Origin of the sequence: Sorangium sp. So ce394 (assembly GCF_051474665.1) — a bacterium.
GTDB classification, from domain to species: Bacteria; Myxococcota_A; Polyangia; order Polyangiales; family Polyangiaceae; genus Sorangium; species Sorangium cellulosum_D.
In genome coordinates this window covers 1-57,671 of sequence record NZ_CP150339.1, presented here as the reverse complement: position 1 = coordinate 57,671, position 57,671 = coordinate 1, and the positions used below count along the sequence as shown (strand labels likewise).

At 72.7% G+C, this 57,671-nt stretch carries 40 protein-coding genes and 1 tRNA gene (1 of these 41 running past the window's edge); 23 read left to right on the top strand and 18 right to left on the bottom strand.

Annotated elements, in window-relative coordinates:
• Positions 1-800 carry the 3' portion of an alkaline phosphatase PhoX gene (locus WMF33_RS00205; RefSeq protein WP_437335233.1) on the top strand. The gene continues 523 nt to the left of window position 1, outside the view, so the window shows 800 of its 1,323 coding nt (coding positions 524-1,323); its start codon lies beyond the left edge, outside the window; the stop codon is at positions 798-800.
• Positions 801-854: 54 nt separating this feature from the next.
• On the opposite strand, the gene WMF33_RS00200 is transcribed toward WMF33_RS00205, so the two are convergent.
• Positions 855-3,488, bottom strand: a complete 2,634-nt coding sequence (locus tag WMF33_RS00200) for a penicillin-binding protein 1A (RefSeq protein ID WP_437335232.1) — start codon at positions 3,486-3,488, stop codon at positions 855-857.
• A 420-nt stretch (positions 3,489-3,908) separates the two neighbouring features.
• Positions 3,909-5,096: a serine/threonine-protein kinase gene (locus WMF33_RS00195; protein ID WP_437335231.1), complete on the bottom strand. Its 1,188-nt coding sequence runs from the start codon at positions 5,094-5,096 to the stop codon at positions 3,909-3,911.
• Positions 5,097-5,170: 74 nt separating this feature from the next.
• On the opposite strand from WMF33_RS00195, the gene pgeF reads away from it, so the two are divergent.
• Both pgeF and WMF33_RS00185 read left to right on the top strand, forming a co-directional pair.
• The gene (gene pgeF, locus WMF33_RS00190; RefSeq protein WP_437335230.1) at positions 5,171-5,995 is read left to right on the top strand and encodes a peptidoglycan editing factor PgeF; all 825 of its coding nucleotides are present in this window, start codon (positions 5,171-5,173) and stop codon (positions 5,993-5,995) included.
• 9 nt (positions 5,996-6,004) lie between these two features.
• Complete coding sequence (locus WMF33_RS00185; RefSeq protein ID WP_020464746.1) at positions 6,005-7,267, top strand: bifunctional nucleoside/nucleotide kinase/histidine phosphatase family protein; 1,263 nt, start codon at positions 6,005-6,007, stop codon at positions 7,265-7,267.
• A gap of 30 nt (positions 7,268-7,297) precedes the next feature.
• Here the strand turns inward: WMF33_RS00185 and WMF33_RS00180 are convergent, their stop codons facing one another.
• From WMF33_RS00180 to rpoN, 3 genes are all read right to left on the bottom strand, one after another.
• Positions 7,298-8,296: a hypothetical protein gene (locus tag WMF33_RS00180; RefSeq protein ID WP_437335229.1), complete on the bottom strand. Its 999-nt coding sequence runs from the start codon at positions 8,294-8,296 to the stop codon at positions 7,298-7,300.
• Positions 8,297-8,402: 106 nt separating this feature from the next.
• Entirely contained in the window at positions 8,403-9,386 is a 984-nt protein-coding gene (locus tag WMF33_RS00175) for a hypothetical protein (protein WP_437335228.1), read from the bottom strand.
• 58 nt (positions 9,387-9,444) lie between these two features.
• Positions 9,445-10,965, bottom strand: a complete 1,521-nt coding sequence (gene rpoN, locus WMF33_RS00170) for an RNA polymerase factor sigma-54 (protein ID WP_061628984.1) — start codon at positions 10,963-10,965, stop codon at positions 9,445-9,447.
• 346 nt (positions 10,966-11,311) lie between these two features.
• Between rpoN and WMF33_RS00165 the strand changes: the two genes are divergently transcribed.
• A complete protein-coding gene (locus tag WMF33_RS00165; protein ID WP_437335227.1) occupies positions 11,312-12,061 on the top strand; it encodes a Crp/Fnr family transcriptional regulator in 750 nt (249 codons plus the stop codon).
• On the opposite strand, the gene WMF33_RS00160 is transcribed toward WMF33_RS00165, so the two are convergent.
• On the bottom strand, positions 12,015-12,653 hold the full coding sequence (locus WMF33_RS00160) for a response regulator (protein ID WP_437335226.1): 639 nt from the start codon (positions 12,651-12,653) through the stop codon (positions 12,015-12,017). The genes WMF33_RS00165 and WMF33_RS00160 overlap by 47 nt on opposite strands.
• A 547-nt stretch (positions 12,654-13,200) precedes the next feature.
• Between WMF33_RS00160 and WMF33_RS00155 the strand changes: the two genes are divergently transcribed.
• From WMF33_RS00155 to WMF33_RS00135, 5 genes are all read left to right on the top strand, one after another.
• A tRNA-Leu gene (locus WMF33_RS00155) sits at positions 13,201-13,285 on the top strand.
• A 319-nt stretch (positions 13,286-13,604) separates the two neighbouring features.
• Positions 13,605-16,640 carry a preprotein translocase subunit SecA gene (secA, locus tag WMF33_RS00150; protein WP_437335225.1) on the top strand — a complete coding sequence of 1,012 codons (3,036 nt, stop codon included), beginning with the start codon at positions 13,605-13,607 and terminating at the stop codon, positions 16,638-16,640.
• A 161-nt stretch (positions 16,641-16,801) separates the two neighbouring features.
• Positions 16,802-17,452, top strand: coding sequence for a fructose-6-phosphate aldolase (gene fsa / locus WMF33_RS00145; RefSeq protein ID WP_437335224.1), 651 nt, complete (start codon positions 16,802-16,804; stop codon positions 17,450-17,452).
• 77 nt (positions 17,453-17,529) lie between these two features.
• Positions 17,530-18,069, top strand: a complete 540-nt coding sequence (gene ybeY / locus WMF33_RS00140; protein WP_437335223.1) for an rRNA maturation RNase YbeY — start codon at positions 17,530-17,532, stop codon at positions 18,067-18,069.
• A gap of 64 nt (positions 18,070-18,133) precedes the next feature.
• Positions 18,134-18,442 carry an HU family DNA-binding protein gene (locus tag WMF33_RS00135; protein WP_020464737.1) on the top strand — a complete coding sequence of 103 codons (309 nt, stop codon included), beginning with the start codon at positions 18,134-18,136 and terminating at the stop codon, positions 18,440-18,442.
• Here the strand turns inward: WMF33_RS00135 and lnt are convergent.
• Positions 18,429-20,198: an apolipoprotein N-acyltransferase gene (gene lnt, locus WMF33_RS00130; RefSeq protein ID WP_437335222.1), complete on the bottom strand. Its 1,770-nt coding sequence runs from the start codon at positions 20,196-20,198 to the stop codon at positions 18,429-18,431. The genes WMF33_RS00135 and lnt overlap by 14 nt on opposite strands.
• Before the next feature lie 238 nt (positions 20,199-20,436).
• A complete protein-coding gene (locus WMF33_RS00125) occupies positions 20,437-21,372 on the bottom strand; it encodes a hypothetical protein (RefSeq protein ID WP_437335221.1) in 936 nt (311 codons plus the stop codon).
• 234 nt (positions 21,373-21,606) lie between these two features.
• Between WMF33_RS00125 and WMF33_RS00120 the strand changes: the two genes are divergently transcribed.
• The 3 genes from WMF33_RS00120 (at position 21,607) to WMF33_RS00110 (ending at position 25,736) form a co-directional block, all read left to right on the top strand.
• The gene (locus tag WMF33_RS00120) at positions 21,607-22,806 is read left to right on the top strand and encodes a class I SAM-dependent rRNA methyltransferase (RefSeq protein ID WP_187345835.1); all 1,200 of its coding nucleotides are present in this window, start codon (positions 21,607-21,609) and stop codon (positions 22,804-22,806) included.
• 10 nt (positions 22,807-22,816) lie between these two features.
• On the top strand, positions 22,817-23,659 hold the full coding sequence (locus WMF33_RS00115; protein WP_437335220.1) for an HAD hydrolase family protein: 843 nt from the start codon (positions 22,817-22,819) through the stop codon (positions 23,657-23,659).
• Positions 23,660-23,840: 181 nt separating this feature from the next.
• Complete coding sequence (locus tag WMF33_RS00110) at positions 23,841-25,736, top strand: serine/threonine-protein kinase (RefSeq protein ID WP_049949379.1); 1,896 nt, start codon at positions 23,841-23,843, stop codon at positions 25,734-25,736.
• An 84-nt stretch (positions 25,737-25,820) separates the two neighbouring features.
• Here WMF33_RS00110 and WMF33_RS00105 read toward each other — a convergent pair whose 3' ends face one another.
• Entirely contained in the window at positions 25,821-26,432 is a 612-nt protein-coding gene (locus WMF33_RS00105) for a zinc-ribbon domain containing protein (RefSeq protein WP_437335219.1), read from the bottom strand.
• A 389-nt stretch (positions 26,433-26,821) separates the two neighbouring features.
• Between WMF33_RS00105 and WMF33_RS00100 the strand changes: the two genes are divergently transcribed.
• The 3 genes from WMF33_RS00100 to WMF33_RS00090 are packed head-to-tail and all read left to right on the top strand — an operon-like array spanning position 26,822 to position 32,003.
• Positions 26,822-28,231: a hypothetical protein gene (locus tag WMF33_RS00100; protein WP_437335218.1), complete on the top strand. Its 1,410-nt coding sequence runs from the start codon at positions 26,822-26,824 to the stop codon at positions 28,229-28,231.
• A 26-nt stretch (positions 28,232-28,257) separates the two neighbouring features.
• Positions 28,258-30,054: an ABC transporter ATP-binding protein gene (locus WMF33_RS00095; protein WP_437335217.1), complete on the top strand. Its 1,797-nt coding sequence runs from the start codon at positions 28,258-28,260 to the stop codon at positions 30,052-30,054.
• 29 nt (positions 30,055-30,083) lie between these two features.
• Positions 30,084-32,003: an ABC transporter ATP-binding protein gene (locus WMF33_RS00090; protein ID WP_437335216.1), complete on the top strand. Its 1,920-nt coding sequence runs from the start codon at positions 30,084-30,086 to the stop codon at positions 32,001-32,003.
• On the opposite strand, the gene WMF33_RS00085 is transcribed toward WMF33_RS00090, so the two are convergent.
• The 3 genes from WMF33_RS00085 to WMF33_RS00075 all read right to left on the bottom strand — a co-directional run bounded on the left by WMF33_RS00085 (position 32,000) and on the right by WMF33_RS00075 (position 34,088).
• Positions 32,000-32,539: a hypothetical protein gene (locus WMF33_RS00085; protein ID WP_437335215.1), complete on the bottom strand. Its 540-nt coding sequence runs from the start codon at positions 32,537-32,539 to the stop codon at positions 32,000-32,002. The two genes, WMF33_RS00090 and WMF33_RS00085, sit on opposite strands and share 4 nt — an antisense overlap.
• A gap of 3 nt (positions 32,540-32,542) precedes the next feature.
• Positions 32,543-33,526 carry a porphobilinogen synthase gene (gene hemB, locus WMF33_RS00080; protein WP_061624961.1) on the bottom strand — a complete coding sequence of 328 codons (984 nt, stop codon included), beginning with the start codon at positions 33,524-33,526 and terminating at the stop codon, positions 32,543-32,545.
• Positions 33,527-33,704: 178 nt separating this feature from the next.
• Positions 33,705-34,088 carry a DUF4339 domain-containing protein gene (locus WMF33_RS00075; protein WP_437335214.1) on the bottom strand — a complete coding sequence of 128 codons (384 nt, stop codon included), beginning with the start codon at positions 34,086-34,088 and terminating at the stop codon, positions 33,705-33,707.
• 110 nt (positions 34,089-34,198) lie between these two features.
• Here WMF33_RS00075 and cobA point away from each other — a divergent pair, with 110 nt between their 5' ends.
• On the top strand, positions 34,199-35,890 hold the full coding sequence (gene cobA, locus WMF33_RS00070; RefSeq protein WP_437335213.1) for a uroporphyrinogen-III C-methyltransferase: 1,692 nt from the start codon (positions 34,199-34,201) through the stop codon (positions 35,888-35,890).
• A 336-nt stretch (positions 35,891-36,226) separates the two neighbouring features.
• On the opposite strand, the gene WMF33_RS00065 is transcribed toward cobA, so the two are convergent.
• Positions 36,227-39,106, bottom strand: a complete 2,880-nt coding sequence (locus tag WMF33_RS00065; protein WP_437335212.1) for an ArnT family glycosyltransferase — start codon at positions 39,104-39,106, stop codon at positions 36,227-36,229.
• Positions 39,107-39,360: 254 nt separating this feature from the next.
• Positions 39,361-40,242, bottom strand: coding sequence for a response regulator transcription factor (locus tag WMF33_RS00060; RefSeq protein WP_437335211.1), 882 nt, complete (start codon positions 40,240-40,242; stop codon positions 39,361-39,363).
• A gap of 322 nt (positions 40,243-40,564) precedes the next feature.
• Here WMF33_RS00060 and WMF33_RS00055 point away from each other — a divergent pair, with 322 nt between their 5' ends.
• Positions 40,565-41,524, top strand: a complete 960-nt coding sequence (locus WMF33_RS00055) for an RluA family pseudouridine synthase (protein WP_437335210.1) — start codon at positions 40,565-40,567, stop codon at positions 41,522-41,524.
• Here the strand turns inward: WMF33_RS00055 and hrcA are convergent.
• Complete coding sequence (gene hrcA / locus WMF33_RS00050; protein WP_437335209.1) at positions 41,517-42,560, bottom strand: heat-inducible transcriptional repressor HrcA; 1,044 nt, start codon at positions 42,558-42,560, stop codon at positions 41,517-41,519. The genes WMF33_RS00055 and hrcA overlap by 8 nt on opposite strands.
• Positions 42,561-42,906: 346 nt before the next feature.
• On the opposite strand from hrcA, the gene WMF33_RS00045 reads away from it, so the two are divergent.
• From WMF33_RS00045 to WMF33_RS00035, 3 genes are all read left to right on the top strand, one after another.
• Positions 42,907-43,701, top strand: a complete 795-nt coding sequence (locus tag WMF33_RS00045) for a hypothetical protein (RefSeq protein ID WP_437335208.1) — start codon at positions 42,907-42,909, stop codon at positions 43,699-43,701.
• A gap of 70 nt (positions 43,702-43,771) precedes the next feature.
• Complete coding sequence (locus WMF33_RS00040; RefSeq protein ID WP_437335207.1) at positions 43,772-44,842, top strand: hypothetical protein; 1,071 nt, start codon at positions 43,772-43,774, stop codon at positions 44,840-44,842.
• 101 nt (positions 44,843-44,943) lie between these two features.
• Positions 44,944-45,456, top strand: coding sequence for a Fur family transcriptional regulator (locus WMF33_RS00035; RefSeq protein WP_437335206.1), 513 nt, complete (start codon positions 44,944-44,946; stop codon positions 45,454-45,456).
• Between the two features lie 30 nt (positions 45,457-45,486).
• Here WMF33_RS00035 and WMF33_RS00030 read toward each other — a convergent pair whose 3' ends face one another.
• Both WMF33_RS00030 and WMF33_RS00025 read right to left on the bottom strand, forming a co-directional pair.
• Positions 45,487-47,913, bottom strand: a complete 2,427-nt coding sequence (locus WMF33_RS00030) for an HAD-IC family P-type ATPase (protein ID WP_437335205.1) — start codon at positions 47,911-47,913, stop codon at positions 45,487-45,489.
• 1 nt (position 47,914) lies between these two features.
• Positions 47,915-49,177, bottom strand: a complete 1,263-nt coding sequence (locus tag WMF33_RS00025) for an aspartate aminotransferase family protein (protein ID WP_437335204.1) — start codon at positions 49,175-49,177, stop codon at positions 47,915-47,917.
• 298 nt (positions 49,178-49,475) lie between these two features.
• Between WMF33_RS00025 and grpE the strand changes: the two genes are divergently transcribed.
• From grpE to WMF33_RS00010, 3 genes are all read left to right on the top strand, one after another.
• The gene (gene grpE / locus WMF33_RS00020) at positions 49,476-50,060 is read left to right on the top strand and encodes a nucleotide exchange factor GrpE (RefSeq protein ID WP_437335203.1); all 585 of its coding nucleotides are present in this window, start codon (positions 49,476-49,478) and stop codon (positions 50,058-50,060) included.
• A gap of 183 nt (positions 50,061-50,243) precedes the next feature.
• Positions 50,244-52,106, top strand: a complete 1,863-nt coding sequence (dnaK, locus tag WMF33_RS00015; RefSeq protein ID WP_437335202.1) for a molecular chaperone DnaK — start codon at positions 50,244-50,246, stop codon at positions 52,104-52,106.
• Positions 52,107-52,226: 120 nt separating this feature from the next.
• Entirely contained in the window at positions 52,227-56,150 is a 3,924-nt protein-coding gene (locus tag WMF33_RS00010) for a serine/threonine-protein kinase (RefSeq protein ID WP_437335201.1), read from the top strand.
• 105 nt (positions 56,151-56,255) lie between these two features.
• Here the strand turns inward: WMF33_RS00010 and dnaA are convergent, their stop codons facing one another.
• The gene (dnaA, locus tag WMF33_RS00005) at positions 56,256-57,671 is read right to left on the bottom strand and encodes a chromosomal replication initiator protein DnaA (RefSeq protein WP_020464715.1); all 1,416 of its coding nucleotides are present in this window, start codon (positions 57,669-57,671) and stop codon (positions 56,256-56,258) included.

Genomic DNA, 57,671 nt, shown 5'->3' with positions numbered 1-57,671 from the left:
CCCGCCACGGCTATGTCTTCGTGTGCGCGGCGAACGCATCGAGGGTGGCGCCGCCGCAGCGCCTCGCCGGATACGGCCGCTTCTTCCACGAAGCGGCGGTCGTCGACCCCGCCACGAACATCGCTTACCTGACCGAGGATCGGGCGGACGGCTGCTTCTACCGCTTCAAGCCCGCGGATCCTGCGGCGCCGTTCGAGGGCAAGCTGCAGGCGCTCGCCGTCGTCGGCGCCCGCAAGGCCGACACCTCGGGCTGGGCGCTGCGGGAGCCGCGCGAGATCGCGTGGGTGGACATCGACGATCCCGATCCGCGGGACGACACGGTCCGGAAGCAGGCGCAGGCCAAGGGGGCCGCGCTGTTCCGGCGCGGGGAGGGCGTCTGCCTCGCGCAGGGCGTGGTGTACGTCTCCGCGACGATCGGCGGCCCGGCCGGCGCCGGGCAGATCTTCCGGCTGACCCCTGCCGGGGACGGCGGCACGCTCGAGGTCCTCGCCCACGCGACGAGCACGGACGAGCTGGACGCGCCCGACAACATCACCGTCGCCCCCTGGGGAGAGCTCTTCATGGCGGAGGACGGCAGCCGGGGGAACTACCTGCGAGGCGTGACGAGGGACGGGCAGATCTTCGACTTCGCGCGCAACGCGCGGAGCCCGAGCGAGCTCGCCGGCGTGTGCTTCTCGCCCGACGGCAAGGCGCTCTTCGTGAACATGCAGGAAGACGGCCTCACGCTGGCCGTCACGGGCCCGTTCCCCGAGATCGCCGCGGGCGCCGGCAGCCCGACCCGGGCGGGGGCGCCGGGGTAGAGCGCCGGGGAGAGCGCCAGGTAGAACAGAGCGCCGACCGGCCCGAGCGGCCGCTCAGAACGGCGGCGGCGCCGTCTCGCCGGTCGGCAGCGGACCCGGCTCCGGCGCGTGCTCCGACTCGGCCGGCGCCGTCCCCGGCGCTGCCGCCCCCGGCTCCGCCGGCCGCGGGCCCTCGCCCGGCGCCGGCACGACCCCCTGCAGCTCCTCCGGCGCTCCGGCGTCGGCCGCCTCCGCGCCCGCGTCCGCCTCGGGGACCGGCGCCTCCTCGGCCGGCTCCGTTCCGGCGACGAACACCTCCTCGACGGCGTCTTCCTGCCCCTCGCGCGCGAGGAGGCCCGTCTGCGGATCGATCTTCACGCGCACCACGCCGCTCGGCACCGGGAAGTCGGCCACCGGGCGCTTCGCGTGCGCCTGCTTCATGAAATCCACGAACGCCGGCAGCGCCGCCGTGGCGCCCGCCTCGCCCTTGCCGAGCGGCGCCGCGTCGTCGTAGCCGGTCCACACCGCGCACGCGATGTCGGTCGAGTAGCCGACGAACCACGTGTCCTTCGACTGGTTCGTCGTCCCCGTCTTGCCGGCGATCGGCCGCCCGAGCGAGCGCGCCTGCTTGGCGGTCCCGGTCTGCACGACGGACGTCAGCAGGCTCGTGAGCACGTACGCCTCCGGCTCCTCCATCACGCGGCGCGCCGGGGGGCGCGGCGGCAGCGGGATCTCCGCCCCGCCCGGCCCGACGATCTTCGTGATCAGGACCGGCGGCTCGTAGACGCCGCCCGCGGCGATGCTCGCGTACGCGGCCGCCATCTCGCGCGGCGTGACCTCGTAGGCGCCGAGCGCGAGCGACAGGTCCGCGCCGAGCTTCGACTGGATGCCGAGCGCGCCGGCGAAGGCGACCACGTTCGAGGGGCCGACGCGCGACATCGCCGACACCGCGGCCACGTTCACGCTGTGCGCCAGCGCCTCGCGCAGCCGCGCGGGCGACTGCCCCTCGCTCTCGTCGTGGTTCTGCGGCTTGTACCCCGCGACGGCCTGCGGGTTCGTCTCGAGGATCGTCGACGGCGTCAGCGTGCGCGCGTGGATCCCGTAGCCGTAGACGAACGCCTTGAACGTCGACCCCGGCTGCCGCCGCGCGAACGTCGCGCGGTCGAGCCCGCCGCGCACCGCCTCGTAGCCGCCGACCAGGGCGACGATCTCGCGCGTCCGCACGTCGATCGCGACGAGCGCGCCCTCGGGTCCGAGCTCGAGCCGCAGCGGCACCGGGGCCGCGGGCTTCGCCGGGCTGCCTGCGGGCGCGGCGCGCCTCGCCTCTGCGTCGGCGGCGTCCTCGTCCTCGTCCTGCCCCGTCGCGGCCGCCTCGACGACCGGCTCCGGCGCGGGCCCGATCAGGCTGACGCGCACCACCTTGTCGACGTCGGCGAACTTGCTCGGCGCGAGCCCGTTCGGGTTGTACCGCTGCGCGCCGCGGAGCGCGACCGTGCCGTCCAGCGTGCCCACGCGCACCGAGAGCGTGCCTCGGGCGTCGTCGGCGCCGGTCACGACCCCCCGGAAGACCTTGTGGCCGGCCGGCGTCCCCTCGAAGGGCGGCGGCTCCTTCTTGGTCCGCGCGAGCGGGCCGAACAGCTTGTGCCGCTTCGCGTAGGCGTCGAGGTTCTTGCGGACGGCCGCGCGCGCCGCCGCCTGCAGCGCCGGATCGATCGTGGTCGTGATCGTGTATCCGCCCTGCTGCGCGGCGGGCCCGACGACCTCGCGCAGCACGCGCTGCGCCTCGCTGACGACCTCGGGCGCGAGCTCGGCGAGCGACTCGGTCTCGATGGCGAGCACCACCGGCTCCCGCTTCGCCTGCTCGACCTGGACCTCGTCCGCGAAGCCCTTCCTGTGCATCTGGTCGAGCACGAAGTCGCGCCGCGCCACGGCGCGCTCGAGGTTCGCGCGGGGCGAGTACACCGACGGCCCCTTCACGACGGCGACGAGCAGCGCGGCCTCGGCGAGCGTCACGTCGCGCACGCTCTTGCCGAAGTAGTAGCGGCTCGCCTCCTCGACCCCGTAGCGGCCGTGGCCGAAGTAGATCTTGTTGAGGTAGAGCTCCAGGATCTCGTCCTTCGTGAGCTCCTGCTCGATCCTGCGGGCCAGGATGATCTCGCGCGCCTTGCGCTTGTAGGTCCGGTCCGGCGTGAGCAGGACGTTCTTCACGACCTGCTGCGTGATCGTGCTCGCCCCCTGCCTGGTCTGGGTCGAGCGGAGGTTCACCGCGAGGGCGCGGAGCATGCCGAGGTAGTTCAACCCCGCGTGCTCGTAGAAGCCCGCGTCCTCGGCGGCGAGCGTGGCGAGCTTCACCTGGTTCGGGATCTCGCCGATGCGCACGACGGTGCGCCGCTCGGTGAAGAGCTCGCCGAGGCGCGTCCCGTCGCGCGCGAGGATGCGCGTCACCTGCGGGGGCCGGTAATCCTTGAGCTCGCGGGTCGAGGGGAGATCCGCCTCGTAGTGCCGGACGACGAGCACGACGCTCGCGGCGGCGAGGACGAGCAGCGCCGCGAGCGCGATCCCGATGCGCTTCGCCCAGGTGGCGATCCTGGCGCCCCGGTCCTGTCCGGCCGCGTCGTCCGGCGGCGCCGGCGGCGGGCCCTCGAGGCGCGGCGCGCTCGCCGTGCGCGCCGCCGAGCTGATCCGTTGCGGCGGTTCGCTCCCTCGCACCGGCGCGCTGGATCTCCGCGCGGGCGGCTCCGAAGCCCGCCGCGGCGGCTCCGACGCACGCTGCGGCGGCTCCGACACCTGCCGCGGCGGCTCCGACGCCCGCCACTGCGGCTCCGACGCACGCCGCGGCGGCTCCGACGCCCGCCACTGCGGCTCCGACACCTGCCGCGGCGGCTCCGACGCACGCCGCGGCGGCTCCGACGCACGCCGCGGCGGCTCCGATGCATGCCGCGGCGGATCGGCCCTCCTGGCCGGATCGTTGTCGTTTCCCCCTGGGTTCCCTGATTGCTCCGAGGCCATGACGTCGTCCCCGTGAACGCTGGCGCATGCGATGCGCATCCAGAGCGCCCGGCGCGCCGGAGCGGCGACGCTAGCACGCCCGCGGTGGCACGCCTCGTTTCAGGGCGCGGCCGCGGGGGCTCAGCCCTGGAACAGCCGCATCGCCACGATGGTGATCAGGATGCCGGCGATCAGGCACCCCGCTGCGATGCCGACGAGGAGCAGCGGCTTGGCCTCCGCCTTGGCCGGCGCCTTGGCGAGCGGCGCGGGCGCCGGCCTCACGGCGGGCGCCGGCGGCTGCTGGACCATCTTCACCGTCTTCGCCGGCGACTTGAACGGCGACGACGCGGGCGACTTGCTCGCCTGGAGCGCGGCGGCGTGCTGTTTTGCCGCCTGCTCGAGCACCGCGTTGGCGCTCTTCGGCATCATCGCCGTGTACCCCTTGCCCGCGCCGCCCGCGAACGGCTTGAGCGCGTCGGCGAACTCCGCGGCCGACTCGAACCGATCCTCGGGCCGCTTCTCGAGCGCCTTGGCGAGCACCACCCCGAGCCCCGGCGGGAACTGCTTGCCGGGCACGCGCTCGTCGAGCGGGATCGGGTTCCGGGTCACGTGGTGCTGGATGTACTCCATGGGCGTCCGCGCCTCGAACGGCAGCTTGCCCGTGAGCACCTCGTACAGGATCGTCGCGAGCGAGTAGATGTCGCTGCGCGCGTCGAGCACCTTGCCCTGCGCCTGCTCGGGCGACATGAACTCCGGCGTCCCGAAGACCATGCCCTCCTGCGTGAGCATCACCGACCCCGGCCGGAGCTCGCGCTCCGTCACCTTCGCGAGGCCGAAGTCGAGCACCTTCGGGTAGTCCTTCAGCCCGCCGTTGGTCGACAGGAAGATGTTCTCGGGCTTGAGATCGCGGTGCACGATCCCCTGGATGTGCGCCTCCTGCAGGGCGCCGCAGACCTGGATCAGGATCGGGATCGCGCGCTCGACGGGCAGCGGCCCTTCCTTGCGGACCACCTGGTTCAGGTTCTTGCCCTCCAGGTACTCCATCACGATGTACAGCGAGCCGTCCTCGAGCTCGCCGTAGAGCAGCACCTTCACCGTGTTCGGGTGGGTGAGGTGGCTCATCGCCCGCGCCTCGCGGCGGAAGCGAGAGACGAGATCCTTTCGGTTCGCGAGCTTGGGGTGGAGGATCTTCACCGCCACCATCCGGTTCATCGCCGGCTGGGCGGCCTTGTAGACCGACCCCATGCCGCCGGAGCCGATCTTCTGAAGAATCTGGAACTGCCCCCCGAGCAGATCTCGACCGATGTTCGGGTCCGGACCGGCGGCCATGCGTGGAGCCGGAAAATACCACGCAACCCACCCGTATCGTCTATGACCGAAGCAGCGGATGCATCGGATCCGTCGTGGCACCGAAAATGACCGTAAAAACCGACGCCCCCGGGGCGGCCGAGGCGCTCGAGAGCCCCCTCCTCGCCGCCGCCGGCTTCTCGCACGCCTTTTTCACCCGGCGCGGCGGCGTCAGCGCCCCCCCGTGGGACACCCTGAGCTTCGCCATCGCCCTCGGCGACGACCCCGGCGCCGTCCGCGAGAACCTGGAGCGCGCCGCGCGGCGCCTCGGCATCCCGGCGGCGCGGCTCTACTACCTCAGCCAGGTCCACGGCGTGGCGGCGCGCGTCCTCACCGGCGACGAGGATCGCGACGAGGTCGTCCGCGCGGTCGGCGACGTGACCCTCTCGCGCGTGCCCGGGGTCGGCTGCGGCGTCCGCAGCGCCGACTGCGCCCCGATCCTCCTCGCCGATCGCCGGAGCGGCGCCGTCGCCGCGGTCCACAGCGGCTGGCGCGGCACCGCGCTCCGGGTCGTGGTCGAGGCGGCCCGCGCGCTCAGGTCGCTCGCCGGCCCCGGCGCCGATCTCGTCGCCGCGATCGGCCCGCACATCGAGGCCTGCTGCTTCGAGATCGGCGACGACGTCGCCGCCGAACTCGCCGCCTGCTCCAGCGCCGGCGACGCCGCCATCGTCCGCGGCGCCCCCGGCGCGCGCCCGCACGCCGACGTCCGCCGCATCCTCAAGGCCCAGCTCGCCGAGTCCGGCCTCGACGCAACGTCGGTCGATGACGTCCGGGGGTGCACCGCGTGTGACCCCGCCCGCTTCTTCTCGTACCGGCGCGACGGACAGCGGAGCGGCCGGCTGCTCTCCGTCATCGTCGCCGGCGGTACCGTCATCGGCTAGAACGCTCTCATGGTCTCGCTCGCGCGCGACTCGTCGCCGATCGTCCTCGCCATGGTGGGCCTGCCCGCGCGGGGGAAGACATCCATCGCCCGCAAGATCGCGCGGTACCTCTCGTGGCTCGGCCACCCCACGCGGCTCTTCAACGTCGGCAACTACCGCCGCGCGCACCTCGGCACCGCGCAGCCGCACCAGTTCTTCGACCCCGACAACAGCCAGGGCCGCCAGGCGCTGCTCGGCATGGCGATGACGGCGCTCGACGACCTCATCGGCTGGCTCAGCTCCGGCGGCGAGGTGGCGATCTACGACGCCACCAACAGCACCCGCGCCCGCCGGAACCTCGTCACCGAGCGCTGCCAGGCGCACGGCTTCCCGGTCGTCTTCATCGAGTCGATCTGCAACGACGAGTCGATCATCGAGACGAACGTCCGCGAGACCAAGCTCCGCTCGCCCGACTACCAGGGCGTCGATCCCGAGGCGGCGCTGCGCGACTTCCGCGCGCGCATCGCGCACTACGCCCGCGCGTACGAGCCGCTCGGCGAGCCCGAGAAGAGCTACATCAAGATCATCGACGTCGGCCGCCAGGTCGTGCTGAACCGCATCCACGGCTACCTGCCGGCGCGGCTCGTCCCGCTGTTGATGAACATGCACCTCACGCCGCACCCGATCTGGCTGACCCGCCACGGCGAGAGCGTGTTCAACGAGAAGGGGCTGCTCGGCGGCGACTCGGACCTCAGCGCGCGCGGCGAGGAGTACGCGAAGAACCTCGGCGTCTTCATCCGCGAGCGGGCCGGCGACGAGCACGTCAACGTCTGGACGAGCACCCTGCGCCGCACCATCCAGACCGCGCGCCCGATGACGCAGAACCACGTCGCGTGGCGCGCCCTCGACGAGATCGACGCGGGCGTCTGCGAGGGCATGACCTACGAGGAGATCCGCCAGCAGATGCCCGAGGTCTTCCACGCGCGCGCGGCCGACAAGTTCCGCTACCGCTACCCGCGCGGCGAGTCGTACGAGGACGTCATCCAGCGCCTCGACCCGCTGATCATCCAGCTCGAGCGCCAGCGCTCGCCCGTGCTCGTGATCGGCCACCAGGCGGTGCTGCGCGCGCTCTACGCCTACCTCGTGGATCGCCCCGCGCCCTCGTGCCCGACGCTGCCGATCCCGCTGCACACCGTCATCGAGCTGACCCCCACCGCGTACGCGTGCGAGGAGCGGCGCTTCCAGCTCGCGCCCGCGGTCCAGGGCGGCGACTCGAGCACCGCGCACCCCTGATCCTCCCGGCGCGGCGATGCGCGCGCCGGGTCAGCGATCCCGGCTGATGAGCTTGCGGAGCAGCTCCAGCGGGTGGAACGGCAGCATCGCGGCCATCTCGCTGTCGGTGCCGGCCCGCTCGAGCACCGCCCGCATCGCGGGCGCCACGATCCCCATCGGATCGATCCGCTCCGCGATCGCGCGGAGGGCGCTGAGCGCCGCGCGCCCCGCGTCGATCCCGAGCGGGATGGCGAGCGCCGCCGGCACCGGCGCGAGGATCACGTCGCGCACCGCGACCGCCCGCGCCCAGGCGCCCGGGCTCGGGTCGACCTCGAGCTTCCGGATCGTCTCCGCCTCGGCGAAGCAGCCGAGCGACAGCTCCCCTGCCCGCTCCTCGATGGCGCGCGAGAGGTGCCGGTAGTCGCGCCGCCAGTCGCCGGCGAGCAGCCCCATGTCCTCCCGCACCTCGTCCGGCCCGAGGATCAGGTTGATCCCGCGCGCGTCGCGGCGGAGCGCGACGCTCGTCCAGAGCTCCCCGCCCTCGAACAGGCCGATCACCATCGTCTTGCCGGCCCCGGCGAGCGACTCCAGCGTGCCCCGCACGACGCCCGGCGACGGCATCGGCACGCCGCGCAGCCGCGCCGGCCAGAGATCGATCCTCCCGGCGAGGAGCTCCTCGCGCGCGAGCTGCAGCAAGAGGAGCGTCTGCGCGACGAGGTCGTCGCCGCGCCGCACCCGCGCCCCGAACCGCTCCACGATGGCCTCGAGGGCGCCCGCTTCGATCACCGCGGCCCAGCTCGCGTGGTGGCCCGCGGCGAGCTCCTCGGCGGAGAGCCGGCCGGCGCGCTGCGCGTCGTCGATCCGGAGCCGGCCGGCGTCCGTGTGCACGAGCTTCCTGAGCCTGCCGCCCGCGCGGACCGCGACGACGCCGCCGCGCGGCCGATCGACCTCGCGCTCGTCGATGCCCGTGCGTCTGGGCCGGAACAACGACAGCACGCGGACCCAGTCGGTCGCGGTGAACCCCTCGAAGCGGACGTCGGGCGAGAGCACGGGGCGAGCCTACTCCTGGCGCGCTCCGTGCGCGAGCGCCGGGCCGGAGCGCGCCTTCAGCCCGGCGCGCTCCGGCCCGGCGCTCGGCGCGCGCGGGCGAGGCCGGCTACGCCCCCCACCAGAGCATCTCGTGCGCCTGGGTCTCGCCGCGGACCGGCACGATCACCCGGATCTTCTGGCCCTCGATCTGGACCACGTGGGCGGGGAAGCTGTCGGCCGGGTAGTACACGGATTTCACGAACCCGCTCGCGTCGAGCCAGAACAGGTGCACCCCCTCCGCGGTCGCCCCGTGCATGAGGAGCATCCGCCCGCCTCCGAGCAGCGCGAACTCCAGGCTCTTGAAGGCCATCTCCTCGAAGCGCTCCGGGGACGGGAAATCCTCCCCCACCGACCTGAGCTCCGGCAGGTGCGCGCGGAGGTGCTTGTAGAGCGTGTCGTAACGCACCTTCGCGAGCCTCGGGATGCGCCGGTCGCCCGCCGCGATCACGGGCAGCCGCTCCGCGTCGAAGGTCGGCACCTCCACGTGGGTGCGGTAGCGGTCCGCGAGCCTGCCGCGGCCGATCTCCTCGTCGCTGAGCGCCTTGAGCCACCACTGGAAGATCGCGAGATCGCCGGTCCCCGCGCGCGACTCGAGCCGGACCAGCGACTCCCACAGCGGCCTCCGGACCTGCCATTTTCCCCCGTGGTTCCTGGCGACGCACGCGCCGACGTAGAGCGCCCCGTGCGTCACGAGGGTGACCAGCATGGGCGGCGCCCCGCCCCCGCCCTCGGCCGACGTACCGCGCGCGTCGGCGGCGCCCTCGGCCGGCGAGAGCCAGGCGTCGCGCCGCTCGCGCGTCAGCGCCGCGCCCAGCCGGTGGACCGACGCGTCGGAGAAATCGAGCCCGAGGTCGGGCGCGCCGAACGCCCCGGGCGCGAGCCGGGCGAACACCTCCGCCGCGTGGTCGATCTGGGCCAGGATCGACGGGTTTCCGGCCGGGTTCGCGTCCGTGGAGCGCGCGGCCGCGAGGTCGGCGAGCACGTCGGGCGGGTAGTGCGGCGCGAAGGTGCGCTCGAAGAGCTGGGCGGCCGTGATCGGTTCGGCGGGCATGGCGTTGGGCCGGCAAAGAGGCCGGGGATGGGGGTCGGGCGGGCGCGTCCGGCGCCGCTCAGAACATCTTCTTGCGCTTCGACGAGCTCAGGATGCCGAGCATCTCGCGGTACTTGGCCACGGTGCGGCGGGCGATCTTGATGCCGTCCGTCTCCTCGAGGATCTTGACGATCGCCTGGTCGCTGTAGGGATTCGACTTGTCCTCGGCCAGGATGATCTTCTTGATCGCCTGCTTGACGCTCTCCGAGGCGATGTCCTCGTCAGCCACCCTGTGGATCGACGAGTTGAAGAAGTACTTGAGCTCGAAGAGCCCTTGGGGCGTGTGCACGTACTTGTTCGACGTCACGCGGGAGATGGTCGACTCGTGCATGCCCACCGACTCGGCGACGTCCCGCAGGATCATGGGCTTCAGGTAGCCCACGCCGCGCTCCAGGAACTCGCGCTGCTTCTCGACGATGCACTCGGTCACCTTGATGATCGTGCGCCGCCGCTGCTCGATGGCCCGGATCAGCCACTGCGCGCTCCGGAGCTTCTCGCTGATGAACTCCTTCGCCTTCGGGTCCTTGAGCATCCGCTGGGCGAGGTTCTCGTTGATGTACAGCCGCTGGAGCCCCTTGTCGTTGTCGGTGACGACGAACTGGTTGCCGTCCTTGATGACGTACACGTCCGGGGTGATGGCGATGGTCTTCTCGTCGACCTCGGCGAAATTGCGCGCCGGCACGCTCTCCAGCTTCTGGATCTCCTGGACCGCGTCGTAGACGTCCTCCAGCGAGATCTTCAGCGCCTTCGCGATCGCGGGGAAGTTGCGCCGCTCCACGTTGTGGAGGTGGTCCTTGATGATCGCCATCTCGATCTCGTCGAAGCCGAGCACCTCGGCCTGGACCCGCAGGCACTCGGACAGATCGCGCGCCGCGACCCCGACCGGGTCGAAGCGCTGGATCATCGCCAGCACCTCCTCGGCGTCCTCGGGGTGCAGCTCCGCCTCCCGCGCCAGATCGGCGAGGCTCAGATCCGGCCCCTTCGTGCCGTCCGGACGTTCTCCCCCCTTGAGGTCGAGGTACCCCTTCTCGTCGAGGTTGCCGATGACGAGCAGGGCGAACTGCCGCTCGTTCTCGACGAAATCGCTCATCTGGAGCTGCCAGAGCAGGTGGTCGCGCAGGTTCGACGGCTTCGTCAGGTTCTGGTCGATCGGCGGCAGCTCCTCGAAGCCGCCCCGGTGCGCGGGCATCGCCTGCTGCAGCTGGCGGTTTTCCAGGAATTGCTCCCAGTCCACCTCCTTGACCCGCTTTTCCGTCTCGCGCGCCGCGATGTCGGTGTCTCGGTCGAACCGCTCGCCGTTCTCCAGCCGCTGCTCCGTCGGCAGATCGGCGTTCCTCCCCCTCTGATCCCCCTTCTCCCCGTCCCGCGCCTTCGGGTCGGTCATGTCGTCCGCGAGGACCGGGTTGCCGTCCAGCTCCTTCCTGATCTCGTCGACCAGCTCGAGCCGCGAGAGCTGCAGCAGCCGGATGGCCTGCACCAGCTGCGGGGTCATCACAAGCTGCTGGGACAGCTTGAACTGGAGCTTCATCTCCATGCCCATGAGGAGCTCCTTCTCTCAGTTCGCCGCCTGCGCCACCCGCCGAACGGGGGCCGGGGCATTGCGCGAGGTTCGTGCCATCGAGTGTTTCATTGGTGGCCTCACCCCCAACGTAGCATCGAACGGGGCAGCGGCCCGGGTCTTGCTTTCACGTCTGTACCAAAAAAATAGCGCAGGCCCTGCGTCCCGCGCCGCTGAACGCGTTATCAGGCGCCGCCACGGCGGGATTTCTCCGTCCTCTGCGGAGCGCTGTCCTCGGCCTGTTCGGCGTGGCCCCCGTCAACGGATCGTTGCACCATCGGCTCCCGATCGGGAGGCTTGAAATCCCGAAAGATTGGGCGAAGCCGCGATGGGACAGCCGAAGGTGCGCGGACCTGCGCTGGGGAACGAGGGCGTGCGCGACGACGCCTCGCAGGATCTCGAGAAGGAGCGGATCCTGTCTGGCTCGCCCCTGGCGCAGCTGACCTCACCGAGCCGGCGCGCGCTGCTCGATCTCGGCAGGATCGAGCGGCTCCCGCGCCGGCAGTGCCTCTGCCAGCAGGGCGCGCCGCCGCGGCACCTGATCCTGCTCGGGGCGGGCCGCGTGAAGGTCGAGCGCACGGCCGAGGGGCGGGTCGTCCCGCTGGGCCACCGCGGGCCCGGCGACCTCGTCGGCGAGAGCGCGCTCGCGGGCGCGCCGGTCGCGTCCGAGAGCGCGATCGTGCTCGACGAGGGGAGCGGGCTCGTGGTGCCGCTCTCCGGGCTCACGCGGCTGCTCGCCGCCGACGCCGCGCTCCGCGAGGCGCTCGCTGCGGCGCTCGTCTCGCGCAAGCTCGAGACCGAGGCGCGCCTCGGCTCCCTGCTGCTCTGCACGGTGGAGGTGCGCCTGCTCGACTTTCTCCGCGCCGCTGCCCGGCGGTGGGGGCGGCCGCACGCGTCGGGTCAGCTGGTGTCGGCCCCCTTCACGCACGCCGACATCGCGCTGCTGATCGGCTCCACCCGCGAGACGGTCACCCTGCTGCTCGGCAAGCTGAAGCGCGCCGGCCTGATCGCCTTTGACCGGCGGCGGATCGTCATCCGGGATGGCGCGCACCTCGCGGCGCGCGCCGCGTCGACCTGATCGTCCGCCCGGAGGCGCCGCTGCGGGCCCTGCGCTGGAGCCGGACGACGGCGGCGCCGCTCGCCCCCGCGACGGCGCCCTCGCGCGGCTCCGCCGGCCGGGCCGCCGTATCGAGCTGCGCGGCTCTGTCGGAGGCGCGCGCGCCTCGATCGCCCGGCGCGCCGCGCTCCGGGCTGGCGAGGCCGCCGCGGACCAGCCGGAGGCGAGGGAAGACCCCGGACCTCGTCGACGGCCGGGGGCTCTGCTCGACGAAGATCGTGCTGAGCAGCCGGCCGAAGGCGTACGGCTTGAGCAGGACCTCGCTCACGTCGTCCGCGCCGTCGCACGAGACCGGCTCCTCGGCGCAGAAGACGATCCGCCGCGGCAGCGCGCCCTCGCGCCGCAGGCGGCCCAGGATCTCCCGGGCGCCTTTCGTCCCGGGGGCGAGATCGATGAGCGCGACGTCGTAGACGCGCTCGCGGGAGAGGGAGATCGCCTCCTCCAGGGTCGCGGCCGGGCTGACGAGGGCGCCGCGGTTGCCAAGGAGGAGCGCCGTGGCCCTCCGGAGGACAGGGTCCTGATCGAAGAGGAGAACGTTCGGTTGGTACGTCATCGGGGTTCCCTGCGGCTTGCAGTCGAAGTGCGCCGCATCGACGGGGACGGCGACGCGCGCGCGTCCCACCGCTCGGCGGCAGCATCCGCGTCCGCGGACGGCCCCGGTCTTCGCAACGCACGTGCCGAGGGCGCGGCGGCGGCGCCGCCCGGCCCCCGTCGGCCGCGGTTCTCGGCGTCAACGCGGCCCTTTCGCGCGTCGCCGCCGGTGAGGCCGGCTCGTCGGCGCCCGGGCCGCCGCTGTGCCCATTTCGCGCTCCCTCCGCGGCGTCCCTCCGCCCCGACGACGAGCGCGCCCCCATGCTGTCGGCTCGCCTACCCCGCCCACGAGCGCCGGTGCGCGGTTCGTGCGCACGGGCCAGCCCAGGTTTGCGGCCCCTCCAGGGCGGCGCGCTCCGCCGATCCGCCCGTTGCTCCCGGCTCCGCGTCCAGTGCGGGTGCCAACGTCCGGGCCGCTCGCGCACCGCGCCCTGACGCGATCGGCGCACCGCGGCAAACTGAATTTCCCGCTTGATGAGGCTGGCGTAGGGTGCCACAAGCGTCCGCGCGCACGAGTGGCGGAACTGGTATACGCACCGGTTTTAGGTTCCGGCGCCGCGAGGCTTGGGGGTTCGAGTCCCCCCTCGTGCACCATGGCTTGAATCCTGGACGACCCGACCGCCCAGCGGCGCGACGCGCCCCGTCGCTTCAGAGGGGGCGGCTCTCCGGGGCGGCTCGGTCCGGGCGCGGTCGCCGGTGCGCGGGCGTGGTCCGCTGGCGCGCGGGGGGGGAAGCGCGCGTCGACGGCGGAGGAGGCCAGCGCCATCCGGGCCGCGGAGGGCTCGCCTCGGCGGCGTCGTCGACGGAGCGCGCGGTCCCGGAATTGCGCGACGCCCGCGGCGCGACTACGTTCGCGTTCCTCGGCCGGACCCTTTCCTCCCACCTGACCGCCGCGGAGCCAAGGCACGTAAAGATGTTCACTTGGGCGATGAAGAAGATTTTCGGCACCTCGCACGAGCGCGCCATCCGCCGCATGCGACCGCGGGTCGAGGCGATCGGCAGGATGGAGCCGGAGCTGCAGAAGCTCTCGGACGCCGAGCTTCGGGCGAAGACCGCGGAGTTCAAGGAGAAGCTCTCCAACGGGGCGACGCTGGACGACATCCTGGTCCCGGCGTTCGCGGTCTGCCGCGAGGCGTCGAGGCGCGCGCTCAAGATGCGCCATTACGACGTGCAGCTCATCGGCGGCATGGTGCTCCACAACGGCTGCATCGCCGAGATGCGCACCGGCGAGGGCAAGACCCTGGTCGCGACGCTCCCCTGCTATCTGAACGCCCTCGAGGGCAAGGGCGTCCACGTCGTCACGGTGAACGACTACCTGGCGCGGCGCGACGCCGAGTGGATGGGCAAGCTCTACGGCTTCCTCGGCCTGTCGACCGGCGTGGTCGTCAACCAGCAGGGCGACGCGGAGAAGCGCGACGCGTACCGCTGCGACATCACGTACGGCCAGAACAACGAGTTCGGCTTCGATTACCTGCGCGACAACATGAAGTTCTCGGCGCTCGAGTACGCGCAGCGCCCGCTGCATTACGCGATCGTCGACGAGGTCGACTCCATCCTCATCGACGAGGCGCGGACTCCGCTCATCATCAGCGGCCAGGGCGAGCGCTCGAGCGACAAGTACCGCACGATCAACGAGGTCATCCCCCAGCTCCGGAACGAGGAGCATTTCGCCGTCGACGAGAAGGGTCACTCGGTGACGCTGACCGACGAGGGCGTCGAGACGGCGGAGCGGCTGCTCGCGGCGCTCAAGGTGCTCAAGGGCACGAACCTCTATGACCCGGTCAACCTCGAGACGCTGCACATCCTGAACCAGTGCCTGCGCGCGCACACGCTCTACAAGCGCGATGTCAACTACATGGTGCGCGAGGGCAAGGTGCTCATCATCGATGAGTTCACCGGCCGCGTCCTCGCGGGCCGGAGGTGGTCGGACGGCCTGCACCAGGCCGTCGAGGCGAAGGAGAACGTCCGGATCCAGGAGGAGAGCCGGACGATGGCGACGATCACCTTCCAGAACCTCTTCCGGCTGTACAAGAAGCTCTCCGGGATGACCGGCACCGCGGACACCGAAGCGGCGGAGTTCCACAGCACGTACAAGCTCGACGTCGTCATCGTCCCCACGAACAAGCCGGTGGTCCGCGTCGACTACGAGGATCTCGTCTACAAGACCGAGAAGGAGAAGTTCACGGCGGTCATCAACGAGATCCTCGAAAAGCACGAGCTCGGCCAGCCGATCCTGGTGGGCACGACGAGCGTCGAGAAGAGCACCGCGATCAGCCGGATCCTGACCAAGCGCGGCGTGAAGCACAACGTGCTGAACGCGAAGCACCACGAGAACGAGGCGTACGTGGTCGCGCAGGCGGGCCGCAAAGGGGCCATCACGGTGTCGACCAACATGGCCGGGCGCGGGACGGACATCATCCTGGGCGGCAACGCGGAGATGCTCGCGAAGCTCAAGTTCAAGGAGCAGAACCGCCAGCCCGAGGCGGAGCCCGAGGCGTTCGAGGCCCTGGTCGAGGAGCTCAAGAAGGAGTGCACCGCGGAGGGCAACGAGATCCGCGAGCTCGGCGGGCTGTACATCCTGGGCACCGAGCGGCACGAGTCGCGCCGCATCGACAACCAGCTGCGCGGCCGCGCCGGCCGCCAGGGCGACCCCGGGACGTCGAAGTTCTACCTGTCCCTCGAGGACGACCTCATGCGCATCTTCGCCGGCGATCGGGTGAAGAACCTGATGGAGCGGATGGGCATGCCGGACGACGAGCCCATCGAGCACCCGTGGGTGACGAAGAGCGTCGAGAACGCGCAGAAGAAGGTCGAGGAGCGCAACTTCGACATCCGCAAGAACCTGCTCGAGTACGACGACGTGATGAGCGCGCAGCGCAAGACGATCTACGACATGCGCCAGTCGCTGCTCCTCGGCCGCTACTCCCCCGAGATCCTCGACGAGGAGGGGAAGCCGACGGGCGAGAAGCGGACGATCAAGCCGCTCGCGTCGATCGCGGAGCTGGTGCGGCCGGACGTCGGCTACCTGCTCGGGATGTTCGCGAACGATCCGGTGATGCCGCTCGACGAGGACGGCAACCGCCGCGAGATCGTGCGGAAGGACTTCGAGAAGACGGATCGGTTCGTCGAGCTCGAGAACCTGCAGCGCGAGCTCTACACGCGCTGGGGCGTGAAGATCGAGCTCGAGTCGCGCCCCGACAAGGTCCTCGACATCTACGACGAGTGCGCCGAGCTCGTGCCCCAGGCGCTCACGGAGCAGCGCGAGCGGCTGCTCGATCTGATGGACCGGATCATCGGCGCGATGGTCGAGGAGTCGTGCCCGGCGCGCAAGCCGCCCGAGGACTGGGACTGGGGCGGCATCTTCCAAGGCTTCCGCGAGCACTTCGGCGTCGAGCTGCCGGACGACGTCGCGCACATCGGCGATCAGGAGACGCTGGCGCGCGAGCTCTACGAGCGCGCCGAGAAGGCGTACGAGAAGCGCGAGGAGGAGATCGGGGTCGAGCTGTCGCTCCGCATCTTCCGGCACCTCTACCTGGAGGAGCTCGACAAGGCCTGGGTCGACCACCTGACCGACATGGACCACCTCCGCGACGGCATCGGCCTGCGCGGCTACGGGCAGAAGGACCCGAAGCAGGAGTACAAGAAGGAGGGCTACAACATGTTCGTCAACATGGTGGCCCGCGTCTCCTCGAACGTGGTCACGAAGCTCTTCAGCGTGAACGTCAGGCGCGCCGAGCAGGAAGAGGCGCAGATCGAGGCGGCGGATCGCCAGCGCCACGCGGCGGCGCTGCTCGACGCGGTCGCGCAGCACGACGAGTCGCTCCCGATCGGCGCGAACCCGGCGGCGGCGCTGCCGCAGCCCGCCGTCACGCAGGAGCAGGAGTGCCCCTGCGGCAGCGGCAAGCCGTTCAACACGTGCCACGGCGCCGAGGACGAGGCGACGGTCTGAGCCGGCGCATCCTGCACGCTCGCCCCGCTCGCCCCGCTCGCCCCGCTCGCAAGACGCCTGCGGCGCGCCGGCGAGGGCCCGCGCCGGGCCCTTGCTCCGGCGCCTGATCCCAGCATGGACACTGCCTGAGGGCCGACGCGTCGGCTCGGGGAGGCAGGACCATGAAGGTGTTCATCGACTCAGGGGACATCGCGGAAATCAGGGAGGCGCAGTCGATGGGGGTCATCGACGGCGTGACCACGAACCCGTCGCTCCTCGCCAAGGGGGGCAGGCCGACGAGGCAGGTGATCGCCGAGATCTGCGAGGTGGTCGACGGCCCCGTCTCGGCCGAGGTGGTGGCGGTCGAGCGGGACGCCATCCTCCGCGAGGGGCGCGAGCTCGCCAAGATCCACCCGAACGTGGTGGTCAAGGTGCCGCTCATCGACGAGGGGCTCAAGGCGGTGCGGATCTTCGCCGCCGAGGGCATCCGGACGAACGTCACCCTCTGCTTCTCGGCTGCCCAGGCGCTGCTCGCGGCCAAGGCTGGGGCCACGTACATCTCGCCGTTCGTCGGCCGGGTCGACGACGCCGCGGGGGACGGGATGGACCTGGTCCTGCAGGTCGTGACGATCTACAGGAACTACGGCTTCCCGACGCAGGTGCTCACCGCGAGCGTGCGGCACCCCGTCCACTTCGTGCAGGCCGCCATGATCGGCTCGCACGCCGTGACGATGCCGCTCAAGGTCATCAAGCAGCTGACCAAGCACCCGCTGACCGACGTCGGCCTCGCGCAGTTCTTGGCGGATGCGAAGAAGATCCCGGAGCTGGTATAGCGAACCTCGTGGCCGAGAAGGACAAGGGAAGCCCGGGAACGAAGCGACGCGGGAGCCGCCCGGCGGCCCCCGCGGTCGTGTCCATCACGACCCAAGGCGGGCCGTTCAAGGGGGTGTCGACGGCGGTCGTACGCCGGCGCGCGAGCAAGATGCTCGCCCACCTCGCCCTGCAGGGCGTGGAGCTCTCCGTGGCGCTGGTGAACGACGAGGCCATCCACGAGCTGAACCGCACGTACCGGCGCAAGGACAAGCCGACCGACGTGCTCGCCTTCCCCATGCTGGAGCAGAACGGCGCCACGTCGCGCAAGCGCGGCCGGCGAGGTCCTGTGGATCCGTCGGCGTGGCACGGCCTGCTCGGCGACGTCATCGTCTCGATCGACACGGCCGCCCGGCAAGCCGCCGAACGAGACCGTCCGCTGCTCGACGAGATCACGATGCTGCTCGGGCACGGCCTGCTCCACCTGCTCGGTTACGACCACAAAACCGACGCGGAGGAGCGAGAGATGACGGCGTTGACCCGAGAGCTCGAGGCCGCCGCGGCGGCGCGGGGCAGCAGTCCCACTGGAATCCGGCCTCGCAGCGGCGTCGCGAGACCGAATAAGACGGGGGCGCAATGACTTATCCCTTGCGATGCGAAACCTCGCTTGTTAAACGGACGCCCCCTTTCGACTTGGAGGAAACATGCCCGGTTCGAACAAGCTGACCAAGGCGCAGATGATCGTCGGTCTTGCCGAGGCCACCAACCTCGACAAGAAGTCCGTGGCCAGCGTGCTCGATGCGCTCAGCGAGCTGGTGAAGAAGGAGCTCGGTCCGGAGGGGCCGGGCGAGGTCACGGTCCCGGGCCTCGTGAAGATCAAGGCGAAGGAGATCCCGGCGACGCAGGACCGGGAAGGCATCAATCCGTTCACGAAGCAGCCGATGACCATCAAGGGCAAGCCGGCGAGCCGCAAGCTCCGCGCGGCGCCCGTCAAGGCGCTCAAGGACGGCTGAGCGGCGCGTCGGTGGCCGCGGCTTGCGCGGCTGCATCCGGCGACGCGAGTTCCGGAGGTCCAGCGGCTGGGCGCGCCCCCGCGGCGACGTCCGGAGCTCGGGGCGATGCTTTCGCCGTGGAGCGTCGCGCCCTGAGCGCGCACGCGACGATCGCGAGGGCGAGCAGCGTCGCCAGCGGGGCGTCGCCCAGGCGGGTGTAGAGCGTCAGCGGCGTATCCCTGACCGCCGGGGTCGCGAAGGTCACCCCCGGCGCAGCGCTCTCGTCCCGGCTGCGCACCACGCCGCGGGCGTCGATCCACGACACGACACCGAGGTTCACGGCGCGCACGAGGTCGCGGCGCAGCTCGACGGCGCGCATGACCGCGAGCCGCGCGTGCAGCTCGGGCTCGGCGCTGCCGGTGAACCAGGCGTCGTTCGTGATGTTGACGAGGAGGTTCGGGGCGAGCGTGCCGGTGATCCGCCGCGCCACCCCGGTGAGCGTGTCCTCGTAGCAGTTGAGCACCCCGATCCGGAGCGCGGGCCCCTGCTCCCGGGGAAGCGTGAGCGCGCGCGGCTCCGCGCCCGGGACGAGCCCGCCGCTCTTCTGAAAGATGCGCCGCAGCCAGGGCAGGTAAGCGCCGCCCGGCACCGTCTCGCCGAACCAGAGCAGCTGCAGCTTGTCCTGGGTCGGCTGCATGCTCCCGTCGGGGAGCACGAGGGTCGCGGAGTTGTAGCTGTTCCGTTCCTCCACGCCGTCGTCGGCCTTCGCGGGCGGGGCCTGGGTGATGAGCCCGGCGAGGACCGGACCGCGGACGCCGGGGCCGAGGATCGCTCGACCGCCGCGCGGCGCCTGCCGGGCGCTGTGCGGGAGCGGGTACGGATACGCCGCCTCGGGCCAGAGGGTGAGCTCGGCGCCGCCGGCCTCGGCCTTCCGCGTGAGCTCGTGCAAGGAGCGCAGGATCCGCGGGTGGTTCTTCGGCTGCCAGCGCTCGTGAGGCCCCACGGCCTGGTTGACGAGCGCCACGCGCGCCGTCGGCAGGCCCGCGCTGGCGCGCTCCACGGCGGCCATCCGGAGCGCGCCGTGCGCCGCGAGCCCCCCGAACAGCGCGGCGCTCGCGAGCGCCGGGAAGAGCATCGCGCGGGGCGGCCGACGGCGGGCGGACCGCGGCTCCGGCGCGGGCGCGAGCGGGCGCCCGCCGGGCGCCACCCCGATCGCGGCGAGGCCCGCGCGGGCGAGCAGGGCGGCCCCCACGGCGAACAGGACCGAGACGCCGCGCTCGCCGACGAGGTCGGCGAGCTGCACGAGCGCCGGCCATGGGCTCATGAGGCCCGCCGGCGTCCAGCCGAAGACCGTCGGGAGGACCACGGCGGCGAACACGCCCGTCGCGAAGGCGAGCTCGAGCGGGGCGCGCACGCGCCGGAGGAGCACGCTCGTGACGCCGCCGCAGACCGCCCAGACCAGCGACTGGGCGGCCGCGAGCAGGATCAGCGCGAGGTAGGAGGCCGCCGTGCCGAGCGACGTGAAGCGCAGGATGACCTCCGGCACGAAGCGCAGGCCCACGATGCCCGCCGCCGTTCCCCAGGCAGCGCCGCGCCCGAAGGCGCGCCAGAACGTCGGGGCGTCGTGCACGGCGGCCGCCAGCAGGGCGAGGCCGGCGATGACGGCGGGATAGAGATCCGTGGGGGGGGCCGTGAGGGCGAACGTCGCACCGCCGACGACGGAGAGGAGCAGCGGGGCGCAGCCGCGGAGCGCGCGTCGGGTCGAGGCCTGGGGCACGATGCGGCGTTATACCGCGCGGGAGCCGCCGGGAGCCCGGCGGCTGCCCGAGGAGATCGACGCCGCCGCGAGCCTCGCACGGTCAGGGCGGACAGGAGGCGAGGCCCTGTCGGACGAGTTGCTGCACGGCTCGACACGCCGGTCGAGCTCGCTCGTGGACCTGCAGCAGTCCCCGCTCGCTCTGTCTACGCTCGGGCCCGTTCGCGACGTTCGCCAGGGAGGGCCTGGAGCGATACGCTCACCAGTAAACGGTGAGCCCACCGCGGAAGAGCCCCCCGCCCGACGTATCGGTCGTGCGTCCGGTCTCGGGATCCCTGAACTCGGGGACGACGCCGTCGTCCGTGCGGCTGCGCACGAACCCGAGCGCATCGATGTTCAGGGCGAGGCGCGGGGAGAGCCGGAATTCGAGGCCGATGCCGCCGTGCGCGCCGAAGTAGTCGTACTCGGTGTTCGGAACGAACTCGTCGCCGCTGGCCGCGGCCTCGCCCCAGGGCCGCTCGACCTCGGCGTGCGACATGTTCAGGCCGCCCATGAAGTAGAACTGCGTGCGGCTGCGCGGGTTGACGAACAGCATCCCGCTCAGCGAGAGCGGCACTTCCGTCCGCTCGTAGCCGTTGTAGTCGGTGCCCGCGAGGAGGTCGGCGCCGAGGTCGAGCGCGAACGCGGGGACGGGCCGGTACCGCAGGCTGACCCCGACGCCGCCCATGCCGGCCTCCTCCGCGCCGCCGTGCTCGCGGCCCATCATGAGACCCTGGACGCGGAAGTTGACGCCCCACTGCCGGCGCCAGCGCAGCTTCGGCGGCGGAGGCGGAACGGGCGGGGTCATGCGGCGCACGATCACGCGCGGCGGGGGAGCGGACCCGGGCGTCACGACGATGACCTGCGGCGGCGGGCCGGAAGGCGAGGTCTGGTAGACGACGACCGGGGGCGGGGCCGGACGGGTCGCGCGCCTGCCCCGCGGCGGGGGTGGGGCCGGCGGTGGGGGGGGCAGCGCCTCGGCCGGGGGGGGCTCGGCAGCGGCTGCGGGCGGCGGCTCAGCGGCGGGGTCGCCGGGCGGCTCCACTTCCTCACAGAACCACGCGCCGGGAGGACAGTTGTTGTTCTCCTGCGCGAGCGCGCTCATCGGCGCGGTCATCGCCACGGCAACAAGGACATGGGTCAAGCAACGGCGCATCGGGCGACTCCTCTTCGGTGCAGGGAAGTTAGCAACCGGGATGCCATCGACCATCTCGCTGGATTGTCGTCACCATGGCCATGAAGCACGCCGGCGTGCATCGGCCGCCACGGCGCGCTGTGGCGGAAGGTTCACACGCGCGCCGTCCCGCAGGGTACTAGCTCCCACGGCAAACGTCACGGCGCGGCCGCCCCGCCGGCAGCCCCGCCACCATCGAGAGCAATCGGGTTCATCATGCCTACGGTTACGTTGAAGCAGGGTCATGTTCGGCCGGTGTGGTCGGGGCATCCCTGGGTGTTCGCTCAGGCGATCGCGCGCATCGAGGGCGGCGCGGTCGCCGGCGACGAGGTCGTGGTCACCGACCCGTACGGCAGCGTGCTCGGCCGCGGGCTCTACACCCCCCGCTCGGCCATCCCGGTGCGCATGTACACGCGCGAGGACAGGCCGATCGACGCGGCCCTGTTCCGGCACCGGATCGAGCGCGCCATCGCGCACCGCCGCGAGCTCGGCCTGCCCGCGCGGGCGCCCGGCCACGAGACCGACGCCTTCCGGCTGATCCACGCGGAGGGGGACGGGCTGCCCGGGCTCATCGTCGACCTGTTCGGCGACACGGCGGTCGTGCAGCTCGGGACGATCGGGATCAAGCGCCGCGAGGGCGTGATCTTCGACGCCCTCCAGGCGGCGCTCTCGCCGCGCGCGATCGTGGACAGGACGCCGGAGTCGCTCGCGAAGCTCGAGGGGTTCACCGCCGACGCCGGCGTGGTGCGCGGCGACTTCGGGCTCGATCAGCTGCGGTTCGTCGAGCGAGGGCTGCGGTACACGATCCCGCTCGCGCTCGGCCACAAGACCGGGTTCTACCTGGACCAGCGGACGCTGCGGACCCGCGTGGAGCAGCTCGCCCACAACCGGCGCGTGCTCGACGCGTTCTGCTTCGTCGGCACCTTCGCCATGGCGGCGGCCCGCGGCGGGGCGAGCGAGGTCCTCGCGATCGACGAGAGCGCGACGGCGCTCGAGGTCGGGGCGGAGTGCGCGCGGGAGAACGGGCTGCTCGACCGGATCAAGTTCACGCGCGACGACGCCCGCAAGGCGCTGCAGAACGCGTCGAGGCAGGGGGGCTTCGACCTCGTCATCTGCGACCCGCCCAAGCTCGCGGGCACGCGCGCCTCCAAGGACGCCGCGCTCACCGCCTACCGGCGCCTCGCGTCCGGGGCGTGCCGCGCCACGCGGCCGGGCGGCATCGTCGTGCTCTGCTCCTGCTCCAGCGCCGTGAGCCTCGACGACCTGACCCGGGTGCTCGCCCTCGGCGCGCGCGACGCCCGCATGCAGGCGGCGGTGTTCGACCGGCATTTCCAGGGGGGCGACCACCCCGTCCCCGCGGCCTTCCCCGAAGGGCTCTACCTGAAGAGCCTCATCGCGCGCATCGACGCGCTCTGACGATCGCCCGATGGACCCGCTCTCCCTGCTGACCCCCGACGCCGCGCGCGGCCTCGCCGGGGTGATCTTCGACCTCGACGACACCGTGCTGGATCACGGCGCCCTGACCGAGTCCGCCTACGGCGCGCTCTTCCGTCTGCGCGAGACCGGGCTCGCGTTGATCGCCTGCACCGGCAGGCCCGCCGGATGGGGCGAGGTGATCCAGCGGCAATGGCCGATCGACGCGACGATCGTCGAGAACGGCGCCGTCGCGCTGGTCCGCGAGCAGGTCGGCCCCGGAGAAGGGCTCGCCCCGAGCGCCGGCGCGAGCCGCGTCGTCACGCTCGACGCGCTCGACCGCGGCACGCGGCGGGCCCGTCGGGCCGAGCTCGTCGCGCTCGCCGATGACATGGTGCGTCGTTTTCCCGCGGCGGCGCTCGCAGACGACAACGACCAGAGGGTGACCGATGTCACCATCGACATCGGCGAGCACCGGCGCGTCCCGCCGGAGGACGTGCAGAGGATGCGCGCCGAGCTGCGCGAGCGGGGGGTGAGGACGCTCGTCTCGAGCGTCCACCTCCACCTCACCCGCGACCCGTCCGACAAGGCGACGGGCGCCGTGCGCCTGCTCTCGAGCCGGTTCGGCGAGGATCCGACCCGCGCGCGGTACCGCTACGCCTTCGTGGGCGACAGCGGCAACGACGGCGTCGCCTTCGCTGCATTTGCGTTGACCTTCGGCGTAGCCAACGTGCGCGCCCACCTCGGCAAGCTCTCCGTGCCGCCGCGGTTCGTGGCCTCCCTGCCCATGGGCCGCGGATTCGCGGAGATCGCCGGCCGGATCGCCGAACTGCGGAAGAATGCACCTGAACCGTGATCTGCCCGCGCGCAAGGGCCTCGCGTGCGATCCGCCCCACACCTGGAGCAGGTAGCCTAGCCGCGACGCAACCCGAAGGAATAGGATCGAGCTTTCGGGAGGGGCGTGCCTCCCAACCCTTTACAGGGGCGCGTGTTCTCGGGGACCATGACCTTGGTCCCTCGCCCGCCAGCGGCAGCAGATGGCGTTTCGACCCCCGACCCCCGGCCTCCTCGTCGACAACAAGTACCGCCTCGCGGAGCGCATCGGCGGGGGCGGCATGGGCGACGTGTTCCGGGCGGAGCACGTGCTCGCAGGTCGCGCCGTTGCGATCAAATTCCTCCACCCCGAGCTGGCGGACAACTCGGAGCTCTCGCACCGGTTCTTCCAGGAAGCGCAGGCGGTCAACCGGATCCGCCACCCGAACATCGTCGACGTGATCGACGCGGGCGTCGGCGAGCTCGGTCCGTACATCGTGATGGAGCACCTCGACGGCGAGTCGCTGGGCATGGCGCTCGCGCGCTTCGGCCGCCTCGACATGGAAGCCGCCGTCGGGGTCGCGATCCCGGTGCTGGAGGCGCTCGACGCCGCGCACCGCGCCGGGATCATCCACCGCGATCTCAAGCCCGAGAACATCTTCATCGCCTTCGATCCGAGCCGCGGCTCGGCCGTCGTCCGGCTGCTCGACTTCGGCATCGCCAAGGTGCTCGACTCCGACGGCCCCTCGCCGCGGACGCGCACGGGCGTCGTCTTCGGGACGCCGGACTACCTGTCGCCGGAGCAGGCCACGGGGGAGTCGCCGCTCGACGGGCGGAGCGATCTCTTCTCGGTGGGCGTCCTGCTGTACGAGGTGCTCACGGGCACGCGGCCGTTCCGCGCGCCGACCGCCGTGGCGACGGCGTTCCGCGTCGTGCACGCGGAGGTGCCGACGCTCGCCTCGGCGGGGGTGACCGTCGACCCGCGGCTCGAGGCGATCGTGCAGCGGCTCCTGCAGAAGGATCCCGCGAAGCGCTTCCAGACGGCCGGCGACGTCGTCCGCGAGCTCGAGCGCGTCGCGCCCGAGCCGCCGCGGCGGACGGCGGCGCTCGGCCGGCTCATCAACGTGCAGCGGCGGATGGCGCTGAGCCTCGGGAACACGACGGAGAACGAGCGCGATCGGCTCTCGTCCTCGCGCGACCGCTCGCGCGCGGGCACGTCGTTCGACGTGAGCCCCGCGCCGCCGATGCGCATCTCGCCGCCGCTCGTGTCGGGCAGCCGCGTCACCGAGGCGCCGCCCATGATGCGGCCGTCGTCCGAGCCGGCGAAGCCCGCGCCCGGCGCGACGCTCTCGAACGCGCTGCGGAGCCGCGGCTCGGAGCCCACCCTGCTCTCGCAGCGCGGCGAGTCGCTCCCCACGGTGCGCAGCGCCGACCTCGGCCTCCGGGCCGAGCCGACCGTGCGCAGCGCCGACTTCGGCGCCCTCATCAACCGGCAGCGCGACACGCGGCGGCCCAACGTCACCCCGGTCCGGCCGCTGCCGGCGCGCTTCGCGGGGGGGCAGTACCAGGTGCGCGGCCCCGTCCTGCGGAGCGTCGACCGCACCATCGTCGACGAGTACGGGAGGAGCGCGCGCGACGAGGTCGTCGCGCAGATGCCGCTCCGCTACGCCGACGACTTCAAGCACGACTCGATCAACGCGCTCGTCGGATACGATCTCGAGGCGCTCGACGCGTACATGGAGCTCGCGACGTCGCTGGTCCTGCGCGATCTCGAGCGCTGGCGCGACATCGGGAGGCTCGGCGTGGGCGGCGAGCTGCACAGCCTCGTGCGCACGTTGTTCGCCCGGCCGCTGACCGACATCGCGTCGCTCATGCGCCGCGGGACCTCGATCTGGTCGCGGCTCTTCACGTTCGGCTCGTGGCGCGTGGCCACCGGGCCGACCGGGCGGGTGACGCTCCACATCGGCGACTTCGACCCCGCCTCGCTGCCGCTCCGGCTGTGGGTCGTGGGGATGGTCGAGGAGACGGCGCGGCGCGCGTCCGGCGGGGGCGTGAAGGTCACGATCACGCTCGGCGAGCTCGGCTTCACCTCCGAGCTCGCCTGCGAGATCAGCCTCTAGCTAGGTGCGGGGCTGCTCCGCCCGAGAGAGCCCGGCCTGGGGCGGCTGGGCTGCTGCGCGCTCGCGGCTGCGCTGGCGGGGTCTTCAGGAAGGCTTGCGCGCGCGGTAGCACGCCTGACAGAACACGTCGCGGCCCTCGACCGGCTTGAACGGGACCTCGCCCTCGGAGCCGCACGACTTGCAGGTGATCGAGAACGTCGGACGGTTGCGCGGCGCGCGCGGCGGCTGCGCCGCGGCGCGGCCCTGCGCGGGAGCACGGCGCTCGCCGGCGAACGACGGCGCGCGGTAGTTGCCGTCGTCGCGGGCGGGCGCGCCGCCGCGCGGACGGCGCGGGAACTGGCTCGGCACCGTCCACGCGGGCGCGAGCCCCGAGTACGCGTCCTGCATCGGGCTGCGGTACTCGTTCACGTCGCCCGTGTAGTGGGGCTTCCGAGGCCGACCGTCGCCGCGCGCCGCGCCGCGGTACCCGCCGCCGGCGCTCCGGGCCGGCCCAGGGCGCTGGTGCTGCGCCGCGCGGGCGGTCGACGCGCTCTCGTGCTCCCCTCGGTTGTCCTTGCGCGCGCGGCGGCAGGTCCGGCACCGCTTCGGCGGGGCCGCGAGCCGCCGTTCGGCGTAGACGGCGGCTTCCGCGGCCGAGAATAGGAACGACGTGCCGCAGCTCGCGCAGACAATGTGCTCGTCTCGATGCTGTTCCATGATTCCTCTTTCGTCAGGCCGACGGGCCTCGCAGGCTCACGGGCTCGGGTGCTCGGGTGACTGAGGTAGACGGGAGCGCCCGGGAGCGGCCCCGCTGCGCTGGAGATGCGCAATTTACGCGGGGATCTCGATGAACTGGGTGGGATCGCCCTCTTGAGGGGGCACGGGAGTGCCTACGGTGACATGCTTGTCATGGCGGTCAAGCGTGCCGCCTCCACGCATCGCCGGGATCGATCGCGCGGCGTGGAGGCTTTGATTTCGAAGCTCCTCACGATACCATCCGCGCGACTTTCACGAGGAGCTCAGCTCCTCCCGTGACCGACCGCGGGCTGCGCCCGTCCACGCCCGTCCACGCCACGCCACGCCGCGCCTCGCACCCAGTCGAAGCAATGAGCCATCCCTCCCTGCACCTCACCGCTCGTGACTTCGACGCGTACGCCGCCGAAAAGGCGACCTCGAAGGCCTACTCGCGCCCCCGCCTCGAGGTGAAGCAGCGCGCGCTCGCCTGGGCGCGCGGCGTCGTCGCCCGGCTGAGCGAGCTCGGCATCTCGGTCGACGTCCATGGCTCGGACGAGCACCCGTCGATCCGCAACAAGCACCGGGCCGACTGCCAGTGGGTCTTCTTCTGGCGCGATCAGGCCGCGCGCGACGAGCTCGATCGCCTGCTCGATCGCGGCCGCTCGATCTCCGATGCGATCGACGATCCGAGCCCCTACACGCGGCACGCGTTCCTCGCGCTGCGCATCTCGGAGGGCGAGGTGCAGGTGTGCTTCGCCGTCCACCCGGACGCGAAGGTCGACGTCGACAACCTCCGGGCCCGCCTCTCGACGACCGAGGAGGCGACCGGCGAGCCGGCCTCGCCGCTCGCGGCCGAGCTCACGAGCGCGCTCCACGCGCTCCCGGAGCAGTTCTCCTTCGGCGCCGGCGGTGGCGATCGCGTGGCCTGCAGCGCGGCCACGCGCGACGCGATCACGGAGATGCTCCGCCGCGCCGCCGACGGTCAGGTGCCGCTCTGGATCGGCTGGTCGGTCCCGCGCGAGACCGCGATCGAGCACGCCGACATCCTCGACGAGCAGCTCGAGGACGCGCTCGTCGCGCTGGCCCCCATCTACCGGCTCGTCGCGTGGTCGCGCGAGAACGATCGCATCGCGCTCGACCACAAGCTCGAGGGCATCGAGCAGGAGCGGGCGCGCGCCCACGCCGAGCTCGAGGCCGAGAACGAGCGGTGGCGCTCCGAGCAGGCCCGGGCGCGCGAGCGATCGATGGAGCAGGCCCGGGCCCGCGGCGACGAGCGCGTCGAGGCCGCCCTCCCCGCCCGCCGGCCGACCCTGGCGACGCTGTTCAAATCGACGAGCGGCGCCGGTCGCGGAGGAGAGCCGCGGCCCGCGCCGAGGCACGGCGCAGAGGGCGGCGCCCCGGCCCGGCGAGCGCCGCACGGCGAGGCGGAGCCGCAGGCGAAGGCCGAAGCTCCGCAGAGGCCGCCGGCCGAGCCCGCGCCGCGGGCGCAGCGTGCCCCGTCCGGCGAGCCGGACGCCGCGGCGAAGCCCGCGCCGGAGCCCGCCAAGGGCGGCGCGCTCGAGAAGGGGAGCCGCGTCCGCGTGCGCCGAGGGCCGTTCGGCGACAAGATCGGCGTGGTGAGCGAGCTCGATGGCCGCGGAGGCGCGCGCGTCCTCCTCGGCCTGCTCGCGACCAGGCTCGAGCTCGACGATCTCGAGCTCGTGGTCGACGGGCGGGATCGACCCGCGCTCTCGACATCGCACCGCAAGCCGCTCGCGCCGACGCCGCGCAAGGCGCGCTGAGCGTCGCCGCGCGGCACTCCCCCGCAATGGTCAAGCGCGATCCTTCAACCTACCCCGTGGGCCTCGGCGCCCAGTTCCGCAGCAAGCTCCCGCTCTACCTGACCGGCTCGGCGCTGCTCGCGACGCAGCAGCTGCTCATGGCCAAGCGCGACTTCCTCGTCAAGGACGCCGTCGACGCCGCCGTGCAGCTCCAGTCGGGCGAGGCCTCGCGGGCGGCGCTCGTCATGCTCGCGGTGAGCGTCGGCGCCGCGGTCATGCGCGTGTTCTCGCGGGTCACCATCTTCACGGCGGGCCGCAACGTCGAGTACGAGCTCCGGGCGATCCTGCTCGCGCGCCTGCACAAGCTCGGGCCGGCCTTCTTCCGCAAGATGCCGACCGGCGACATCATGAGCCGGGCGACGAACGACCTGACGCAGGTCCGCCTCCTCCTCGGCTTCGGCCTGCTGAACGTCGTCGGCTCGCTCTTCGCGTTCGCGAGCGCCCTGTACGTGATGCTCAACATCTCGAAGCGGCTCACGCTCGCGGCGCTCCTGACGATGCCGGCGCTGATGCTCGTCACCCGGTCGTTCTCGACCAAGCTCTTCATCCGCACCCGCGACAACCAGGAGGCGATCGGCGCCATGAGCGACCGCGTCCTCGCGAGCCTCGCGGGCGTCCGGGTCGTCCGTTCGTTCGCGCTCGAGGCGTCCGAGATGGCCGCGTTCTCGAGCACGAACCAGGCGTACCTCGAGAAGAGCCTCTCGCTCGCCAAGCTGCGCGGATCCATGGGGCCGCTCATGGGGGCCATCAGCTCGGTCGGCGTGCTCATCGTCTTCTGGTACGGCGGGCGGCTCGTGCTGGAGCAGCAGATGACGAGGGGGGACTTCGTCTCCTTCTGGCTCGCGCTGCTGCGGCTCACGTGGCCGGTGCTCGCCCTCGGCTTCGTCGCCGCGATCGTCCAGCGCGGCCGCGCCGGCTACGTGCGGCTCAAGGCCATCTTCGACGCCATCCCCGAGGTCGTGAGCGGCCCGACGCCCGCCCCCGAGGTCGTCCGCGGCGCCATCTCCGTCAAGGAGCTGAGCTTCTCCCACGGCGCGAGGAAGGTGGTCGACGGGGTGAGCTTCGACGTCGAGGCGGGCGGCTCGCTCGCGATCGTGGGGCGCACGGGCTCGGGCAAGAGCACCATCGCCACGCTGCTCGCCCGGCTCATGCCCACGCCGCGCGGCACGGTGTTCCTGGACGGCGTCGACATCTGCGATCTGCCCCTGGAGACCGTGCGCGCGAGCATCGGCTACGCGCAGCAGGACGCGTTCCTCTTCTCGACCACGGTGGCGCGCAACATCGGCTACTCGCTGGACGATCCGGACTCGCCCGCCGCGCTCGAGACCATCCGCGGCGCCGCCGCCGAGGCCGAGGTGCTGAACGAGGTCCTCTCGCTGCCGGACGGCTTCGACACGGTGGTCGGCGAGCGGGGCGTGCAGCTGTCCGGCGGGCAGCGCCAGCGCGTCGCGCTCGCGCGCGCGCTCGTGCGCGAGCCGAGCGTCCTCGTCCTCGACGATCCGCTCTCCGCCGTCGACGCGAAGACGGAGCAGGCGATCCTCGCGGCGATCGAGCGACAGGCCGCGCGGCGGACCGTCATCCTGATCACGCACCGGGTGGCGGCCGCGCGGCGGTGCGACGCGATCATCGTGCTGGAGCAGGGCCAGGTCATCGAGCGCGGCACGCACGACGAGCTCGTTCGCGCTGGCGGGCTGTACGCGTCGTTCGCCGAGGAGCAGCAGCTCGAAGAGGATCTCGCCACCCTCGAGGCGACGCCGTCCTCGCGGCCGGTGGAGCTCTCGTGACGCAGCCAGGCTCAGGAGAAAGCGCGACGATGCAGGCGAAACCGAGCGGCGCCACGGCCGCTGGAGAGGCGGGCGCGGGCCCGCGGCGGCCGGCGCCGTCCTCGGCGAGCAGGGGCCGCGCGGCGAAGAAGGCGAGCCGCACCGAGGACGTGCTGAGCCGCTTCCACGAGGAGGCGCAGCTCGGCGAGGCGTACGACGCGCGCATGCTGCTGCGGCTGTGGCCGTTCGTGCGCCCGCAGGGCAAGCACCTCGCGCTCTCGCTCTCGCTGCTCATCGTCACCGCCCTCTTGGCGCTCTTGCGCCCGCTCATCATGCGCGACGCGCTCGACGCCTTCGACGCGCCCGGCGGGCTCGATCGCCTCACGCGCAACGGCTTCTTGCTCACGGGCGTCATGCTCGCGGAGCAGTCGCTCGCGTTCCCGCAGCTCTACCTGATGCAGCTCGCCGGCGCGCGCGCCATGGCCGACCTGCGCGCGCGCGTCTTCGGGTTCTTGCACACGCGGCGCCTCGGGTTCTTCGATCGCACGCCGGTCGGCCGGCTCGTCACGCGGGTGACGAACGACGTGGACGCCATCGGCGAGATGTTCGCGTCGGGCGCGCTCAACGCGTTCGGCGACCTGCTCCGCCTCGCCGTCATCGTCGCGGTGATGGTGTCGCTCGACTGGCGCATGTCGCTGCTCGCCTTCGCGGCGGTGCCGCCCGTCGCGCTCGGCGTCAACTGGACGCGGCGCCGGATCCGCGACGCCTTCCGGGAGGTGCGGGCGAAGACGGCCCGGATGAACGCGTACCTCAACGAGCAAGTCTCCGGCATGGCCGTCGTGCAGGCCTACGCCAGGGAGGAGCGCTCGGCCGAGGAGTTCGACGAGATCAACGCCGCGTACCGCAACGCGAACAACCGCTCCATCGTGCTCGACGCGACGCTCGACGCCGCCATCGAGATGGTCTCGAGCGTGTGCATCGCCGCGGTGCTCTGGTACGCGGGCGTGAAGAGCTTCAAGGAGGAGATCTCGTTCGGGACGCTGTTCGCCTTCGTCGCCTACATCGACATGTTCTTCGTCCCGATCCGCGATCTCTCGGCCCGGTACACGCTGCTGCAGTCCGCGATGTCCGGCGCGGAGCGCATCTTCGAGCTGCTCGACAACAAGGACGAGGACGCGACGGCCACGGCAAGCTGTACCGACGCGGCGATGGCCGCGGACGAGGGCGTCGCGTTCGAGCTCGACAACGTCGTGTTCGGTTACAAGCCGGGCGCGCCCGTGCTGCGGCAGGTCTCGATCGCCGCGAGGAGCGGCGAGAAGGTCGCGCTGGTCGGCGCGACCGGCGCCGGCAAGAGCACCGTGGCGTCGCTGCTGCTCCGCCTCTACGACGTGGAGGACGGCACCGTGCGGGTCTTCGGCCGCGACGTCCGCGCGTACGCGCGCGACGAGCTGCGCCGCAAGTTCGCCGTCGTCCCGCAGGACGTGTTCCTGTTCCCCGGCACGGTGCTCACGAACATCGCGGCCGGCGACGCGATCCCGGATCGCGCGAAGGTGGTGAACGCGCTGAACCGCATCGGCGCGCTCGATCTCTTCGAGCGCCGCGAGGGCGGCCTCGACGCCCCGGTGCTCGAGCGCGGCAGCAATTTCAGCGCCGGCGAGCGCCAGCTGATCGCCTTCGCCCGCGCCCTCTACCGCGATCCGCCGCTCCTCATCCTGGACGAGGCCACGGCCAACGTCGACAGCGACACCGAGGCGCGCCTGCAGCGCGCGCTCGAGGGCGCCATGGAGGGGCGCACCGCGCTGATCATCGCGCACCGCCTCTCGACGATCCGCGCCGTCGATCGCATCGTCGTCTTCCACAAGGGCTGCGTCGTCGAGCAGGGCACGCACGAGGACCTGCTCGCCGCCGGCGGCGTCTACAGCAAGCTGTACCGGCTCCAGTTCGCCCGGCAGGCGGCGGCGCACGCCTAGGGATCGGCGGGCGTCGGATCGTCGTCGCCGTAGCACTTGCCGGCGGCGCTCGCCGCGCCCTCGTCGGCGCCGTCTTCACCTCCGGCGGCGCCCTCGTCGGCGACGTCCGCGCCTCCGGCGACCACCCGCAGCCAGTACTCGGAGCAGCTGTCGTTCATCACTATCAGGTGCTGGTCGTCCACGCACGTCACCTCGGCCTGGTTGCCCGCCGCGTGCGCCAGCGTGCCGCCGCGCCTCGTGCCGTCGCTCTCGAACGACAGGTACACCTGATGCCATCGCGGCCGCGCGCCGAGGCCGTGCTTGAGCGCGTACCGCATGCCGCCCGGGAAATAGAGGAGCTCGCCGTCCGGCGCCGACGTCTCGTAGACGCCCCCCGCCGGCGTGGCCTCGGTGAACTCGACGGGCGGGTTCGCGCTCTCGGACCGGTCGCACCGGGTCGGCGCGCAGCCCGCGACGAGGGCGGCCGCCGCCCCCACCGCGCAGGCGGCCCACCCCGCGCGCCGCGCAGCCCCCCTGCCCGCTTTCTGGCTCCGCATGGCTCAGCCGAGCCAGCGCGCGGCGTCGAGCGCGTGGTAGGTGAGGATGAAATCGGCCCCGGCGCGCCGGATCGACGTGAGCAGCTCGAGCACCGCCCGCTTCTCGTCGATCATGCCGCGCTCGGCGGCCGCCTTGATCATCGCGTACTCGCCGCTGACGTTGTAGGCGCCGAGCGGCAGCGTCGTCGCCTCGCGCACGCGCGCGATGACGTCGAGGTACGCGAGCGCGGGCTTCACCATGAGCATGTCGGCCCCCTCCTCCTCGTCGAGCGCCGCCTCGCGCAGGCCCTCGCGCGCGTTCCCGGGATCCATCTGGTAGCCCGCTCGGTCGCCGAACTTGGGCGCGCAGTCCGCCGCCTCGCGGAACGGCCCGTAGAAGCCGGACGCATACTTCACGGCGTAGGAGAGGAGCGCCGTCCCCGTCAGCGACTCGGCGTCGAGCGCGCGCCGGATGGCGGCGACGCGGCCGTCCATCATGTCGCTCGGCGCGACCACGTCGGCCCCCGCCTTGGCGTGGACCACCGCCGCCCGCGCGAGCACCTCCAGCGTCGCGTCGTTGTCGACGTCCATCGCGCCGGACGCGTCCTGCCGGAGCAGGCCGCAGTGGCCGTGGTCGGTGTACTCGTCGACGCACACGTCGGTGATCACGAGCAGCTCCGGCACCGCGTCCTTCATCGCCTTCACGGCGCGCGGGACCGGGCCGTCGGGGTCGTAGGCGCTCGAGCCCGACGCGTCCTTGGTGCGCGGCAGCCCGAACAGGATCGTCCCGCCGATGCCGTGCTCCTTGCAGAGCCGCGCCTGCGCCGCCGCGGCGCTCACGGGCAGCTGCGAGACGCCCGGCATCGTCCCGACCGGGCGCGGCGCGTCGAGCGCCTCGTTGAAGAAGAGGGGGAGGATGAAATCCCCCGGGTTCAGGGACGTCTCCCGCACCAGGGCGCGGAGGGCGGGCGTGCGGCGGAGCCGGCGCGGTCGCTTCGTGGGGAACACGGCGGCGGAGCATAGCAGCCCTTCGCCCGCGGGGACCGCTCCGGTCTCGCCGCGCGCGATCCGTGGATCGCCCGAGCGCTGGAATCGGCTAGTGTTCGCCCGAAACCGCCCGCATGAGACCGGCCCTCCACTTTCCTTCTGCCGGCCGCGCCCGCCCCGCCGCGCGCGCGGACATTGCTCAACGCTGGGCCGCTCCAGGGCGCACGGTCTGGCGCGCCGCCGACCCCGGACGCGGCGGGGTCACCGGAGAGGGCGTCCGCTGGGACGACAGCGGCACCGTATCGTCGTCGTCCGCGTCCAGCGCCAAGGCCTCGTCCGGCTGTTCCGCAGGCGTCTCCGTGGCGGCGACCGTGACCATTGCAATGTCGGACAGCGGGCACCACACGGTCCATGCTTCATTGCGGACGAAGCTATCGAGCGGGACGACTCCGTTCTCGATGCCGCGCGCGAGCTGGTCGAGCCTGACCGGGCCGACCGATCGCTCCCCGTTGGTGACGTACCATCGGTCCGTAAAGCCGCGCTCCGAGCTCCGCAGCTCCTGGGACAGTTTCACAGATCTCATTGAATGGACTCCAGAAACCGCCGGACGTTGAATCGAACCGGTGCGATTCTATCCCCTTAACGCACCGAGTCAACATCACTGCAGATTCGCTATGACAATCAACGTCTGCCATGAGTGAACGACAGAACGACGGGAGTTTGACGGCGCTTCCAAGGCGCGACGACCCCTCCGACGAGGGCCACGGCGCGGCGTTGCTGCGGGCCGCGGGCGGGGGGCCGGGCGCTGCCAGGCCGGGCGTCGTGTACCTGGTCGGCGCGGGCCCGGGCGACCCGGGGCTCTTCACGCTGCGCGGCGCGGAGCTCCTCGCCACGGCCGATGTCGTGCTGCACGACGAGCTGGTCCACCCGGCGCTCTTGGACGGCGTGCGGGAGGGCGCCGAGGTGCGCTCGGTCGGCAAGCGCGGGGGCGATCGGGTCGTGAAGGACGCGAAGCAGGCGGAGATCGACGCGGAGCTGGTCGCGCTCGGGCTCGCGGGCCGCAGCGTCGTCCGCCTGAAGGGCGGCGATCCGTTCCTCTTCGGGCGCGGCTCGGAGGAAGCGGAGGCGCTCGCGCGGGCCGGGGTGCCGTTCGAGGTGGTGCCGGGCGTCTGCTCTCCGCTCGGCGCGACCGCCTACGCCGGCATCTCGCTGACGCACCGGCACATCGCCTCCAGCGTGATGATCGTCAGCGGCGTCACCCGGGCGGGCAAGGGGTTCGACTGGAGCGAGCTCGCCTCGGTCCGCGGGACCATCTGCGTCCTGATGGGCATGCAGGCCCTCGACGCGGTGGTCGCGGGGCTGATGGGGCCGGGTCGCCGCGATCCTGCGACGCCGGCGGCGGCCATCCAGTGGGGCACGCGGGCCGACCAGCGCGTCGTCTCGAGCCGCCTCGACGAGCTGCCCCGCCGCGCCCGCGAGGCGGGGCTCCAGAGCCCCGCGGTCATCGTCGTCGGCGCCGTCACCGGCCTCAGGGACGCGCTGCGCTGGTTCGACCGGAAGCCGCTGTTCGGCAAGCGCGTGCTCGTGACGCGACCGCGGCACCAGGCGCGCTCGACGTCGCGGCTCATCCGCCTCCGCGGCGGCGAGGCGGTGGAGCTCGCGACCATCGAGATCCACCCGCCGCCCGACCCTGCGCGCGTCACCGCGGCGGTCCGCGGGCTCTCCGGGTACCACGCCGTCGTGTTCACGAGCGAGAACGGGGTCTCGCGCTTCTTCGAGGAGCTGGATCGGCTCGGCCTCGACGCGCGCGCCTTCGGCTCGGCCCGCCTCGCCGCGATCGGGGTCGGGACGGCCGCCGCGCTCGCCGCGCGCGGCGTCCGCGCCGACATCGTGCCGAAGGAGTTCCGCGGCGAGGAGCTCGCGGAGGCCATCCTCGCCGATCCCGCGCTGGCCGAGCGCAGGGCGGCGCGCTCCCCGGTCCGCGTCCTGCTCGCGCGCGCGCTCGTCGCCCGCGAGGTGCTCCCCGAGCGGCTCCGCGCCGCCGGCTGCGAGGTGGACGTCGTGCCCGTCTACGAGACCCGCCCCGCCTCGAGCGATCGCCGCGAGCAGCTGCTCCGGGCGCTCTCGGCGGGCGAGATCGACGTCGTGCTGCTCACGTCGAGCAGCACCGTCGACAGCCTGTGCGATCTCCTCGGCGAGGGCGCCGCGGCGCGCCTCGAGCGCGTGCTCCTGGCGAGCATCGGCCCGATCACGACCGCGACCGCCGAGAAGCGGGGGCTCCGGGTCGGCGTGACCGCGGAGGTGAGCACCACAGCAGGTCTCCTGGACGCGCTGGATCGATATTTCGCTGCGTTGCAAGCTGCACCGACGAGCGCCGCCGACTGAGGAGCCGATCGCACGGCGTGCGGCGAGCTCCGCGCTCGACGGCGCAAAGAAAGAGCGCCGCGGCGGACCTGGGGGGGGGAAGGTCTCCGCCGCGACGCTCGGGTCCGGAGAGAGCAGGAGGCGTGCCTGCGCCTTCCTGGAGTGAATTCGAGCACTTAGAGCGTCCGGGCAGGACCTGTCTTGCGCCCTTGCGTTACCGCATGGACATAGCTGCAAGGGATTCGCGACGTCCACGTGCTGTCGTCAATCTACAACCGCGTTCCGCGGATGGGAGCGGGCGTACAGCCTCACATCCGGACAGCGGTGGTGAGATAAAGACCTTCGGTCGCTGTTCGGTCACTCGAAGGTCGCGCGGACGACGAGGAACTTGTTGTTGAGCTCGATGGTCGTGAGCCGCTCGAAGATGCGGGGGCTGCCCAGCTCGTTCGACAGGGAGTTGATGCGCCCGTGCTCGGTGACGAAGTAGAAGGTCTTCACGCCCTTCTTCTTCTGCTCGTTGATGTAGTCCTGAAACTTCTTCCCGCTCGAGACGAAGGCGGCCAGCTTGTTGCCGGCATAGAAGTTCTCGCCCTTCCAGTTCATCTGGTAGGCGACGAGCGGCCCTGGGATCTCCTGGCTCGCGCGCGCGTAGGCGAGCAAGGTCTCGCGCTGGCCCCAGTGAGGCGACGTCCGCACGAAGTACACGTCGAGCCCCCACGCCGTGAACGCGATCGCGAGCGAGGCGAGCGCGTAGAGGGCGAGGCGGCGGAGGCGCGCGACCACCAGCAGCAAGCACAGGAGGGCCGCCGCGGCGGTGAAGGCCCACAGGGTCGCGGAGAAGTCGAGCGACTGCGGCCAAGGGCGCTTGTAGTTGTACGTGAACAGGTGCAGCAGCCTGGCCTGGCTCGGCTGCCCGTCGCGCGCCATCGCGAGATCGCGCCCGACGAAGAAGACGAGGAGCGCGGCGCCGATCGCGACGGCGCCGAGCATCGCGCGCTCGTAGACGACCGTCGCCAGCGCGCGCGCCGGCGCGGAGGCCGCGCCCGAGCGCAGCGCGCCGGCGCGGGCCTCCAGGCGCAGCATGTCGTCGAGCAGGATCCCCGTGAGCATCGCCGCCGGCGGGACGGCCGGCAGGATGTAGTGGTGGAACTTCGTCAGCATCAGCGAGAAGAGCGCGAAGCCGAAGAGGAACCACATCGCCAGGAACACCGAGGCGTCGCTCTTCCGGACCTCGGCCGAGCCGGGCTCGTCCGGGGCTCCGCCCTCGCGCCGCCGGAGCCACCACACGAGCGAGGCGGGCACGAGCCCCGTCCACGGGAACGTCGCGTAGCCGAGCTGCCACACGTAGTAGCGGAAGCTCACGTCGTCGCCCTCGTTCGTGTCGTGCACGTGGGTGAAGGCGCGCTTGAACATGTCGTGGAACAGGAGCCGGTCGGTGAACGGCTGGCCGTGCCGCGCGTACATGGCGACGAACCAGGGGAGCGCGACGCACGCGAGCACGAGCAGCCCGACGGGGATCTCCATCTTGAGCAGGTCGCGGTACCGGCGCGAGACGACGACGTAGCCGAGAGCGCAGAGCACCGGGAGCCCGAAGCCGGCCGGCCCCTTGGCCATCGTGGAGAGGGCGGCGAAGAACCACGCGGCGAGGAAGAGGAGCCGCTGGACGCGCCGCTCGCCCCAGCTGGCGTACAGGACGATCCCGAGCGTCTGCGCCCAGATGATCGCCTGGAGCGCCGGCTGCAGTCCGGGGAGCACGGGCAGCACCGGCCGGCAGGCCTCGTTGCCGGGGAGCCCGCAGTTGCCCGGCGAGCCGGAGCTGAAGACGTCGCCGTGGAGGCGCAGGCCGAACGGCGCCGTGTGGATCTCGACGTGGCGCGACAGCAGGTAGAGCAGCTGCGGCAGCGCGCAGGCGACGATCGCGCCGAGCACGAGGTGGTAGAGCGAGAGGCCGACCTTGAGCGCGCCGAGATCGACCTCGTAGACGCGCGCCTCCTCGGCGTCGTCGGTGTGGATGCCGAGCAGGAGGAGCGCCATCGCCGCGGCCATCGTCGCGACGAAGGGCATGTCGGTCATGGTCTGGTGGGAGACCATGAACCACTGCGGCATGGTGGTGAGGACGACGCCCGCGAGCAGCCCCGCGCGGCGGCTGAAGATCCGCGAGACGGCCTTGTAGAGGAGGTAAACGGCGATGAGCGTCAGCGCGAAGATGGGCAGCCGGACCGCCCACTCGGGCCACGGCGTGCGTCCCTCGGCCACGGCCGAGAGCATCTCGCCCGATCGGTAGCGGACGCCGAAGGCCGCCATGGCGAGCGCCTGCATCCAGAAGTCGAGCACCGGCTTCGACCAGAACCATCCGTCCTGCGCCCACCAGAGGGAGATCCAGTCGTTCCTGGCGAGGATCTCGCGCGCGACCTCGCCGTAGTGCGTCTCCCACGGGTCGGTGAGCGCGTGGCTCCCGAGCATGGGGAGGTAGAGCAGCGTGACGAGGGCGACGAGCCAGAAGCCGTGCCGCCGGAGGAGGGGGCGCGGAGCGCCGGCCTCGTCGGCGCGGCAGGGGCCGAGGCGCTCGCCGAGCCGGAACGCGCCGATCACGGCCGTGAGGAAGGCGGCAGGGACGGCGACGGCGGGCACCGCCAGCGAGAGCAGCGTGGGCGCGCCGCCCCGCGCGAGGGAGCTCGGCGAGAGGTAGCCCGCGACGCTGAGCGTGACGAGGACGAAGAACGCGGCGAGCCCGGATGCGAGCAGGGCGAGCGGGCCGAGCAGATCCCGGATCCCGACGCGCGCGGCGACGCGCTCCGGCGGATCGTCGAACGTGCCGAGCAGGTCGAGCAGGCCGAGCGTCGCGACGGCGATCCCGAGCGCGCCGAGCGGGACGCCCCAGCGAAGCTGAGGCGCGAGCGCCATCACGACGAACGCGAGCAGGGCGCCCGCGGCGGACACGCCAGCGCCGCGCCAGCGGAGCGGGTTGCCCTGCGGCACGAGGCGCACCTCGTCGGTGTCGGGCGCGGCGTCGTCCGCGCCGGCCGCGCCGTCGCGCGCTGCCGCCTCGTCCGCGCCGGCCGCGCCGTCGCGCGCTGCCGCCTCGTCCGCGCCGACCGCGCCGTCGCGCGCTGCCGCCTCGCCCTCCGGCGTGGCGGCGCGTGGCGCCACGCCGCCCTCGGTCGTCTCCTCCGCCGCGGCCGTCCCGTCGCGGGCGTCCGCGGGCGCGCCGCTGCTCTTGTCGTGCGTGTCGTTCATGGCTGCGCCGAACGCGGAACGAGGCGCGGCCCTGACGTAGCAACTCTGCGTCGCCGGGCAAAGCAGCGGTCGCGCGCGCTCGCGCAGCGCACGCCGATCGATCGACGCATGCGCGCGCGGGCGTTCCTCGAGGTCTGCACGGGCTCGACCCGAGAGCGGCCGCTCATGAGGGCGCGCCGCCCGGGATCGCGCGCCGCGCCGGGACGGCCGGCGCGGCGCGATGACCGCGGCCGCGCGGAGGGCGCGGCGCGCGGCTACTTCGTCAGGCGCGCGATCTCTTCCTTGATGATCGTCTCGGCGAGGACCGGCACGACCTCCCAGACGACGCGCTCCACGACGTCGCGGGACAGCGCCATCACGGCCTCGACCTGCTCGGCGCTGAGCCCGAGGCCCTCGAGCTTGCTCGCCATCTGGCCGTTCACCTGCGCGGAGGCGGTGGCCGCGACCGCCGCAGGACCGGACGCCGTCTTCGGCACGCCGGACACCGGCGTCGGCGAGAAGGCCATCGTCGTCGTGACCGGCACGTTCGCCGCGCCGCCGGGCGCCGTCTTGACCGAGGCCTGGGCCGGCGCAGCGGTGGTGGTGGCGGGCGCGTTCGGCGTGTAGATGAGGGTCTTCGCGCGCTGGAGCGGGCTCGCGCCCGCGGCGGCGGGCTGCGCCGCGGCGGCCGGCTGCGCCGCGGCGGCCGGCTGCGCCGCGGCGGGAGCCCGCGCGGGCGCAGGCGTCGCAGCAGCAGCGGCGGGAGCCGCGGCGGCGGCCGGCTTCGCCTCGCCGCGCGACGCCAGCAGCTTCTTGACCTTGTCGATCATCTGCTGGGTGTCGAACGGCTTGTCCATGTGGTCGTCGGCTTGCGCGCTCGAGCCCTTCGCGGGATCGAACGGGTTCTGCTTGGACGACAGGATCAGGACGGGCGTCGCCGGTGAGGCCTGCTTGATCGCCTTGCACAGCTCGTAGCCGTTCTTCGGCTCGAGCGTGACGTCGGCGATCACCAGGTCGGGTTTATCGCTCTTGAGCTTCTGCAGCGCAGCGTCGGCGCTGCTCGCCGTCACGACGCGGAAATCCTGACCCGCAAAGGTGATTTCGAGCACTTTGCGCATGGTCACGCTGTCGTCTACGGCGAGAAGGGTGCTGGCCACGAACGGGTCTCCTCTCAGATGGCGAGAAAGCGATGACGGCTCTGGATATCTTCGGCTCCGGTCGCGCGATGTGTCAACATTCGCGGTGTATTTCGCCCCCGCGGGCCCCGCGGGTGTGCGTTTTCCGCGCCGGTAGAGCCCGGTCCCACGCCTGTGGGCGGAGCCGAGGCGCCCCCCACGACCCCTCATGCGCCCGCGCCGCCCCGCCGCTCCGACCCCCCACCCCCACCCCCACCCCCACCCCCACCCCCGCGACGCCGCCGATCCGATCGACGAAGGCCCGGCCGCCCCGGCGCGCCCCCCGCAGGATGGCCGCTGGACCGTGCCGGCCGCGCTGGACCGGCGGCCGCTCGACGGGGCCGTCCGGGCGCTCTCGTCGGTCTCGTGGTCCGACGCGCGCCGGCTGATCGAGACCGGCAAGGTGCTCGTCGGGAGCGCGGTCGCGACGAGCGCCCGGCGGCGGGTGCTCAGCGGGGAGCAGATCGAGGTCCGCCTGCACGCGCCGCGGCCCGAGACGGTGCGGCGTCGCAAGCTCGAGGGCGAGCTCGTGGTCTACGTGGACGCGAGCGTCGTGGTGGTGAACAAGCCCGCCGGGGTGAGCACCATCCCCTACGGCGACGAGGACCCCGCGGAGCAGGCCGCGACGCTCGACGCGCTGGTGCGGGAGGTGCTGGCCCGGCGCGACCGCCTGCGCGGGCGGGCGCCGCTCGGCGTCGTGCAGCGCCTCGACAAGGGGACGAGCGGGCTGCTCGTCTTCGCGCGGACGCTCGCCGCGAAGAAGCACCTCGCCCAGCAGCTCCGCGTCCGCGCGATGCACCGGCAGTACCTGGCGGTCGCGCACGGCGCCGTCGCGCGCGGCACGTACCGCAGCTACCTCGTCGAGGATCGGGGCGACGGGCTGCGCGGCTCGGCCAGAGACGGCCGGCGCGAGGGGCAGCTCGCGGTGACGCACGTCGAGCCGATCGAGGCGCTCCGCGGGCCCGAGGAGGGGGCCGGCGCCGCGGGCGCGACGCTGGTCGCCTGCCGCCTCGAGACCGGGCGCACGCACCAGATCCGCATCCACCTCGCCGAGGCCGGGCACCCGCTCGTCGGCGAGGCGGTCTACGTGCGGGACTACCGCGGGCCGAAGATCCCCGCCCCGCGGCTGATGCTCCACGCCGTCGAGCTCGGCTTCGACCACCCCGCCGACGGCCGGCCGATGCGCTTCCAGGCGCCGCCGCCCCCCGACTTCGACGAGGTGCTCGAGCGGCTCCGCGAGCCGCGGCGGAAGGACGCTACCTGACCTTGCCGCGCGCCTCGCTCATCGCCGCGGCGGTCGCGTCGACGAGCGGCATCACCTTCGCGTAGTCCATCCGCGTCGGGCCGAGCACGCCCACGGTGCCGGCGACGCGCCCGTTCTCCATGTACGGCGCGGCGACGAGGCTGAGCTGGCCGCCGCCGAGGTCGCCCGCCTCGCTGCCCACGAAGACGGTGACCTCGCCCGCGCCCGCGGCGAGGGTGCGGTCGAGCAGATCGACGAGCTCCTCGCGCTCCTCGAGCGCCTTCATCAGCTTCCTGAGCCGGTCGACGTCGGCGTACTCGGGCAGATCGATGAGGCGGTTCTGCCCCTCGATGACCACCTCGCTCCGCCGCGTCACGTCGGCCGTCGCCTTGCTGCCGAGCTCGAAGGCGCGGCGCCTCAGCGCGTCGATCTGGAGGCGCTCGTCGGCGAGGCGGCGGGCGAAGAGATCCCGGATCTCGCCCAGCGTGCGCCCCTCGATGACGTCGGCGAGCAGGTTGTGGATCCGGGTGAGCTCCCCTTCGTTGATCGCCTCGTCGATCGAGATGAAGCGGTTCTCGACCGAGCCGTCGGCGAAGACGAGCACCGCGAGCAGCTGCCCGGGCTTCGTCGGGATGAAGCGCAGCTGGCCGAGGGCGCGGATCTCCGCCCGCGGCGCCGCGACGACCGCCGCGGCGCCCGACAGCTCCGACAGGTAGCGCCCCGTCTCGCGGAGCGGGTCGCTCGCCACGGTGTAGATCTCGGCGAACCTGGCGCTGAGCTCGGCCTGCTGCTCGGGGGAGAGCGACCGGATCTCCACGAGCGCGTCGATGAACAACCGGAGCGCGCGGTCGGTCGGGATCCGGCCCGCGGAGGTGTGCGGCTGGTGGAGGTAGCCGGCCTCCTCGAGGTCGGCGAGCACGTTGCGGATCGAGGCAGCCGAGAGATCCAGCCCGTACTTGCGCGCGAGCGTCCTGCTGCCTACGGGGTCGCCCGTCGCGATGAACTCGGTGACCGCGGCGAAAAGGATCTTTCGAGCGCGATTGGAAACATCTCCCATGTCGACTGCAGGCGGCGGGTGCGCGCCGCTGTGGCTACCTGGAACAGGGACCGCCCGGACCGGGAAGCCATGCGGGCCGGACCTTCGCTCCCATACGTCAAGACGCGCGTGCGGGCGCTGGGCCCACGGATGCGCATGAGACCTATTTTGAGGCGATCGCGCGGCCCGGTCAAATGGCACGGTAGGATGGACGCGACCGCCGCGCCCGAGGGTCCAGCATCGCCGCTGCCGGTGGCTGGCCCTCCGGCGCTTCGCCTCCGGCCCTCCGGCCCTCCGGCCTTCCTCCTTCTTCACTTCTTCAGCTCCAGCGGGCACTTCGCCGCGCCGGAGGCCGTCCCTGCCAACGATGCCGTCCTTACGCCACGCCGCCGCCGCCGCCGCCCTCGCCCTCGCGCTCGGCCCGCTCGCCGCCGCGCCGAGCGCGCAGGGCAAGCCGAAGGTGCGGTTCGACCAGGACTGGGCCAAGCGCCCGTCGGCGCGCTACGCGGCCATGAGCGCGGAGCAGTGCCGCGCGGCGCTCGCGCGGCGGAAGATCGCGTTCGAGCCGGTGCCGCGCGCGCCGGGCGTGCTCGCGCCGGTGCGGCTGATGCAAGGGGTGGGCGGGGTCCTCTACCGGACGGCGCTGCCGGCTCACCAGCGCGCGGACAACCCGTACGACGTCTTCGACTGCCGCCTCGCGCTCGCGCTCTCGGACTTCAGCCGGATCCTGCGCGTGCACGACGTCGTCGAGGTGCTGATGTTCTCGGCCTGGCGGCCTCCATCGAAGATGTGGCCCGAGGGCAAGCTGGCCACGAGGCACCCGGGCGGGCTCGCCATCGATCCTTACAGGTTCGTCAAGGAGCGCGCCGGCGACGGGTTCGCGGAGGAGTGGCTCGACGTCGAGCGCGACTTCGTCGGCAGGCGCGGCGCGCCGGTGTGCGGCGAGGGCGCCAAGGCGACCGGGCGCCCCAGGGCGGCCGGCAAGGGCGCGAGCGGCGGCCCACCCGCGGACGCGGCGGCGCGCGAGCTGCGCTCCATCGTGTGCGAGGCCGCGGATCAGCACATCTTCACGTCGATCCTCACGCCCAACTACGACCGGGCGCACAAAAACCACCTGCATCTGGAGGTGACCCCCGGCGTCCAATGGCATCTCGTGCGCTGATCCGGGAGGGGCGGCCCTCCCGGGCGCAAACCCGCTCTCGCCCCGAGGTCGACCCGCTATGTTACCCCGCGTGCCCGCACGAAGCTCCCCGCGCCCCCGCGCCTCCGCCGCATCGGCGGCGCTGACGCTCGCCGCCGTCGCGCTGTCGTTCACGTTCGTCGGCTGCCCCTGCGTCAGCGGCCCCGTGAACGCGAGCCCCGGCCTCCGCTGGTTTCTGTTCTCGAACTTCGGCGCCAGCAAGATCTGCCCCGAGATGCTGAAGAGCGGCGTCTCGCTGCGCCTCCAGGACCGATCGTCGAGCATCGGGCGGTTCTTCCCGATGCAGTGCTCGTACGACGTCAACGACTCCGCCCAGACGGTCACCGTGCACATCGCCGGCACCGGGTACGGCTACATGCAGCCGGCCAAGCGGGTCGGCTTCTCCCTCACCACCTCCGTCGAGTACCGGCCCGACTTCCAGATCGCGGGCGACGACATCTACGTGTGGGGGCGGCTGAACCGGATCGTGCAAGGCCCGAGCTTCCAGCTCGGCTACGTCGAGAACCCCGTCATCGACGTGATGGCGAACGTCGCGCCGTTCGGCGGGATCGCCAACCTGATCGGCAACCAGCTCGTCGCGGGCGAGATGACCCGCGGGTTCACCGTCCTCTACAACGAGGAGACCGGGAAGGACTTCACGCTGGGGATCCTCATGCCGCCGCAGCGGCCGCACCACCCGTTCGAGGTGGAGGACGACGAGCGGTACACGTTCGCGAACGAGGTCGTCGAGGTGCACGCGCACCAGCGCGACTACCTCGGGCCGTTCGAGGTCGCCGACGTGGACCAGGCGCTCTACCTCAAGGTGAGCGTGCAGGGCGCGCCGGTGGACATCATGATCGTCGACAAGCTGACGGGCGACGCATGGCGCGAGGCGTACCAGACCGGCAAGCCGCTCGGCCCCCCGCCCGGCCCGGTGCAGGCGGGCGGCCCGCTGCAGCCCGGGATCGTCGAGACGCGCCGCTACAAGCTGCGCCCGGGCCTCTACTACGTCGTCATCGACAACACGGCGGCGGCCGGGCTCGTGGCGCCGCCCGTCACGCTGCTGAGCCCCCTGGGAGGCTCGGCCGCGCAGGTCAGCTACATGGCGCAGGTCGGCGAGTGACGAGCGCATAGCGACGGGGAACGGCGGCAACGGGCGGGTCACGTCGAGCAGGCGCGGTCGCCGGCCTTGACGCGGTTCGCCGCGAACGGGATAAACTCGTCATGGCCGTCGTTGCGAGAGAGGGGGACAACGTGACCCACGTCGACAAAGTTGCCCTCGACCGGCTGCGCGCCCGCCTCCAGGCGTACATGGCCAAGAAGGGGCTGAGGTCGACGGCGCAGCGCCGGCTGATCGTCGACACGTTCTTCTCGGGCGCGCCGCACATGACCATCGAGGACCTGCTCACGGAAGTGCGCGCGCACGACCGCGGCATCGGGTACGCGACGGTGTACCGGACGCTCAAGCTGCTCGCGGAGTGCGGCGTGGCCTCGGAGCGCCGGTTCGGCGACGGCCTCAGCCGTTACGAGCTGGCCGACGACGCCAGCGCGCACCACGACCACCTCATCTGCGTGAGCTGCGGCAAGATCATCGAGTTCGAGGAGCCGCGCATCGAGGCGCTCCAGGAAGAGATCGCCGCGAAGTACGGCTTCGAGGTGACCTGGCACAAGCACGAGATGTACGGCGTCTGCCTGGACTGCCGCGACTCCAAGGACGCGGCGTCCGGCGTCTCGTAGCCGAGGCGCGGCGCCGTCGGCGGCGCGCGCTCAGCTCTTCGCGTCGAGCGCGCGGGCGTGGACGACGGCCATGACGCCGCCGAGCAGCGAGGCGATGGGGGCGTAGGCCGGCGGGAGCACGAACGCGGAGATCACCGCGGCGCCGACGAGCGCCGGGGCGACGCTCAGCGCGAGCCCGACGCGCGCCTCGAGGCGCGTGCGGTGCGCGAGCGCGAGGGAGAGCGCGGCGTCGCGGACGTCGTCCGAGGCGAGGACGACGGAGAAGTCGGCCGGGGCAGCGCCGGCCGCGCCGAGGGCCACGGAGACGTCCGCGGCGCCGAGCGCGGCGTCGTCGACGCCGGCGTGGCCGAGGACGGCGACGCTCGTGCCCGCGTCGATCAGGCGCCGCACCTCGGCGCCGCGATCCGCGGGAAGCACCTCGGGGCGGATGTGGTCGATGTCGAGCGAGCGGCCGATCGCCTCGCACGTCTCGCGCGCGTCGCCCGACATCAGCACGGGCTCGACCTGCGCGTCGAGCAGGTGCTGGATGGCGGCCCGCGCCCCGGGGCGCAGCCCGTCCTGCAGGCCGATGAGGCCGACGAGCCGCGCGCCCACCGCGACGAGGACCACCGTGCGCCCCAGCGCCTCGAGCTCGGCGACGCGGCTCTCGGCCGCGGCGATCGAGATCCGCTGCTCGAGCATGAGCGCGCGGTTGCCGACGCAGAGCTCCTCACCGGACGAGGTGACGGCCGTCACGCCGAGGCCCGGGTGGAAGTTGGGGTTGCGCACCCCGTCGGGGCGCAGGCCGCGGGCGCGGGCGGCGCGCACGATCGCCGTGGCTACCGGGTGCTCCTCGGTGCGCTCGGCACCGGCCGCGAGCGCGAGCACGTCGCCCGGCGTGAGCTTCTGCCCGGTCGCCTCCAGCTCCGCGAGTTCGGGCTCGCCGAGCAGCAGCGTGCCGCGGGCGCAGAACACGGCGACCGAGACCTTGCCCGCGCGATCCCAGGCGTCGGCGCTCTTGTAGACGATGCCCCGGCGGAGCCCGAGCAGGATGCCCCGCGCGACGTGCACCGAGGCGATGGAGGCCGTGATCGCCGTGGCGAGCGCGGCGAGCACGGCGGCCGCGGTCATCGCGATCTCGACGGGCGTCCGGCCGGCGACGAAGGCGGAGAGCGCGCCGATCACCGCGGCGCCGATCGCCCAGCGCTCGGTCAGGGCGCGGGAGGCCTGCGCGATGGGCGCGAGGGCGTCCGCGCGCCGGCGGGCGTCGAGCAGCACGCGCGCGACCGCGCGATCGCCGCCGGAGAAGGTGCACGCGCCGACGAGGCGACCCCGGACCACGGTGGCCCCGGCGATGACCGGGTCGCCGTCGCGGCGGCGCGCCGGCGTGGTGGCGCCGATCCAGGGGAGCACCTCGACGTCGCCGCCCGTGACCACGAGATCGACGGGGACGACGTCCCCCGCGTCGACCTGGGCGCTCTCGCCCGGCCGCAGCTCGTAGAGCTCGCCCTCGGCCGCGCCCTCATCGCCGCGCGGCAGGGCCCGGTCGGCGGGCGCCGGGCTCGGCGCCCACGCGCCCGGCGGCCGGCGCGCCGGCGTGGAGAGCACGGACGCGATCCAGCCCCGCTCCGCGAACACGCGGTGGCGGGCGCTCTCGATGAGCCACGCGCTGATCGCGCTGGCGGTGGCGATGACGCCCGCGAGCGAGGCGGCCTCGGCCGCCAGCGCGCGATCGTCGCCGAAGAGGGCCCAGACCGCAGCGACGAGCCCGCCGAGGACGGGGGCGAGCATCGGCGCCGGGTGCGGGTCCGTGGCGTCGCGCGCGGTCGTGGCGGCGCGGCCGAGGAGCATCCCCGCGCTCACCGTGGCGAGCACGATGCGCGCGCCGATGACGAGCTTCGCGTCGCCGGCGAGCGTGAGCGCGACCGCGAGCGTCCCCGCGATGATCGCGAGCACGAGCAGGAGCGCGCCGATGTCCCGCGCCTCGACCGCCTCGTAGCGCTGCGGCTCCTCGCTCAGGATGGTGTTCCCGATGGGCTCGAGCAGCGCGCGGTCGTCGTCGAGGACGGGCAGGTCCGGGAGCCGCTCGTCGAGCGACACGGGCGGGTACGCGTCGACGATCGGCGCGTCGAGCTCGGCGAGGCGCGCGGCTCCGTCGTCCGCGCCCGCCCGCGCGGGCTCGGCGCGCGGCGCGGAGGCGTGCGGTCCGGCGGCCACCGGCGGCGCGACCGGCGAGATCCCGCGCGCGGGGGCGCCGAGGGACGGCGCGCCGTGCGCGGCGGGGCCAGCCGGCCGGGCGTCGCCCGGCGCCGGCGAGGCCTCGCCGAGGAAGACGTGGCGGCACCGGGCGTTGCAGAAGTAATGGAAGCGCTGATCGAAGATCGCGACGTGCCCCGCGCGGAGCGGATCGATCAGCTTGCTGCAGCCCGAGCACGGGAGGGGCGCGACGGCGGGCCCGGCTGCGCGCGAGGCGACCACCTCAACCCGCAGCCGGCGTCTCGGCGAGCGCGGCCTCGACCTCCGCCAGGGCCTCGTCGATCTGCGCCTCGCTCACGATGAGGGGCGGCGTGAACCGGAGCACGTTGCTGCCCGCGATCGTGAGCAGCACGCCCCGGTCGCGCGCGCGGCCGAGCGCGGCGCGCGCGTCGACGCCCGGCGCGAGGATGAGCCCGCGGAGCAGGCCGCGCCCGCGCTCGCCGGCGCACACGCCCGGGAGCCGCGCGGCGATCGCGGCGAGGCCGCGGCCGAGCTGCTCGCCGCGCTTCTGGGCGGCCTCGCAGAGCTTCTCTTCCTCGACGACCGCGAGCACCGTGCGCGCCGTGGCGGAGGCGAGCGCGTTGCCGCCGTAGGTCGAGCCGTGCGAGCCCGGGGGCAGCGCGCCGTTGAGCCGCTCCCGCAGCACCAGCGCGCCGATCGGGAAGCCGCCGCCGAGCCCCTTCGCGAGCGCCGCCGCGTCGCCCTGGACGCCGTCGTACGTCGCCCCGAGCCAGTGCCCCGTGCGCCCGATGCCGGTCTGCACCTCGTCGAGGAGCAGCAGGGCGCCGTGCTCGTCCGCGATGCGCCGCAGCTCGGCGAGGAACCCGGCGGGGGCCGGCAGGACGCCGCCCTCCCCCTGCACCGGCTCCACGAGGATCCCCGCGACGTCCGGGCCCATGGCGGCGCGCACCGCGGCCACGTCCCCGTAGGGCACGTGGGTGACGCCCGCGAGCGAGGGGCCGAAGCCCTCGCGGTACTTCGGCGTCCCGGTCAGGGCGACCGCGCCGAGGGTGCGGCCGTGGAAGGCGTTCTCGAACGCGATGATCCGGTAGCGCTCGGTCTCGCCGCGGTTGAAGAAGTGGCGGCGCGCCAGCTTGAGCATCGCCTCGTTCGCCTCCGTGCCCGAGTTGCAGAAGAAGGCGCGGTCGAAGCCGGTCTTCGCGCAGAGCTCCTCGGCGAGGCGGAGGTTCTCGGCGTTGAAGAAATAGTTGGAGACGTGCATGAGCCGGCCCGCCTGCTCGGCGATGGTCGCCACGAGCCGCGGGTGCGCGTGTCCGAGCGAGGCCACCGCCACCCCCGCGCACATGTCGAGGTACCTGCGCCCATCCGTGTCGAAGAGCTCGCACCCCCGGCCGCGGTCGAGGACGAACGCGGGCTGGCGGTAGTTGCCGAGGAGGTGCTTCTGCGCCGCGAGGAGCGGCGAGCTGGCGGGCGTCGAGGCGTTCGCCGGGGTTGGTGCGCCGGCGGGGCTGGGGGCGATGCTCATGGGGCCGATCTAACGCCGGGCAGGGGGTCGGAGCAAACGGTGGATGCACGCCGGCCGCGGATTGCTGCGACCCGGGCAAAACGTGCGTCCGGAGCGCGTCCGGAGCGAGCGCCCGCGGCCGGTCCCGAAGCGCCTCTGGCCGGCCCCGGTGAGGCGCGGCCGTCGGGGCGCGCCGGCGCTCGCCCGCCACGGACCGGCCTTCGGCCTGGCGATGGCCCGACCTTCGGCCTGGCGATGGCCCGACCTTCGGCCTGGCGATTGCCAGCGGATCGCGGCTGGTTATAGTGCCGGCCGTCCTATGAGCGATTCGGAACAAAATGGGTCGAGCCAGAACACCGGGGAGACGGCGGAGGCGCAGGCGGAACGCGCAGAGCCGGCGGAGCAACGAGCCCCCACCCCCGAAGACAAGCTCGGCGAAGCGCAGGCCGAGGCCGCGCGGTTGCGCGAGCAGCTGCTGCGCACCGCCGCCGATTTCGACAACTTCCGGAAGCGCTCCCGGCGCGAGGTCGAAGAGGCGCAGCGCCGCGGGCGCGAGTCGATCCTGAAGGACCTCCTCCCGGTCTTCGACAACCTCGAGCGCGCCGCCACCCACGCGGAGAGCGCGCCCGACGTGAAGTCGGTCGCCGAGGGCGTGCGCATCGTGGCCAAGCAGTTCGTCGACACGCTCGAGCGCACGGGCATCAAGCGAATCGCCGCCGTCGGCAAGCCCTTCGATCCCAGCGTGCACGAGGCCATCCAGCAGATCGAGTCGACCGAGCACCCGGCCGGCGTCGTCATCGCGGAGGTCCAGCCGGGATACATGCTGGGCGACTACCTGATCCGCGCGGCGATGGTCGTCGTCTCGAAGGGCCCGCCCGGCGAGGCCGCCCCCGCGGCGAACTGAGCTTCACCGCCGCTCCGCGCGCCGGCTCCCTCCGGCGCACATCGCCTGCCTCATGCGCATCATGGCGGTGGCCCACTCTGCTGTGCCCCGCCACCTCGCCGCACGATCTCCCCAAATATCGCGGGCGCCACGGTCGTCTCCCCACCCAGCGAGCATTCAGGCCTGTAGTATCTTTCGCCGCATATGGGGAAGGTGATCGGCATCGATCTCGGGACGACGAACTCGTGCGTGGCGGTCGTCGAAGGGGCAGGGGTCGCCTCGGCCAACGACGTGCGGGTGATCCCGAACGCCGAAGGCGCGCGCACGACCCCCTCCGTGGTCGGCTTCCCCGCGAGCGGTGAGCGCCTGGTCGGGCAGGTGGCGCGGCGCCAGGCGGTCACGAACCCGCAGAACACCATCTACGCGGTGAAGCGGCTGATGGGCCGCAAGTTCAGCGCGCCCGAGGTCAGCAAGCAGATCCTGCTCGCCCCCTACAAGATCGTCGAGGCGCCGAACAGCGACGCCTGGGTCGAGGTCAAGGGGCGCAGCTACTCGCCCCCCGAGATCTCGGCGATGATCCTCGGCCAGATGAAGCAGGTCGCCGAGCGGTTCCTCGGCGAGCCGGTGACCGAAGCGGTGGTGACCGTCCCGGCCTACTTCGACGACGCGCAGCGGCAGGCGACGAAGGACGCGGGGCGGATCGCCGGGCTCGAGGTGCGCCGGATCATCAACGAGCCGACCGCCGCGGCGCTCGCCTACGGCCTCGACAAGGTGAAGGCCGAGACGATCGCGGTCTACGACCTCGGCGGCGGGACGTTCGACATCTCGATCCTCGAGATCGCGAACGGTGTCTTCAGCGTCAAGGCGACCGGCGGCGACACGCACCTCGGCGGCGAGGATTTCGACCAGCGGATCATCGACCTGCTCGCCGACGACTTCGAGGCCAAGCACCGGATCGATCTGCGCCGCGACCGCATGGCGCTGCAGCGGCTCAAGGAGGCGGCGGAGAAGGCGAAGCACGAGCTCTCGTCGTCGCTCGAGACCGAGATCAACATCCCCTTCATCGCCGTCGGCCCCGGCGGCGGGCCGCTCCACCTCGAGCGGTCGATGCGGCGCAACGAGCTCGAGATGCTCTGCGAGAGCCTCATCCGGCGGACCATCGACGTCTGCCGGGCGACGCTCGGGGACGCCAAGCTCCCCGTCTCCGCCGTCAACACGGTGGTCCTCGTCGGCGGCATGACGCGGATGCCCGCCGTGCAGGCCGCGGTGCGCGAGTTCTTCGGCCGGGAGCCGAACAAGGGCGTGAACCCCGACGAGGTCGTCGCGGTCGGGGCGGCGCTGCAGGGCGCCGCGCTCTCGGGGCACGTCGACGAGGTGCTGCTCCTCGACGTGACGCCGCTGTCGCTCGGCGTCGAGACCGGCGGCGGCGTGATGTTCAAGCTCATCCCGCGGAACACCACGATCCCGACCGAGCGGAGCGAGATCTTCACGACGAGCGTCGACAACCAGAGCTTCGTCCCCGTGCACGTGCTCCAGGGCGAGCGCGAGATGGCCGCCGACTGCCGGAGCCTCGCCCGCTTCGAGCTCACCGGCATCCCGCCCGCGCCCCGCGGGCTGCCCAAGATCCAGGTCACCTTCCGCATCGACGAGAACGGGATCGTCCGCGTCGAGGCGCGCGATCTCGGGACGGGGAGGGTGCAGGAGGTCCGGGTGACCCCGACGAGCGGCCTCACGCCGGACGAGGTCGACCGGCTCGTCTCGGAGGGCGAGCGGTTCAAGCAGACCGACGCGCTCCGGCGCGAGCTCGCCGAGCTCCGCAACCAGGCCGAGACCCTCGTCTACACGACCGAGCAGGCCCTCGAAGGCTACAGCGATCTGCTCGACGCCGAGCTCCTCGGCGAGGTCCAGGCCGAGTGCTCCGCGCTGCGCAAGCTGCTCGACGGCGGCGGCGATCTCGACGCGCTCCGGGCGGCGTACGCGCGCCTCGAGGGGGCGGCGTTCCGGATCGCGGAGTCGATGTATGGAGGGGACGATGACGCCGGCGCGAACAAGGCGGTCGAGACGTGACGCGCGGCCTGGCGGCGGGGCCGGCGAGCGAGCGCCGGCGCGCGCGCCGCGCCGAGGCCGTCCCCTCCGGCGCGCCGCGCGCGCTCTAGACGCAGGGCTGCGCGGGGCTTCGACGCGACGATGCTGAACGAGACCTTCGGACGCTATCGCTTGCTCGAGCGCCTCGGCGAAGGCGGCATGGCCGAGGTCTTCAAGGCCAAGAGCTTCGGCGTCGAGGGGTTCGAGAAGGTCCTCGTCATCAAGCGCATCCTCCCCAAGCTCGCCGAGCAGGGGCGCTTCGTCGACATGTTCGTGCACGAGGCGAAGCTCGCCGTCCGCCTCTCGCACGCCAACATCGTGCAGGTGTTCGACCTCGGCCGCGTCGACCACCCGAACGGCGATCCGACGAGCTACTTCATCGCGATGGAGTACGTCCCCGGGCTCGACCTGGCGACGCTGCTCGCCCGCTGCCGGAGGTCGAAGCGGCCGATCCCCCTCGCCATGGCCGTCTTCATGACCGCCGAGATCGCCAAGGCGCTCGACCACGCCCATAGGCGGCGCGACGAGCAGTCGCGCCCCCTCGGCATCGTCCACCGCGACATCTCGCCCCAGAACATCCTCCTCTCCTGGGAGGGAGAGGTGAAGGTCACCGACTTCGGCATCGCCAAGGCGACGCAGTCGATGACCGAGGAGGAGGTCGGCGAGAAGCGCGCCGGCAGGATCCGCGGGAAGCTCGCCTACATGAGCCCCGAGCAGTCGCGCGCCGGCGCCATCGACGGCAGGAGCGACCTCTTCTCGCTCGGGACGGTGCTCTACGAGATGATCGCCGGCTCGAACCCGTTCGCGGCGCCGACGGCGTTCGAGGTCATGCGGCGGCTGCAGGCGAGCGAGTACCCGCCGCTCGCGCTCGTGCGCCCCGACGTGCCGAGGCCGCTCGTCGACATCGTGAGCACGATGCTCGCGAAGAACGTCGAGGATCGGTTCCCCGACGCCGGGCGGCTGCACGAGGCGCTCCTCGGCTTCTTCTACGCGACCGGCGAGCGGTTCGGGGCGAACGACCTCGCCGAGTTCCTCGAGCCCTTCCACGAGGAGAAGGCGGGCGCCGAGCTCGAGGCGAGCGCCGCGCTCGAGGAGGAGCCGCTCGGCGCCAACGACCGCACGCCGGTCGAGGTGCCGCACACGACGAGCACGCGCAGCCGCATCACGGCGTCGGGGCTCCTCCAGCTGCTCGAGAAGGCCGACAGCAGCCCGGCCGCGCGCGGCCTCGGCGAGCGGCGCGAGGTCACGGCGCTCGTGCTCATCTTCACGGGGCCCGAGGCCGACGCGGCGAAGCGCATCGCGCGGGCGCGCGAGGTGCTGGCGCGCTACGGCGCGCTGCTGCTCGAGCAGGAGGCGTCGCAGCTCGTCGCCGTCTTCGGGCTCGGCGACGCCGACGGCCGCGACACCGAGGCCGCGGTGCGCGCCGCCCTCGTCATCCTCCGCTCGCGCGGCGGGGGCGCGGCGGCCTCGGCCGGCATCCACCTCGCCCGCATCCTCGTCGACGGCGCCGGCGCCCCGATCCGCGACGAGCGCCTCACCTCGCTCATCGCCTCGGCCCAGGCGCTCGCCCGCGCGACCGAGTCCCAGGTCGCCGTGTCACACCTCACCTGGCGCGTCCTCCGCAACGCCTTCACGACCGAGGAGCTGCCCGGCGCGGGCCGGACCGCGCCCGAGGGGGGGCGCGTGGTCACCTCGGCGGAGCCCCCGGACGGCGCGTACGGGCGCTTCGTCGGCCGCCGCGACGAGCTCAAGCAGCTCGGGGACATCCTCGCCGCCGGCACGAGGAAGCGCGCGCAGATCGCGGTCATCCAGGGCGAGCGCGGCATCGGCAAGACGCGGCTGCTCGCCGAGATGGAGCGGCGGCTCTCGAAGGGCGACTACAACGTCGGCGTCTACGTCGCGTCGTGCCCGCACAACGGCGCCGACGTCCCGTGGAGCGGCCTCACCGCGATGCTGCAGGTGCTCTGCGGCATCCAGGAGGGCGACGACGAGGAGCGCATCCGCGCCGTGCTGCCGCGGCTGCGCGCGCTCGGCCTGCGCGAGGACGAGTCCGCGGCCGTGCTCGGCCAGCTCGGCGCGGCGCTCGTCGACCCGCGGGCGCCGCAGGGGACGACCGCGATCCTGCGCACGGCGTTCCCTCGGATGGTGCAGAGCCTCTGCGAGGATCGGCTCCACTGCTTCGCCTGGGACGACGCGCAGGCGATGGACCAGCTCACCGCCGAGACCCTCCTCGCCACGGCCGGCCGCGCCGGCGGGCTCCGCGCCGTGCTGATCCTCGCGACGCGCAGCGACCCGCCGCCGCTGCTCGAGGCGCACCCCCACTTCTATCGGATCCGGGTCGGGGAGCTCTCGGACAGCGACAGCGCGCGCCTCATGTCGGCGCGCATCGGCGCGACGTTCCTGCCGCCCGACGTGGTCGGCTTCTGCCGCGAGCGCGCCGGCGGCCACCCGCTCTTCCTCGAGGAGCTCATCAAGGAGCTCAGCGACTCCGGCGCGCTCACCGTCGTGAGCGGCGCCGTGAAGGCCCGGCTCGACGGCGCGTCGGCGGTGCCGCGCTCGCTGCGCACGCTCATCGCCACCCGGGTGCGGCGGCTCGACCCGAGCGACCGCGCCGTGCTCCAGGCCGCGGCGATCCTCGGCGATCCGGTGCCGACCGAGGTCCTCGCGGCGCTGCTCCAGCAGAAGCTCTCGCTCGTGAACCGCGCGATCTCCGGGCTCGCGACCCGCGATCTCCTGCGGCTCAAGGGCCCCGCGCAGGCGGGCTTCGCGTCGCCCATGCACGGCGAGATCGTCCTCGACGCGATCCCGCCCGAGGTGCGCCGGGAGCTGCACGCCGCGGCGGCGGCGGCGTACGTCGCGGTCGTCGGCGAGGACAGCGCCGAGCACGCCGAGCGCATCGGGCAGCACTTCTACCAGGCCGGCGACCGCGACCGGGCCGCGACGTTCTACGCGCGGGCGGCGCTCCACAAGATCCGCGCGAGCCAGCTCGACCCCGCGCTCCGGCTCATCTTCCAGGCGCTCGACCTCGGCGACCACGCCAACCGCCCGCCGGCGGAGCTCGCCGCGTGGCTCCGCGCGCTCGCGGACGTCGTGGTGCGCGTGCGCTCCGCGCCCGATCTCGGCGACATCGCGGCCCGCGCGCTCCGGCGCATCGACGAGGCCGGCGTCCCGGAGCAGAAGCTCTCGGCGCGCGTCGACGTGGCGCGCGCGCTCGGCGCGGTGGACCTCTTCGCCGACGCGTACGCGCGCCTGGAGGAGGCGTACGCCCTCGCCGGCGACCGCGAGGACCTCCGCCGGAAGGCGCTCGCGTGCGAGACGGAGATCGGCGTGAGGACGGGCGATTTCACCCGCGCGGTCCGCGCGGTCGAGCAGCTCGAGGCGATGGGCGACATCGACGACGAGCGGCTCTTGCTCGCCATCTCCCAGACCCGCGCGGCGACGGGCGACCTCGAGGCGGCGCTCCGCGCGCTCGACCGGGCGGAGGCGCTCGGCCATCCGGGCGATCTCGCGGCGGCGAGCGAGCGCGAGAAGCAGCGCGTCCTCGTGCACTTCTTCCTCCGCGATTTCGCCGCGGCGGTGAAGAGCTCGGCCCGGGCCGTCGACCTCGCCCGGTCGGCGGGCCTGCGCTTCGAGACCGCCGCCGCGCTGCACAACCTCGGCGACGCGAGCCGGCGGCTCGGCGATCTGCCGCGCGCCTACGCGTCGTTCACCGAGTCGAGGGAGGTCGCCGAGGAGAGCGGCCACGAGCGCCTCGCCGCGATCAACCGCGCGCACCTCGCCTACCTCGACGGCCTGAACGGCGCGGCCTCCGCCGGCGATCTGCTGCGCGAGCTCGCGCGCTACGCCGAGGCGCGCTCCTACCGGACGGACGCGCTGGAGAGCCGGTACCTGCTCGGCGCGCTCCTGAAGCAGCGGGGCCAGGTCGACGAGGCGCGGCGCGAGCTCGCGGAGGTGCTCGAGCTCGCCTCCGCCTACGGCAACAAGCTCGTCGCCGACGACGCGCGCGCCGCGCTGTCCGAGCGCTGATCGCCCGCGGCGCTGACCGCCGCCGCGACGGCTCGCCCCCGCGGCGCCGACCGCGCGGCGGGATGGCCGCCCTGGGCGGGAGCCCCGCCGCGCGGCGCGCGCGGCTCACTCGTCGGCGAGCTTCTTCTCGAGCGCCTCGAGGTGGGCGCGGACCTGCGGATCGGAGTCCCGCTGCGCCTCGATCTTGCGGACGGCGCTCATCACGGTCGTGTGATCGCGGTTGCCGAAGGCCCGCCCGATCTCCGGGAAGCTGCACTTCAGCCGCTGCTTGCAGAGGTACATCGCGACGTGGCGCGCGAAGGCCACGCTCTTGTGGCGGTCCTTCGACGTGAGGTCGATCGAGCGCAGGTGGAAGTGGTGGCACACCGCGCGCTGGATGTCCTCGACGCTCATCATCTGCGCCCGCGGCGGCGACGTGGCCGTGATCTCGGCGCGCGCGAACGGCAGGTCCACGGGGCGGCCCGTGAGCGAGCTCTTGGCCGCCAGCCGGATCAGCGTCCCCTCGAGCTCGCGGACGTTGGAGCGGACCATCTGCGCGAGGTAGAGCGCGACGTCGTCGGTGAGCGCGATGCCCTCGAGCGCCGCCTTGTTCCGGACGATCGCGACGCGCGTCTCCAGCTCCGGCACCTGGATGTCGGCGACGAGCCCCCAGGAGAACCGCGAGACGAGCCGCTCTTCCATGCGCTCGAGGTTCTGGGGGTACTTGTCGCTCGTCACCACGATCTGCCGGTCGAGCGTGTGGAGCGCGTTGAAGGTGTGGAAGAACTCCTCCTGCGTCTGCTCGCGCCCGGCCAGGAACTGGATGTCGTCGACCAGCAGCACGTCGCAGCTCGACCGGTACCGCGCGCGGAACTCGTCCATGCGGTGGTGCTGGATGGCCGTGATGAAGTCGTTCGTGAACTTCTCGGCCGAGACGTAGATGATGCGCGCCTCCGGCCTGCCCTCGAAGACGCGGTGGGCGATCGCGTGCATGAGGTGCGTCTTGCCGAGCCCCGTGCCGCCGCAGATGAAGAGCGGGTTGTACCGGCGGCCCCCGCCGCCCGCGGCCGCGATCGCGGCCGCGTGCGCCAGCTGGTTCGACGGGCCGACGACGAAGCTCGCGAAGGTGTGCTTCGGGTTGAGGTCGTCCGGCATCGACGGGACGCGCCGGAGCGACGGCTCGGGGCGCGGCGCCGGCGCCGGCGCCGCGCTCGTCGGGCGCACCACGAGCGCCCGCGGACGCACCGGGGTGAGCTCCACGCGCTGAGCGATCGGCGAGTCGAGGTTCTGATCGATCGTCCACGCCACCTGGACCGACCAGCCGGTGAGCTCTCGGATCTTGTCCGTCAGCGCCGGCAGGAAGTTGTCCCTGACCCACTCGAGGACGAACTCGTTCTGGACGCGCAGCGTGAGGACGCCGTCGGTCAGATCATCGAACTGAACTCCCCCGAACCACTGGTCGAAAGTCGCGGGGGAAAGCGTCCGCGTATGCTCGATCGCCCGATCGAAGACTTCGCGCGGCTCGTGTTTCGGAATCGTCAT

Bases quoted from the DNA above. Each gene is read 5' to 3' on its own strand.
- WMF33_RS00195 (WP_437335231.1), bottom strand. From the start codon at position 5,096: ATGGCCGCCGGTCCGGACCCGAACATCGGTCGAGATCTGCTCGGGGGG.
- WMF33_RS00185 (WP_020464746.1), top strand. From the start codon at position 6,005: ATGGTCTCGCTCGCGCGCGACTCGTCGCCGATCGTCCTCGCCATGGTG.
- WMF33_RS00175 (WP_437335228.1), bottom strand. From the start codon at position 9,386: ATGCCCGCCGAACCGATCACGGCCGCCCAGCTCTTCGAGCGCACCTTC.
- rpoN (WP_061628984.1), bottom strand. From the start codon at position 10,965: ATGGGCATGGAGATGAAGCTCCAGTTCAAGCTGTCCCAGCAGCTTGTG.
- WMF33_RS00165 (WP_437335227.1), top strand. From the start codon at position 11,312: ATGGGACAGCCGAAGGTGCGCGGACCTGCGCTGGGGAACGAGGGCGTG.
- WMF33_RS00160 (WP_437335226.1), bottom strand. From the start codon at position 12,653: ATGACGTACCAACCGAACGTTCTCCTCTTCGATCAGGACCCTGTCCTC.
- secA (WP_437335225.1), top strand. From the start codon at position 13,605: ATGTTCACTTGGGCGATGAAGAAGATTTTCGGCACCTCGCACGAGCGC.
- fsa (WP_437335224.1), top strand. From the start codon at position 16,802: ATGAAGGTGTTCATCGACTCAGGGGACATCGCGGAAATCAGGGAGGCG.
- WMF33_RS00135 (WP_020464737.1), top strand. From the start codon at position 18,134: ATGCCCGGTTCGAACAAGCTGACCAAGGCGCAGATGATCGTCGGTCTT.
- WMF33_RS00125 (WP_437335221.1), bottom strand. From the start codon at position 21,372: ATGCGCCGTTGCTTGACCCATGTCCTTGTTGCCGTGGCGATGACCGCG.
- WMF33_RS00120 (WP_187345835.1), top strand. From the start codon at position 21,607: ATGCCTACGGTTACGTTGAAGCAGGGTCATGTTCGGCCGGTGTGGTCG.
- WMF33_RS00115 (WP_437335220.1), top strand. From the start codon at position 22,817: ATGGACCCGCTCTCCCTGCTGACCCCCGACGCCGCGCGCGGCCTCGCC.
- WMF33_RS00110 (WP_049949379.1), top strand. From the start codon at position 23,841: ATGGCGTTTCGACCCCCGACCCCCGGCCTCCTCGTCGACAACAAGTAC.
- WMF33_RS00105 (WP_437335219.1), bottom strand. From the start codon at position 26,432: ATGGAACAGCATCGAGACGAGCACATTGTCTGCGCGAGCTGCGGCACG.
- WMF33_RS00100 (WP_437335218.1), top strand. From the start codon at position 26,822: ATGAGCCATCCCTCCCTGCACCTCACCGCTCGTGACTTCGACGCGTAC.
- WMF33_RS00095 (WP_437335217.1), top strand. From the start codon at position 28,258: ATGGTCAAGCGCGATCCTTCAACCTACCCCGTGGGCCTCGGCGCCCAG.
- WMF33_RS00090 (WP_437335216.1), top strand. From the start codon at position 30,084: ATGCAGGCGAAACCGAGCGGCGCCACGGCCGCTGGAGAGGCGGGCGCG.
- WMF33_RS00085 (WP_437335215.1), bottom strand. From the start codon at position 32,539: ATGCGGAGCCAGAAAGCGGGCAGGGGGGCTGCGCGGCGCGCGGGGTGG.
- WMF33_RS00075 (WP_437335214.1), bottom strand. From the start codon at position 34,088: ATGAGATCTGTGAAACTGTCCCAGGAGCTGCGGAGCTCGGAGCGCGGC.
- cobA (WP_437335213.1), top strand. From the start codon at position 34,199: ATGAGTGAACGACAGAACGACGGGAGTTTGACGGCGCTTCCAAGGCGC.
- WMF33_RS00065 (WP_437335212.1), bottom strand. From the start codon at position 39,106: ATGAACGACACGCACGACAAGAGCAGCGGCGCGCCCGCGGACGCCCGC.
- hrcA (WP_437335209.1), bottom strand. From the start codon at position 42,560: ATGGGAGATGTTTCCAATCGCGCTCGAAAGATCCTTTTCGCCGCGGTC.
- WMF33_RS00045 (WP_437335208.1), top strand. From the start codon at position 42,907: ATGCCGTCCTTACGCCACGCCGCCGCCGCCGCCGCCCTCGCCCTCGCG.
- WMF33_RS00035 (WP_437335206.1), top strand. From the start codon at position 44,944: ATGGCCGTCGTTGCGAGAGAGGGGGACAACGTGACCCACGTCGACAAA.
- WMF33_RS00025 (WP_437335204.1), bottom strand. From the start codon at position 49,177: ATGAGCATCGCCCCCAGCCCCGCCGGCGCACCAACCCCGGCGAACGCC.
- grpE (WP_437335203.1), top strand. From the start codon at position 49,476: ATGAGCGATTCGGAACAAAATGGGTCGAGCCAGAACACCGGGGAGACG.
- dnaK (WP_437335202.1), top strand. From the start codon at position 50,244: ATGGGGAAGGTGATCGGCATCGATCTCGGGACGACGAACTCGTGCGTG.
- WMF33_RS00010 (WP_437335201.1), top strand. From the start codon at position 52,227: ATGCTGAACGAGACCTTCGGACGCTATCGCTTGCTCGAGCGCCTCGGC.
- dnaA (WP_020464715.1), bottom strand. From the start codon at position 57,671: ATGACGATTCCGAAACACGAGCCGCGCGAAGTCTTCGATCGGGCGATC.